This is a genomic window from Leptospira fainei serovar Hurstbridge str. BUT 6 (assembly GCF_000306235.2).
Taxonomy (GTDB): Bacteria; Spirochaetota; Leptospiria; order Leptospirales; family Leptospiraceae; genus Leptospira_B; species Leptospira_B fainei.
This window is the reverse complement of record NZ_AKWZ02000002.1, coordinates 313,879-371,549: the sequence shown is the minus strand read 5'-3', so window position 1 is coordinate 371,549 and position 57,671 is coordinate 313,879. Positions and strand designations below refer to the sequence as shown.

General features: G+C 44.1%; 49 protein-coding genes, 1 tRNA gene and 1 pseudogene (2 of these 51 only partly in view). 28 read left to right on the top strand and 23 right to left on the bottom strand.

The window, feature by feature from the left end; all coding sequences use genetic code 11:
• The 4 genes from LEP1GSC058_RS03130 to LEP1GSC058_RS03115 all read left to right on the top strand — a co-directional run.
• Positions 1-1,583 carry the 3' portion of a cAMP/cGMP-dependent 3',5'-cyclic-AMP/GMP phosphodiesterase gene (locus LEP1GSC058_RS03130; RefSeq protein WP_016548011.1) on the top strand. 568 nt of this gene lie to the left of the window's left edge, so the window shows 1,583 of its 2,151 coding nt (coding positions 569-2,151); its start codon lies off the left edge, out of view; it ends in the stop codon at positions 1,581-1,583.
• Between the two features lie 16 nt (positions 1,584-1,599).
• Positions 1,600-2,730 (top strand): acyl-CoA dehydrogenase family protein, encoded by a 1,131-nt coding sequence (locus tag LEP1GSC058_RS03125; RefSeq protein ID WP_016547834.1) that lies wholly within the window; start codon positions 1,600-1,602, stop codon positions 2,728-2,730.
• Between the two features lie 34 nt (positions 2,731-2,764).
• Positions 2,765-3,988: an Lsa36 family surface (lipo)protein gene (locus LEP1GSC058_RS03120; RefSeq protein WP_016548200.1), complete on the top strand. Its 1,224-nt coding sequence runs from the start codon at positions 2,765-2,767 to the stop codon at positions 3,986-3,988.
• A 206-nt stretch (positions 3,989-4,194) separates the two neighbouring features.
• The gene (locus LEP1GSC058_RS03115; RefSeq protein WP_039947940.1) at positions 4,195-4,803 is read left to right on the top strand and encodes a [protein-PII] uridylyltransferase; all 609 of its coding nucleotides are present in this window, start codon (positions 4,195-4,197) and stop codon (positions 4,801-4,803) included.
• A 67-nt stretch (positions 4,804-4,870) separates the two neighbouring features.
• Here the strand turns inward: LEP1GSC058_RS03115 and LEP1GSC058_RS03110 are convergent, their stop codons facing one another.
• From LEP1GSC058_RS03110 to LEP1GSC058_RS03060, 11 genes are all read right to left on the bottom strand, one after another.
• Positions 4,871-6,166 (bottom strand): MFS transporter, encoded by a 1,296-nt coding sequence (locus tag LEP1GSC058_RS03110; protein WP_016548095.1) that lies wholly within the window; start codon positions 6,164-6,166, stop codon positions 4,871-4,873.
• Positions 6,167-6,288: 122 nt separating this feature from the next.
• On the bottom strand, positions 6,289-6,645 hold the full coding sequence (locus LEP1GSC058_RS03105; RefSeq protein WP_016548126.1) for a phasin-related domain-containing protein: 357 nt from the start codon (positions 6,643-6,645) through the stop codon (positions 6,289-6,291).
• A gap of 103 nt (positions 6,646-6,748) precedes the next feature.
• Positions 6,749-7,324, bottom strand: a complete 576-nt coding sequence (locus LEP1GSC058_RS03100) for a bifunctional nuclease domain-containing protein (protein ID WP_010418865.1) — start codon at positions 7,322-7,324, stop codon at positions 6,749-6,751.
• Positions 7,325-7,383: 59 nt separating this feature from the next.
• Entirely contained in the window at positions 7,384-9,261 is a 1,878-nt protein-coding gene (locus tag LEP1GSC058_RS03095; protein ID WP_016548014.1) for an alpha/beta hydrolase, read from the bottom strand.
• 389 nt (positions 9,262-9,650) lie between these two features.
• Positions 9,651-9,724 (bottom strand) — tRNA-Ile (locus LEP1GSC058_RS03090).
• 60 nt (positions 9,725-9,784) lie between these two features.
• Positions 9,785-10,300, bottom strand: coding sequence for a hypothetical protein (locus tag LEP1GSC058_RS03085; protein ID WP_016548193.1), 516 nt, complete (start codon positions 10,298-10,300; stop codon positions 9,785-9,787).
• Positions 10,297-10,794 carry an LIC_11959 family protein gene (locus LEP1GSC058_RS03080; RefSeq protein ID WP_016548293.1) on the bottom strand — a complete coding sequence of 166 codons (498 nt, stop codon included), beginning with the start codon at positions 10,792-10,794 and terminating at the stop codon, positions 10,297-10,299. The genes LEP1GSC058_RS03085 and LEP1GSC058_RS03080 overlap by 4 nt, the downstream gene beginning before the upstream one ends.
• A gap of 2 nt (positions 10,795-10,796) precedes the next feature.
• Positions 10,797-12,125 (bottom strand): HEAT repeat domain-containing protein, encoded by a 1,329-nt coding sequence (locus LEP1GSC058_RS03075; protein ID WP_408605687.1) that lies wholly within the window; start codon positions 12,123-12,125, stop codon positions 10,797-10,799.
• Positions 12,058-12,549, bottom strand: a complete 492-nt coding sequence (locus LEP1GSC058_RS03070) for a response regulator (protein WP_016548035.1) — start codon at positions 12,547-12,549, stop codon at positions 12,058-12,060. The genes LEP1GSC058_RS03075 and LEP1GSC058_RS03070 overlap by 68 nt, the downstream gene beginning before the upstream one ends.
• A gap of 119 nt (positions 12,550-12,668) precedes the next feature.
• The gene (locus LEP1GSC058_RS03065; protein WP_084680348.1) at positions 12,669-13,823 is read right to left on the bottom strand and encodes a 6-hydroxymethylpterin diphosphokinase MptE-like protein; all 1,155 of its coding nucleotides are present in this window, start codon (positions 13,821-13,823) and stop codon (positions 12,669-12,671) included.
• Between the two features lie 210 nt (positions 13,824-14,033).
• Positions 14,034-14,525 (bottom strand): hypothetical protein, encoded by a 492-nt coding sequence (locus LEP1GSC058_RS03060; protein ID WP_016548281.1) that lies wholly within the window; start codon positions 14,523-14,525, stop codon positions 14,034-14,036.
• Positions 14,526-14,656: 131 nt separating this feature from the next.
• On the opposite strand from LEP1GSC058_RS03060, the gene LEP1GSC058_RS03055 reads away from it, so the two are divergent.
• The 9 genes and pseudogenes from LEP1GSC058_RS03055 to LEP1GSC058_RS03015 all read left to right on the top strand — a co-directional run bounded on the left by LEP1GSC058_RS03055 (position 14,657) and on the right by LEP1GSC058_RS03015 (position 26,392).
• Positions 14,657-15,289 carry a TlpA family protein disulfide reductase gene (locus tag LEP1GSC058_RS03055; RefSeq protein WP_016547821.1) on the top strand — a complete coding sequence of 211 codons (633 nt, stop codon included), beginning with the start codon at positions 14,657-14,659 and terminating at the stop codon, positions 15,287-15,289.
• Positions 15,286-15,981: a type 1 glutamine amidotransferase gene (locus LEP1GSC058_RS03050; protein WP_039947938.1), complete on the top strand. Its 696-nt coding sequence runs from the start codon at positions 15,286-15,288 to the stop codon at positions 15,979-15,981. The genes LEP1GSC058_RS03055 and LEP1GSC058_RS03050 overlap by 4 nt, the downstream gene beginning before the upstream one ends.
• 87 nt (positions 15,982-16,068) lie before the next feature.
• A complete protein-coding gene (secA, locus tag LEP1GSC058_RS03045; RefSeq protein ID WP_016547932.1) occupies positions 16,069-18,792 on the top strand; it encodes a preprotein translocase subunit SecA in 2,724 nt (907 codons plus the stop codon).
• Positions 18,789-19,268 carry a hypothetical protein gene (locus LEP1GSC058_RS03040; RefSeq protein ID WP_016548151.1) on the top strand — a complete coding sequence of 160 codons (480 nt, stop codon included), beginning with the start codon at positions 18,789-18,791 and terminating at the stop codon, positions 19,266-19,268. The genes secA and LEP1GSC058_RS03040 overlap by 4 nt, the downstream gene beginning before the upstream one ends.
• A gap of 141 nt (positions 19,269-19,409) precedes the next feature.
• A complete protein-coding gene (locus LEP1GSC058_RS03035) occupies positions 19,410-19,766 on the top strand; it encodes a hypothetical protein (protein ID WP_156860634.1) in 357 nt (118 codons plus the stop codon).
• Positions 19,767-20,087: 321 nt separating this feature from the next.
• Positions 20,088-21,311: pseudogene (locus tag LEP1GSC058_RS03030) on the top strand (TolC family protein); the annotation flags it as partial.
• A gap of 71 nt (positions 21,312-21,382) precedes the next feature.
• A complete protein-coding gene (locus tag LEP1GSC058_RS03025; protein WP_408605690.1) occupies positions 21,383-22,324 on the top strand; it encodes an efflux RND transporter periplasmic adaptor subunit in 942 nt (313 codons plus the stop codon).
• Positions 22,325-22,328: 4 nt separating this feature from the next.
• Positions 22,329-23,069: a hypothetical protein gene (locus LEP1GSC058_RS03020; RefSeq protein WP_016548128.1), complete on the top strand. Its 741-nt coding sequence runs from the start codon at positions 22,329-22,331 to the stop codon at positions 23,067-23,069.
• Entirely contained in the window at positions 23,066-26,392 is a 3,327-nt protein-coding gene (locus LEP1GSC058_RS03015) for an efflux RND transporter permease subunit (RefSeq protein WP_016548087.1), read from the top strand. The genes LEP1GSC058_RS03020 and LEP1GSC058_RS03015 overlap by 4 nt, the downstream gene beginning before the upstream one ends.
• A 215-nt stretch (positions 26,393-26,607) precedes the next feature.
• Here the strand turns inward: LEP1GSC058_RS03015 and LEP1GSC058_RS03010 are convergent, their stop codons facing one another.
• The 6 genes from LEP1GSC058_RS03010 to LEP1GSC058_RS02985 all read right to left on the bottom strand — a co-directional run bounded on the left by LEP1GSC058_RS03010 (position 26,608) and on the right by LEP1GSC058_RS02985 (position 31,934).
• Complete coding sequence (locus LEP1GSC058_RS03010) at positions 26,608-26,994, bottom strand: hypothetical protein (protein WP_016548284.1); 387 nt, start codon at positions 26,992-26,994, stop codon at positions 26,608-26,610.
• 482 nt (positions 26,995-27,476) lie between these two features.
• Positions 27,477-29,132: an outer membrane beta-barrel protein gene (locus LEP1GSC058_RS03005; protein ID WP_016547995.1), complete on the bottom strand. Its 1,656-nt coding sequence runs from the start codon at positions 29,130-29,132 to the stop codon at positions 27,477-27,479.
• A gap of 371 nt (positions 29,133-29,503) precedes the next feature.
• Positions 29,504-30,817, bottom strand: coding sequence for a CCA tRNA nucleotidyltransferase (locus tag LEP1GSC058_RS03000; protein ID WP_016547913.1), 1,314 nt, complete (start codon positions 30,815-30,817; stop codon positions 29,504-29,506).
• Entirely contained in the window at positions 30,814-31,161 is a 348-nt protein-coding gene (locus LEP1GSC058_RS02995) for a hypothetical protein (RefSeq protein ID WP_232224594.1), read from the bottom strand. The genes LEP1GSC058_RS03000 and LEP1GSC058_RS02995 overlap by 4 nt, the downstream gene beginning before the upstream one ends.
• A 57-nt stretch (positions 31,162-31,218) precedes the next feature.
• Positions 31,219-31,623: a ribonuclease HI family protein gene (locus LEP1GSC058_RS02990; RefSeq protein ID WP_016548172.1), complete on the bottom strand. Its 405-nt coding sequence runs from the start codon at positions 31,621-31,623 to the stop codon at positions 31,219-31,221.
• Entirely contained in the window at positions 31,620-31,934 is a 315-nt protein-coding gene (locus LEP1GSC058_RS02985; RefSeq protein ID WP_016548248.1) for a hypothetical protein, read from the bottom strand. Before LEP1GSC058_RS02985 ends, LEP1GSC058_RS02990 begins: the two co-directional genes overlap by 4 nt.
• A gap of 116 nt (positions 31,935-32,050) precedes the next feature.
• Here LEP1GSC058_RS02985 and LEP1GSC058_RS02980 point away from each other — a divergent pair, with 116 nt between their 5' ends.
• The 4 genes from LEP1GSC058_RS02980 to LEP1GSC058_RS02965 all read left to right on the top strand — a co-directional run bounded on the left by LEP1GSC058_RS02980 (position 32,051) and on the right by LEP1GSC058_RS02965 (position 37,345).
• Positions 32,051-32,830: an arginyltransferase gene (locus tag LEP1GSC058_RS02980; protein WP_016548016.1), complete on the top strand. Its 780-nt coding sequence runs from the start codon at positions 32,051-32,053 to the stop codon at positions 32,828-32,830.
• A 109-nt stretch (positions 32,831-32,939) separates the two neighbouring features.
• Entirely contained in the window at positions 32,940-33,680 is a 741-nt protein-coding gene (locus tag LEP1GSC058_RS02975; protein ID WP_016548290.1) for an SDR family NAD(P)-dependent oxidoreductase, read from the top strand.
• Between the two features lie 34 nt (positions 33,681-33,714).
• Positions 33,715-35,202 carry an FAD-binding oxidoreductase gene (locus LEP1GSC058_RS02970; RefSeq protein ID WP_016548086.1) on the top strand — a complete coding sequence of 496 codons (1,488 nt, stop codon included), beginning with the start codon at positions 33,715-33,717 and terminating at the stop codon, positions 35,200-35,202.
• 52 nt (positions 35,203-35,254) lie between these two features.
• Positions 35,255-37,345, top strand: coding sequence for an O-antigen ligase family protein (locus LEP1GSC058_RS02965; RefSeq protein WP_016548277.1), 2,091 nt, complete (start codon positions 35,255-35,257; stop codon positions 37,343-37,345).
• Here the strand turns inward: LEP1GSC058_RS02965 and LEP1GSC058_RS02960 are convergent.
• Together LEP1GSC058_RS02960 and LEP1GSC058_RS02955 are read right to left on the bottom strand one after the other, a co-directional pair.
• Positions 37,302-38,552 (bottom strand): acyltransferase family protein, encoded by a 1,251-nt coding sequence (locus tag LEP1GSC058_RS02960; RefSeq protein WP_016547860.1) that lies wholly within the window; start codon positions 38,550-38,552, stop codon positions 37,302-37,304. The genes LEP1GSC058_RS02965 and LEP1GSC058_RS02960 overlap by 44 nt on opposite strands.
• A 15-nt stretch (positions 38,553-38,567) precedes the next feature.
• Complete coding sequence (locus LEP1GSC058_RS02955; RefSeq protein WP_016547976.1) at positions 38,568-40,103, bottom strand: LA_3751/LA_3752 family putative glycosyltransferase; 1,536 nt, start codon at positions 40,101-40,103, stop codon at positions 38,568-38,570.
• Positions 40,104-40,234: 131 nt separating this feature from the next.
• Between LEP1GSC058_RS02955 and LEP1GSC058_RS02950 the strand changes: the two genes are divergently transcribed.
• The 3 genes from LEP1GSC058_RS02950 to LEP1GSC058_RS02940 all read left to right on the top strand — a co-directional run bounded on the left by LEP1GSC058_RS02950 (position 40,235) and on the right by LEP1GSC058_RS02940 (position 44,926).
• Positions 40,235-41,812, top strand: a complete 1,578-nt coding sequence (locus LEP1GSC058_RS02950) for an LA_3751/LA_3752 family putative glycosyltransferase (RefSeq protein WP_016547790.1) — start codon at positions 40,235-40,237, stop codon at positions 41,810-41,812.
• Between the two features lie 64 nt (positions 41,813-41,876).
• Complete coding sequence (locus tag LEP1GSC058_RS02945) at positions 41,877-43,535, top strand: hypothetical protein (protein ID WP_016548018.1); 1,659 nt, start codon at positions 41,877-41,879, stop codon at positions 43,533-43,535.
• A gap of 107 nt (positions 43,536-43,642) precedes the next feature.
• A complete protein-coding gene (locus tag LEP1GSC058_RS02940; RefSeq protein ID WP_016548261.1) occupies positions 43,643-44,926 on the top strand; it encodes an EAL domain-containing protein in 1,284 nt (427 codons plus the stop codon).
• Here LEP1GSC058_RS02940 and LEP1GSC058_RS02935 read toward each other — a convergent pair.
• Positions 44,923-46,089 carry a DUF1577 domain-containing protein gene (locus LEP1GSC058_RS02935; RefSeq protein WP_016547972.1) on the bottom strand — a complete coding sequence of 389 codons (1,167 nt, stop codon included), beginning with the start codon at positions 46,087-46,089 and terminating at the stop codon, positions 44,923-44,925. The two genes, LEP1GSC058_RS02940 and LEP1GSC058_RS02935, sit on opposite strands and share 4 nt — an antisense overlap.
• An 81-nt stretch (positions 46,090-46,170) precedes the next feature.
• Between LEP1GSC058_RS02935 and guaB the strand changes: the two genes are divergently transcribed.
• The 3 genes from guaB to LEP1GSC058_RS02920 are packed head-to-tail and all read left to right on the top strand — an operon-like array spanning position 46,171 to position 49,225.
• Complete coding sequence (gene guaB, locus LEP1GSC058_RS02930) at positions 46,171-47,697, top strand: IMP dehydrogenase (protein ID WP_016547810.1); 1,527 nt, start codon at positions 46,171-46,173, stop codon at positions 47,695-47,697.
• Between the two features lie 42 nt (positions 47,698-47,739).
• Positions 47,740-48,531 (top strand): outer membrane lipoprotein-sorting protein, encoded by a 792-nt coding sequence (locus tag LEP1GSC058_RS02925; RefSeq protein ID WP_016548100.1) that lies wholly within the window; start codon positions 47,740-47,742, stop codon positions 48,529-48,531.
• 1 nt (position 48,532) lies between these two features.
• Positions 48,533-49,225: a 16S rRNA (uracil(1498)-N(3))-methyltransferase gene (locus LEP1GSC058_RS02920; protein WP_016548190.1), complete on the top strand. Its 693-nt coding sequence runs from the start codon at positions 48,533-48,535 to the stop codon at positions 49,223-49,225.
• An 8-nt stretch (positions 49,226-49,233) separates the two neighbouring features.
• On the opposite strand, the gene LEP1GSC058_RS02915 is transcribed toward LEP1GSC058_RS02920, so the two are convergent.
• Positions 49,234-49,572, bottom strand: a complete 339-nt coding sequence (locus LEP1GSC058_RS02915; protein WP_016548103.1) for a hypothetical protein — start codon at positions 49,570-49,572, stop codon at positions 49,234-49,236.
• Positions 49,573-49,676: 104 nt separating this feature from the next.
• Here LEP1GSC058_RS02915 and thiS point away from each other — a divergent pair, with 104 nt between their 5' ends.
• The 3 genes from thiS (at position 49,677) to LEP1GSC058_RS02900 (ending at position 51,452) form a co-directional block, all read left to right on the top strand.
• Positions 49,677-49,877, top strand: coding sequence for a sulfur carrier protein ThiS (gene thiS, locus LEP1GSC058_RS02910; protein ID WP_016548094.1), 201 nt, complete (start codon positions 49,677-49,679; stop codon positions 49,875-49,877).
• A complete protein-coding gene (locus tag LEP1GSC058_RS02905) occupies positions 49,874-50,563 on the top strand; it encodes a thiamine phosphate synthase (protein ID WP_016547874.1) in 690 nt (229 codons plus the stop codon). Before thiS ends, LEP1GSC058_RS02905 begins: the two co-directional genes overlap by 4 nt.
• A 61-nt stretch (positions 50,564-50,624) precedes the next feature.
• A complete protein-coding gene (locus tag LEP1GSC058_RS02900) occupies positions 50,625-51,452 on the top strand; it encodes a WecB/TagA/CpsF family glycosyltransferase (RefSeq protein ID WP_016547943.1) in 828 nt (275 codons plus the stop codon).
• A gap of 35 nt (positions 51,453-51,487) precedes the next feature.
• On the opposite strand, the gene LEP1GSC058_RS02895 is transcribed toward LEP1GSC058_RS02900, so the two are convergent.
• Positions 51,488-55,156 (bottom strand): tetratricopeptide repeat protein, encoded by a 3,669-nt coding sequence (locus LEP1GSC058_RS02895; protein ID WP_039947937.1) that lies wholly within the window; start codon positions 55,154-55,156, stop codon positions 51,488-51,490.
• 128 nt (positions 55,157-55,284) lie between these two features.
• Between LEP1GSC058_RS02895 and LEP1GSC058_RS02890 the strand changes: the two genes are divergently transcribed.
• Positions 55,285-56,157 (top strand): carbohydrate-binding protein, encoded by an 873-nt coding sequence (locus tag LEP1GSC058_RS02890; protein ID WP_016548292.1) that lies wholly within the window; start codon positions 55,285-55,287, stop codon positions 56,155-56,157.
• 83 nt (positions 56,158-56,240) lie between these two features.
• On the top strand, positions 56,241-56,966 hold the full coding sequence (locus LEP1GSC058_RS02885) for a hypothetical protein (protein ID WP_016548120.1): 726 nt from the start codon (positions 56,241-56,243) through the stop codon (positions 56,964-56,966).
• 27 nt (positions 56,967-56,993) lie between these two features.
• Here LEP1GSC058_RS02885 and trxB read toward each other — a convergent pair whose 3' ends face one another.
• Positions 56,994-57,671, bottom strand: partial view of a thioredoxin-disulfide reductase gene (trxB, locus tag LEP1GSC058_RS02880; RefSeq protein WP_016548042.1) — the 3' portion only. 270 nt of this gene lie beyond the right edge of the window; the window shows 678 of its 948 coding nt (coding positions 271-948); its start codon lies off the right edge, out of view — the gene reads right to left on this strand; it ends in the stop codon at positions 56,994-56,996.

Here is a 57,671-nt window from a genome sequence, read left to right as displayed (position 1 = left end):
ATATCGGAACTCGACTGAAGGAACCGTTTCAACCGCCGCTATTAGGAATTACTTGTTTAGGCCCTTCGCATGGATTTGATCCTGAAGATAATACTTCCGGTTTCATTATTTGGTTGAATCATCAAGGTATAATGGTCGATCCTCCCGTCAATTCGACCGAATGGCTGAGGAGTTCAAACGTAAATCCGAAACTGATTAATCACGTCATTCTTACGCACTGTCACGCCGATCATGACGCGGGTACGTTTCAGAAAATCTTGGAGGAAACTAAAATCACCATTCACGCAACGGCGACGGTGATGGAAAGCTTTCTCCGGAAATATTCCTCTCTTACCAAAATTCCCAAAAAGGAACTGCTGGAATTATTTAATTTTCAACCGATTATCATCGGAAGACCCTCGATGATTATGGGCGGCGAATTCAATTTTCATTATGCGCTGCATTCTATTCCTTCAGTCGGATTCGAATTCTTTTTTCAAGACCAATCCTTCGTTTATACTTCCGACCATTTGAACGAGCCTGAAATTCACGATAAAATGTATAAAGACGGTGTTCTACCCGAATCGCGTTGGAAGTTTCTGAAACAGTTCCCTTGGGATCGAAGAGTGATCTATCACGAAGCCGGAATTCCGCCATTGCATACAAGAATCAGTTACTTGGCGAGCTTGCCGTCCGAAGTTCAGGAAAAGATCACGGTTTATCATATCGCCCGAAAGGATATGCCTCCGGGAACTAAATTGAATCTCGCAAAATTCGGTATTGAAAATACTCTATACCCGGAAATCACTCCTCCTAAACATATAGAAGCATACAACCTATTGGATATCCTAAGTCAGATCGATATCTTTAGCGGTTTTGCAATCGAGAAAGCGAAGGAATTTTTACTGATCGTAAGAGAAGAAAGATACAAACGCGGAGATCATATCATTCACAAAGGCACATTAGGCGATAAATTTTATATTATCGCCTCCGGAAATGTGAAGTTCGAAGGCCTGGAGACTTCGTCCGAGCAAGTTCCCATCAAGCGGTACGGTCAATATGAATATTTCGGCGAGGCGTCTCTAGTGCTCGATTTACCTAGAGCAGCGGACGTGTATGCGGAAACCGACGTCGTCGCACTTACTATAGATAAGAACAAATTCTTACAATTTATTCGAAACACCGACCTTCGACAAAACTTAATTAGACTGAACAGTATTCGGGATAGTAACTCCTGGCAGACTCTTATAGAATCCCGCCATTTTAAGGGATTAACCAGTCATCAGGTGACTCAATTGGAAATGATCATGAGACTTTCCAAAGTGAACGCTGGTTCAGTGTTAATCGGCGAAAAATCGTTTTACCACGAAGCATATATTATTCGTGATGGAAAAGTAAGCGTTTACCAGAACGGTAAGAAACTAGCCGAATTGATCAACGGAGACTTCGTTGGTGAAATTTACGCGATTTCTAAAAAGCTGGCTGCAAATTATACGTTCACTGCCGAATCGGAAACGGAATTGTATTCGATATCTCAGAACGAACTGATTCAGTATATAAAGAGAAATCCCGGCGTTTACATGAGAATGAACACCGTCTACTAATTACGAGGAAATATTAATGGAAAGAGTCCTGCAATTTACCGAGGAACATGAAGCGTTCCGAGACATGGCACGTAAATTCTTTGAAACGGAAGTGGCGCCTCACCATCACGAATGGGAAAAAGTGGGAATGGTTCCCAAGGAACTTTGGAAAAAAGCCGGAGCAAGCGGTTTACTTTGCCCGGATGTACCGGAAGAATATGGCGGCTCCGGAGCGGATTTCTTATATAATATTGTCGTAATAGAGGAATCCTCTAAAGTCGGAAACAGCGGTTTTTTTGTGTCTTTACATAACGACGTAATCGCTCCCTACATTTCCGCGTACGGGAACGATGAGCAAAAGAAACGCTGGCTTCCGGGTTGCTGCTCCGGGGACAGCATTCTCGCCGTCGCTATGACCGAACCCGGTTCCGGATCGGATTTAAAAAGCATTCGAACTAGCGCAGTCGATAAGGGTGACCATTATTTAGTGAACGGTCAAAAAACGTTTATTTCGAACGGACAATTGGCAAATTTAGTAATTACCGCCGTAAAACATGAAAACGGAACGATTTCACTTGTTATGGTAGAAGAAGGAATGAAAGGTTTTGAGAGAGGCCGAAATCTCGAAAAAATCGGACTCAAAGCCCAGGATACTTCGGAGCTCTATTTTAATGACGTAAAAGTTCCAAAAGAAAACGTTATCGGAAAAGACGGACAAGGGTTTCGTTATTTAATGATGAAACTTGCTCAGGAACGTTTAGTTCTAGCTGTTGCTGCAGTCGAGGCCACCGCGTTAGTTCATAAGATGACCTTGAAATATATCAAGGAACGTATGGCATTCGGAAAGAAGATCGGAACCTTCCAGCATATCAAATTTCAGATGGCTGAAATGGCCACCGAACTTGAAATGTGCCGTACGTTCATAGACAAAGTCGTGACCGAACACATGAAAGGAAATAAATTGACCGTAGAGGCTTCTATGGCCAAATATTATTCCACTGAGATGCAAAAGCGTCATACTGACCAATGCCTCCAATTCTTCGGAGGATACGGTTACATGATGGAATATCCTATTGCCAGAGCCTACTTAGACGCAAGAATCCAAACGATTTATGCAGGCACGACCGAGATTATGAAAGAAATTATTGGCAGTAGCCTGGGTCTCTGAAAGAATCTGGACTTTGCCGTCGTCCTACATTAATATGGACGAGATGGTTTCTGTTAAGAGAATTCTTAAGCGGTGTATTTATTGCATCGCCTTTATTATTTTAGGCGTTTCCGCATATGTAGTTCCGACCTCCTCCGTTCACGCACAAATTACCTGTACTCCTCCGCTTACGGGTAATAACGTGTGTACTATAATTCCGGCGAATATCCAGGCGGATTTTAACGGCTTACAGCAAGCCATACAAACTCAGTACCTAAACGAAATCACTAAGTCGATGGCCAATGCGGCAGTATTGAGTAATATTAACGCTTCCATGATGGGACCTGGAACGATCAATCGGTTTCAAATCGGTGCAGGAGTCTCTGCCGGCGGCGTTAAAAATAGCGATATTACGGTTTCTTATAATGGGACGACGCTTCCTGCCATGCCTAACGTAGGAGCTTCCATCAATCCCTCTCTCATGATGGGCGTAAATTTGGGTTGGCTATTAGGTAAAGGGCCGTCCGACCAACCGGATAAATCCGCAACGGTTCCGGAATCTCAGAGATCTTTTCTGCACAGATTGAATTTCTATGTTCATGGTTTTCACGGAAATATCGGATCGGGCGATTTAAAATCCCTGACTCATCAAGCTTCCAACGGTCTGCATTTGGATGGAAGCGCGAATTCCTTCGGCGCAACATTGCGATTTCAACTCGCGCGGGAAAGATACACGCGCCTTGACTTCTTCGGTTTTACCGGTCTTAGCTTAGGAGTGGGCTTTCACCGACAAGATGAAGGCATTAATATAGTCTATGCTCCGGGAATCAATTCTGCAGCAAAGGTAAATTTCGGTTCCGCTTCGGGACGTTGGGATGAAACCGTTACCTTTGCGTATCGAAATAAAGTGCAATCTGTTCCGGTGGATTTAAGGACCGGCGTCCGACTCTTTTATTTTTTAACCATCTTCGCGGGCGGTGGAATCAGTAATAATACCGGATACGCGAAAGTTAATTTGGATATTAACGGTCCTTTATATTTAGCGGCAAATATACCGTCGTCATCCGGATTGCCCGCTGCGGTAATTCAGCAGTTAAACGGCGGAGCAAGTGGAACTTTAAGAGTTCATACCGGAGGTTCCGCCTATGTCAAAACCCAAACCAGCTATGTTTTAGGCGGATTCGAAATTAATTTACTGACGTTTAAAGTTCTCGCCGAGGCAATGATGACGACTGATAAGATATACTCGGCAAACCTAGGAATCAAGTTTGCCCTCTAAATAAAGCGAAGATTGGCGACTTGAGCTGAATTAATATCTCGATTGCTTAAATAGATTTCTCAAAATAAGAAGAATTTCTTCTTTTTATGAATAGAACTGATATACTTAGGCATGAGTCTTGCAGAATATAAACGGGGAAGCAGAACGACTATGCAATCTTATATGTTTTGTATAAGAATTCAGCAGTCCGCCCTCAGAGGTGAATAATGATCCATACACCAGAAAAACCGCTTCACCTTTCCTGCATCCCGAGAGGCGAGTCATACGCTTTGAAGGTCAATATTTCCAGAAACGAAATAGGGATCATCTATCGGGTCACTGCAGTTTTATATGTGCACGGATGGAATATCGAGGAAGCGATTGCGGAAACTTCCATGGACGGTTATATTCAGGATATTTTCATCATTCGTAGGATAGACGGCGAAGCGATGACGGATGAACATCTGAATTCGATTCATTTGGATTTAAAGGAACTCTTTTACGGAGGAGTTTCCGTGATGAATTACCTGGCTAAATATCCGGAGAAAATAGAAGGCTTACGTACAAAATTAGAACAGATTCCTGAGATATTTCTTTTTAATTCTGAAATCAGCGATTCGACCGTAATGGACTTAAGAATGGAAGATCGGCTGGGGATTCTTTTCGAAATATCCCAAATTCTTTTTCTTTTCGGAATCGATATCCTTTCCTTTAAAGCGGTGACGGATTCCGGACAGGTTAGGGATACTTTTTTGCTTCGCCTAGAGAGCGGCGCAAAGCTGGATGAGAAATTACACTTTAATAAACTGAAAGACGCGCTGCTATCCGTTCTCTAATTATTTGTTCGAAGGACCGATTTCAATCTTCGGCGAAGCCCTTTCGATCGTTCTTCTTTTTCGATTTCTACGCTTGATGCTTTCTAGGCTGACGTAAAAACCAGAAGAGAATCAAAAAAACGGCGCTCAATACCGCCGAGACCAGAAAGGAAATCTGAGGGCCTCTCTGTGAATAAACAAGACTAAACGCGATGGGAGAAATCCCCCTTCCTAACGAGCCTAGACTTCGTAATAGGCCTATGTTTTTCCCCTGATCTTGCGGCGGAGAAAATAAGGAAACCATTGCCGATATCGACGGATTCAAGAACGCGCTTCCCATCGCTAAAAACGTGAGAGCGAGAAACAATTGAATATTAGAATTAGTGAAGGAAAGGAGTAAAAATCCGAAGGTGAGTAAGATGCCGGCAAAGAGTCCGATTTGCTTTTCAGGAATTTTTCCGCTGATTCTTCGGATGATTCCTCCCTGGACGACCACGATGATCAGCCCGATATAAACGAAAGTATAGCCGATCTGGATGGGCTTGAAATTCAGGAATTGATCCAAATAAAAGTTTAGCGAGAATTCAAAGCCTGAAAAGAAAAATAAGAAGAGAAAATTCATGAGGCTTAAAAAGAGTACTTCTCTCGAACCTATATCTAAAACTCCTAATATAGGATGAAGTCGTCCCTCAGGTTTTCGCCTTAAAGAAATCGGAAGAGTTTCCCGGAATCTAAACAATACGAACAGTAGGTTTACAAGTGCGGCGGCGCTCGCCGCCAAAGCGACCGATGGAAATACGGTCATTTTAGACCAAGGGAGAAACGGTAATAGGTTGGACGGATCCGTGTGAGCTAAGATCCCTCCGATAGACGGGCCGGCAATGAACCCGAGACCGATCCCGGCTCCGATCATTCCCATTCCTTTAGCTCTATCTTTTTCTTCGGTCGAATCCGCCATGGCCGCTGTTGCGACGGAAATATTTCCGCCCATTAAGCCGGTAAGTATTCTAGACAATACAAAGAGAGAAAAACTGCCCGATGCGAGCCAGACCAAGTAACCTAGAAAACTGCCTGTGCAAGTAAAAACAAGGACCGGCCTTCGGCCGGTCCGATCGGATAACTTTCCCCAAATGGGCGAAAATAAAAATTGGAGAACGGAATACAGACTCGCGACGATTCCGCCAAAGAGAGCCACGAAAAGTTTCCAATCTCCGCCCGAGTTAACGAGCAAGCGTGAGGTCCAACCCGCCAGAAGATCAAGAACCGGGTCGCCTGCCTGAGCTAGAAAATGATTTAGAGTCTCCGGGAAGATAGGAAAGATGAGGGAGAACCCCATCATATCGATAAAGACTGTAAGAACTAAAATGAAAGATTGCTTCCTCATGGGCGGACGTGGCTCTTCTTAGGTTACTGACAAGAGGATGGATCCTCTTATTTTTATTGCCTAGTATTTGAGCTGAGTCTTCTTTGTCCCGAATTTTTCTCCGCCCAGGAGGAACTATACGTTTACCGTTTTTTTGTTAATTTGCTAAGTTCGTCGATCGCCGATTTTGCTTTGGCTTTTAAATCTTCCGGAAGCAAATCGTTTACCTGCAGGGAAATTTTTTCAAAGTTTTCCTTTAGCTGCTGGTAAATCTCTTTCGTTTCGGCGTTCGCATTTTGCAGTTTTGATTGGGCGTCGAAAACGGTTTTTTGGACCAGATCTCTAAATCGATTCGCTTGCTCGGATTGGTCCTGAGAGCCTTTCGAACGCAGTTCTTCGTAAAGCTTTTCTAGATCGGCGAGGGATTGCTTTAGCTTGCTCTCACCCGACTGGAAAGCGGCAATTCCTGCGTTCAAGATATCCATTAAAATCTTTTCCATCGAAAACCCTCCAACGTAGGGGTCCAATGATAGAAATCGAATCTTATTTCTTCAAGCTAAATCGAAAAAAGGGTAAATTTGGATTATCTGTCAGCCCCTCTTATTAGGATGGATTTTCCAACATTTTACGAATTTGATCCCGAATTTTAGCGGCAGTTTCGTAATCTTCCGCCTTCAATGCGTTATCCAGAGAATCCTGTAAAATTTCGAGCTGCGATTTCGGAAGCTGAGAAATCTTTTCCTTACCGATCGTTTCACCGGGGATCTCGTCGTCTTTCATAACGATTCCCGCTTCTTCGATGACTTTCTTCGCGAGGTAGATAGGAGCGCTTGCACGGAGAGCAAGCGCTATCGAATCGCTAGGCCTCGCATCCAATACGATCAACTCTTCGTCTTTCCGCAAAGTAATCTTAGCGTAGAACGTATTATCGATAATTTCCTCTATGGCGATCTTAACTATCTGTACGCCGAGCGTCGTGAGTAAAATCGTCATTAAATCGTGAGTCATTGGTCGGGGAGGTTTGGTCCCTTCTAAAACGGAAGTGATCGAATGCGTTTCAAGGGGGCCGATGAAAATAGGTACGACCCTTTGATCGGAGTCGTCTTTTGCTTTCAGGAATACCGCGAATCCGACGTTGGTTAGGGAAATATTGTAAATGTTCGCTTCTATTAAATCCATTCCTAATATTAGACCCTATCTTTCGATTTCCGAAATGTCAAGCCTTCTAAACTGACAATTCAGGTCGAGTCTAATCCGCGAATCCAGGAATCAATTTCCGCACACATTTCTCGGACTACGGGCATATGGAAAACGATTCCCAAATGACCTTGTTCATACGAGAGAATTCGGTTTTTTTCATGAGGCAACGCGTCGAGATCCGCTTTGATCGTTTCGCTCGGAACTACTTTGTCCAGAGAACCTAGAATGGAGAGTAGAGGAATACTTAAATTCTTTTGCAGGGCGGTGTAGTCCAAATTTCCGTCGTAAGATAGAAAGGAATGGTCCTGGCTGAGTTGAGAACGAAGAAATTGTAAAACGACTTTGGTTGATTCTTCACAGAAAATATCTTCGATCAGAAAATACCATTCCGGAGGAGAAATTTGTCGGTAGCCTACGAAATCCCTGAGATTTACCACTTTCGTATGTAGATCGAAGGAAACTGCTCGAAGAGAAGAGTGCAATCCCAACAGAAATTTAAAGAATTTGTTTAGATCGACCGTAGGAAGAGTCGTTTGCAGGGAAAAGGAAGTCAGGTCAAAAAGAAAATCGGAGATCGACTTGGATGGGACAAGCTTCAAACCCATTTTTAGAACATCCAAGCCGGGAATTTGGGCTTGGAGTCGAATGAAATTCGGAGAGGTAATCGATACGATTCCCGCAATTGCATCTTCCGGCCTTGGCAGAGGAACGATGGGATTGCGCTTTTTTTTGACGATCTCTTCGTACGCGGCGGAGTAGAATCGAGGAATCATCCCGCCCATACTATGACCTAAAACGACGGTTTGTTCATTCGGAAAATTCTCCGTCAGCCAATTTAAAACGGCAGGAAAATCCTCTTGGATAAAATCATCGACTGTCCAGCCTTCTCGAATTCCGAACGGCGGGAGCGTTCTACGCGATCGTCCTCGCATATCCATGGAAAAAACGCGGTATCCATGTTTGAGAGATAATTCTCTGGCTACCTTATCCATGACCGAACGACGACAGAAAAATCCCGGAATCAAGAGTAGGTTTTTTCCGGTTTCATTTCTGTCTTTCGGTTCGAATCTCTTTAAACTGACGGAGAAGCCGTCTCCCGACGGGATGATATAACTCGCGTCTAGGCGATAGGATCTTTGGTATGTGTGGGAATCGAATATGATGGTAGTTACTGGATCATTCTGTCCGTATCCGCGAGTATAAAAAAGATTTTTGGCGCGAGAATTTAGATCCGATTTTTCAATATTCTTTCGAGCATAGTAAGGGTCTCCTTTCGGACCCATTTCCCTGGAGATTACGAAATCCACCACGTCATACAGACAATAGAGTTGCTGGCGAACTTCTTCTTCCTGCTCCTCCGTCATATTGTCCCGACGAATTCCCCAAAGCATACCGATCGGAAATCCCTTCACAAATAACGGGATGCCAGCAGCATAATTCATGGTCTCTGTAAGAAGCTTTTTTAGATTCGGGTGGATTCGTACGTCTTGTAAATTATGAAAGTATACTTCCGGTCTGGCTTTCTTTTCCACGGAAAGAATCGCTTCCCTAAGATAACGCGCGGAAATATTTGCCGGATCCTGAATCGAAATCGGAATCGTATTTCGTATAAACTCGTCGATGCTTTGAAGACCGACTCGGTTGGCGACTTCCTTCATTTTAAAATGAGTTGCGGAAGCGACGATCTTAAGATTTTTTCCCTGAATGGATTCGAAAATCGAATATTGAAATACGGGTTTGCCGTTCGGCAAGGTCATCGCGACCATTTTATTTACAAAGGAATTCCAAACTTTCTGTAAAAAAACACTCGTGGGTTCGGATACCGGAAAGATATAAATATCATCCGGACTGACAACGTAAGTGCTGCCTTTCCGACGAGGCTTGGGGCTGACCTTTCGGGCGGTGGTCTGGTCCATAAGGCTAATTTTTTAATTCAGGTCTTTTCAATGCAATCTGGATTCAAATCCTCGACTAACCCTTTTGGGGGATATTTCTAAAACCTCCTTATTGGAAAAAAGAAATTTCTTTCTCGCCGAAATCGAACGATTCGCGGACTTGCCTGCAACCCGGAGATTTGAGCTGCCGCTTCGAAACTGATGAGGCTATAAAGAATTGTGTGGGCTTAAGAAGGACTTGCCGTTACGCAGTCGTCCATCCCTGGCCGACTCGGCTCCACGGCGTCTTTTTCGCGCCTTCGTCCATCCTGAACTCAGGTCGCATTTGCGACGCTCCCTATGGGTCGCTGCAAATGCTTTCGCTCAAAAGCTTCAAGTCCTTCAAATGGATTTAGTAATCAGAAATTGTCTGGGCCCAGAAGGACTTGAACCTTCGACCCGCAGATTATGAGTCTGCCGCTCTAACCAACTGAGCTATAGGCCCGACCGCTCCAGTTTTTCCGAGAGCCGGACCGCATCAAGCCCATTTCATGGTTTCCAATCCTTAGATTGGATTCTGGTTTTTCGTTTCTAAATACCGGCTGGGAATGGAAAACCAGTCCTCTAAGTCCTTACGTTCCCGGTAAAAAGCGACGTAGACAGTGTAGGCGAGTTCACCTTTTCGAATCAAAAAAAAATACAGCCTTAGAGGATTTCCACCCGAAAGATCCTCCTTTGTCCAACGCAAGATTTCAGCGCCACTACTGGAAAATGTTTCAGGCTCTTTTCCGGGAAAAACGGCTCGAACAGAATCTTTTGCGACGTCCGCTTCTCCCACACGATCTAATTTTCTCCATACCAGAATCCAGGGTCGGTCCTTTAACGGAATCGCTCTCCATCGTTTACGGGATTCGGTTCGGACTAAAGCCTTCTCAGGAAAGGAAATCGTCAGAAAATTTTCCCGGAAAATTTCTCCCGGCTGAAAAACTTTTTGATCCGGATCTAGGGGAACGGCGAACGATACGTTTTGCGAAGATGAAAATATTATCAAAAATAAAAGGACTCGGAAACATTTTTTCAAAGTAAAATTTCCTCGAGGATGAGTTCCTTATATTCTTTCAACTGGAAGACCGGAATCGAATGTTTTTCTTTCCGATCGGTTAAAGTATCTTCGCCTTTCTTTTTGAAACGGCGGATGACTTTGTTTTCAAAAACGAAAACGCCTAAATAATCCCCCGTGACTTCGTATGGGGCGCCGCCGGAAAGCCGAGAAGCGTATTTTCGCAGTCTCCGGTCGAATTTATTTTCGCGATACTTAAAATAGAAAGTATGTCCGTTCCAGTCGTAGAAGACCGCATAGTTTCCCGCTAAACCTTGAAAGAAAAGTTTCAACTTTTCAGGAAAGTTCGGAGAAGAATCGCTCAAACTTTCCTTCATATCAAGAGATCGAGGTTCATCGAGAGAGATCGTTCCCCGATATGTATTGCCGGCCGGCTCTGAGGCTATGCGGAAGGTGAATGCTAGTGCGATTACAAGGAATATCGCGATCGTCCGAATTCCGCGATGCGTAGCCATAATTAAGGATCCTCTAATTCTTCCGACTCCTCATCGGCAAAAGGAACGACTTTCTTATCGGGTTTCGAAGCTTTAGAAGATTTGTTTCCTTCCATTTTCGAAGCATCTTCCTTAGCTTTAGAATCCGTTTTCAAAGATTCGGTTTTAGGTTTTGTCGTTGCATCTCCCGACTTTGCAGGTGGGACGAAATCCGGAGAAATCTTTTTACGAAGCTGATCCAAGGCGGCCTGAGCTGCCCTTTTTACTTTTTCGCTCGGATCCCTTTGCGCTTTGTATTCCAAAATTTCTATGACTGCCGGGTCTTCCGTTTCCGCCAGGTGTTTGATCGCTCTTAATCGAACGACTGCATCATCGTCTCTTGCGAAAGAATAAAGCTCTTCGATGATATCTTTATCGCCTAACGAAACTAAGGCGGTGATCGTATGAATCTTTAATGCTTGGTAGTCCTGAATATCGTTTTTGGATTTTAAATTCCGAATTTTATTGAGTAATTCCGTCATCGGAGCGATTGCGGCGGTCGATTTCATCTTACCTAAGGCATTCACGCAATAGGCGCGTAAAGTGATCGGTTCTTTGTCGTCCTTGAAGGTCGTAATCAGGAGGTTCTCGACGGATTTATTCTTTACTTTACCGAAATATAATGCAGTTTGAGCTCTCAATTCCGGATCGTTGAATTTCTCCTGAAATCTCGCTTCTAAAACGCGAAATGCCTCGTCCGCTTCCGGGAATTCGGCCAAAGCATCGATTAAAGAAACGGTAAGATTCGAATTTTTCGTAAAATCCTGAGCCTTGAGCAGATCGGTTAACGAGGGGATTGCGGATTTGAACTTTAGTTTTTTGACCGCATAGACGGCTTCTTTCTGGACGTCGGGTTGTTCGTATTGAACGAGTGCGACGATCTTATCCTCGAATTTACTTAGACCCAAAATGCTCGAGATTCTTAAGGCATAGATACGCATCGACCAATCCGGATCTTTTGCCAGAATAATTCCGACTTGGTCGTAAAGTTCGCCGGATTCATCCTTCGGAAAATCTTCAAGCTCTCTTAGCGCGCCTGCACGCTCTTTCGTGGTTCCGTACTTCAGAATTTGCAGGAGTACTTCTTTCTTCTTTCGAATTTGTTCCGCCGTATATTTCGGCTTCGTCGGTTCCTTCGGCCCGGCTTCCATTTGAGAGGAGCTAAGTAATACGGTCGCAAATAGCGTTATAAGGGCACGCTTCCAGAAATGAATACGGATGATTCCGAGTTGAAGGGGAGGTATATTAGTCTCCTGTTTGCTGGAGTTTTCGATTTTCTTCTTCAAGTTCCTTGATTCTGCGGTTGAGTTCATTGACTAGGTGTTGGTTCTCCAAGTTCTGATGGAACTTTTCTATCAGGGACCGTATATCCCGGCTAAGGTCTTCAATATTCCAGGGCTTTTCGACATAACGACTAAGTCCTCCGAAATTAATGGCATGAATGGCCGAATCTAGACCGGCTTGACCGGTCAGTAAAATCTTAATCGAATCCGGAGACTGCTTATGAACGGCCTCCAGAAAGTCGGCGCCCTTCATTCCCGGCATCACTTGGTCGGTGATGATTACTTCAATGACGAAGCCGGAATTTTGGATTTCCTCCAAAAGGGAAAGTGCTTCCTCTGCGCTCCTTGCCGTTTCGATTTCATGAGTCTTACCGAACTCGTTATGGAGCTGCTCTTGGAGTGTTTCCAGAACCGATACTTCATCATCGACACAAATAATATAACCTTTATTCATAATCCTAGACCCAAAGGACGGTTCAATTTCCTGGAACTATAGAATTTTGGAGACTATTCTAAGAATGTCAATAAGAAGAATTTATAAAGAGGCTGACGAGACTGCTGCAGTCTGGGATTTTACTCAAGAATTCGACTTTCTCTCATTAAGATAGAACGAATTCTCGGAGGAAATTCGCTTAGAGACGCGCTGGCGTTTCTCCAAAAACTTCCGGTTTGGGGAAATTCGGAAGAAATTTCCGATAACGAATTCTTCCAGTCCCAGGAAATGGAAATATCTTTCGGCAGTTCTTCTAATAAAGTCAAAGGACTCCATTGTTTCCAGATATCAAGTACACTCGTTCTTCGTATCCAACGCGCATTTGGAGAATACCGTTCAAAAAAGAGACTCTTCTTCCGAGTTAGAAAGAGACGATCGTATCTTTCATAACCGCTTCCCCTACAATGCGTTTTTCCTCCCGTCCGGGAAAAATCAAAACCTTTAACGATGCAGGATTCAAATCCTAACGCCTCCAAGACAGAAACTGCCATTCCAGCTATATTGAGAGTGGGATTTTCCAGTATCGGCGCCTCCGGAAAAAAAGACATACGAGCCAGTTGGTCGAGAGGGTGGGTAGAAACGTATAAAATCTTGGGGTTGGGAAGATCGAAGACTCTTGTCGATCCACCGAACCAGGTAATGATAGGAAGATGATTCGGAGTATTTTCCGGAAAATGGAATCCCGTTCCTCGTCCGCTGTCTATAGATAGAATGGCGTCCGGCAGAATATTACATTGAAGCAGGAAGCCTAAGCTTGTATCCGAGGCAAGCATATAGACTTTGGTCCGGTTTTTTTCTAACCAATCTTTCTCAAATTCCAGATTTGGAGAAGCCCCGATAAAGCATCCGACTTGATTTTTACGAATCGGAAGTTTTTTGCCAATGATTCGAAATGAGAACGGGTTTTCTTGGAATCGTTTTGCATGACGAAAGAAATTATGTATCCAGAGTCTCTCATACGTATCTTTTGCGATTTGGTTTTGGTCTAGAACTCTCACATTTTGCAGAAACGAGAGAATCTCCTGCGATATTTCCGGAAACTTTCGGGCATATGTCGGATGTAGAAACACCTTGATAGAACGGATTCCTTGCGGAATCCAACTAGAGGCGGGGAGCTTTCGAAATTGATTCCAATCATACAAGATTGGAATCGAACCGATTTCTAGACGTACGAATTCACCTACGAGAGACTCAAACTCTGCAAAGGGCTCCAAGCATAGAATCCGGGTATTCATTCCGGCGGTTTTCAAATACGCAGAAATGTGATAAGCACAGCCGATTCCTACGAATAGAATGAGCTCAGTATCCGATATACTCCGAGGAGCTGTGGAGGCAATTCGCTCGCCTTCCTTACGCGGGTCTTTTTGGGAGTGTAGGTGGAAGGAGGACGACTCCTCCTTTAGATTCGGTTCGCCGTCAGGCTGGCGGACCAGGCGAAAAATGGGTTACTCTTCCTCTTCTTCGACGGTTTCTTCCTCTTCTTCCTCATCCTCGTCGGTTTCTTCTTCATCCTCTTCTTCCTCGTCGTCATCATCATCGTCGTAGGATTCTTCGCCTTCTTCACCGTCTTCCATATCCATCAGCGGTTTTGGCGTTTCTTCGGGGATAAAGTCTTCTTCGGTATCTTCTTCCGCTATTGGAGCTTGAGGAGCCTCGAAAAGACCGTTAAATTTGGAATAAGCAGGATCAGTGATACGAGCGTCTTGCTCGATTGCGGCTCTTTCTTCTTTAGTAACGTATTTGTATTGAACTTCTTCGTTAGCGAGTGCAAACATGGCTTGCACGGCAAGTTTTCGACCCTTGATTTTCTTGGGTAGGTCCAGACGATCGATCCTATCCAGAATTTGAAAACCAGCCACGGCTCTTTCGTACTTGTTTTTCTTGGCTAATTCGATAAGAGTAACAATATCAAACTCAGAATTCTGGTGTTGGGTCATTTTTTGTTCCTGAAAAAGGATAGGAGCCTTAGATTTTACCATCGTCCGCCGTTTAGGCGACCTGTCAACAACCTTATGTCTTCGTTTATTCCTTGAATTTCCGGGGGAATCCACAAATTTGGTAATCGCCAATGGATTCTCAGGCAAACCCCGATTCCAGGCTTAATTTCTCTCGCTTTACAGCAGGGATTTTCTTCCGCCTTTCTTTCCTACTCTTTTTGGTCGGTAGTGCGACCTGTGCCCCCTCCGAACAATCCAATCTAGGCGTGCAGTCCTTCGAAGGTTTAACGTTAGACGGACAGACAATTCGCTTATCGGATATTCAAGCCGAGCGAATCGCTTTGAACGTTTACGGTCCGAACTGCGTACCTTGCATTAAAGAGGTTCCCGTTTTGAATTATTTGTATAAGGACCTAGCATCGAATCCTAAAATCAAGTTGTACATGGTCGTAGATCCGACCGTGTTTGTGGACTCTCCGGAGAAAATGACGGAAGAGCAAATCATAAAGGAAGCGAATATTCAAATGAGGGAAGAGATCCGTAAATACGGCATAAAGCTTCCGGTTTTGATTATGAAAAAGCCTTTCCGAATTTCTAGAAACGATGGATTGGTAACGGGAACTCCCGAAACCTTATTATTCAAAACTAAACCGCTCGTACTATATTATAATTTTATCGGGCCAATCAGTGAAGAATCGGACATACTTGCGATACCGAAAGATAGAAAGGTAATTTTCTTTAAGCGAATGGCGGGATCAGTATGAGATGTTTGATCGTACGATTCAAGGACTGTGAAGGACCAGGAACCCTCTTGGATTCCTTAAAGGCTCGTAATTATAGGATAACGTATCATAACGCGTACGATTCCAATATTCGAATTCTGCCGGATGCGCACCAGGTTTTTGATTTAGTTGTATTACTCGGTGGACCGCAAACGGTACACGATCCGGCTCAATCGGATTTCTTTAGACCTTGGCTGGATTTTGCCTATAACCTGACTCAAATGGAATCCCGAAAAGTCATCGGAATTTGTCTTGGATCTCAGATCCTGGCGAAAGCCTTAGGTGCAAAGGTATCTGTCGGAACAAAGGGACCGGAAGTCGGGTTTTCGGATCTAAAAATCGTAAATCCATCGCATCCTGCGCTCGCTAGACTTGCAGGAAAATTCATGATTCCGGCATTTCACTTACACGAAGATGTATTCGAATTGCCGAACGGTTCGGAACTGCTTCTGGAAGGAACAATGTATCAGAATCAAATGTTCGCCTGGAAGAATCGGGTATTCGGAATCCAATGCCATTTAGAAGTGACTGCTCCCATGCTGGAAATTTGGAAAATGGTGCACAGTGAATTCATACAAAAAGCAGGCTGGATTCCTGGACCGGAAACGGGCCAAATTAGGTCTCAAATGGAAGAGGCTGGGCGTGCGCTTTTTGAAGGAATCTTGGATATTTAGAATGTTCCAGCTCCGAAGGAACGGCAAGGTCATTCGGAGAAATTTGCAATACTCTTATAAGAATCGAAACGAAAAAACGGTGCGTACATGATACAGAAAGTTCTAAAGGTTCTCTTTGGAAGCAAATACGAGAGAGATCTAAAACGACTTATTCCGATCGTTCAGAAAATCAACGAATGGGAAGAGTCGATTCATTCTTTCAGCGATTCCGAACTGTCTGCCCAAACCCAAAAGTTTCGGGAGCGTCTATCTCAAGGAGAAACATTAGACGACCTTCTGCCGGAAGCGTTCGCCACTGTTCGGGAGACTTCCTTGCGCAAACTCGGCATGAGACATTTCGACGTCCAGATGATGGGGGGAATTGCCCTCCATTGGGGAAATATCGCCGAAATGAAAACCGGGGAAGGAAAAACTCTTACTTCGACGCTCGCCGTTTACTTAAATGCCCTCGCCGGGAACGGGGTTCATGTCGTTACGGTAAACGATTACTTAGCGAGACGGGATGCCATGTGGATGAAACCTATTTATGACTTTCTAGAGCTGAAAGTCGGGATCATTCAGCATGATATGGATCATGATGACAGGCAGAAAGCGTATGCAGCCGATATCACGTACGGAACGAATAACGAATACGGGTTCGATTATCTACGGGACAATATGGTGACTCATATCGATCATAAAGTTCAAAGAGGACACTTCTTTGCGATCGTGGACGAGGTTGACTCGATTTTGATCGACGAAGCTAGAACGCCTTTGATAATTTCGGGTCCCTCGGACGAATCAACGGACAAGTATCTTCGCATAGATAAAATCATCCCCAAGCTGATCGAAGGGGAAGACTATGAGAAGGATGAGAAAGCAAAAAACACTCTTTTAACGGAGAAGGGAGTCGCCCATGTCGAGCAGATTCTTGGAATCGAAAACCTATATGCTCCGCAAAACGTAGACCTAGTACATCACGTTCATCAGGCTCTAAAGGCCCATAAGATTTTCCAAAGAGATGTGGATTATGTGGTTCAAAGCGGCGAAGTGATTATCGTGGACGAGTTTACGGGTCGTCTCATGGCGGGTAGACGTTACTCCGACGGTCTTCACCAAGCGTTGGAAGCTAAGGAAGGCGTTCCTATCGCTCGGGAATCCCAGACTTTGGCGAGCATCACATTCCAAAATTATTTTCGATTGTACGAAAAACTTTCCGGTATGACCGGAACGGCAGATACGGAAGCGGAAGAATTTCATAAGATTTATAATCTCGACGTAATCGTAATTCCGCCTAACGTTACCGTTCAGAGAAAGGACTTTGCAGACCGGGTCTATAGAACGGAAAAAGAAAAATTCACCGCTATCCTGAGCGAAATCAAGGAATGTCAATCCAGAAAGCAGCCGGTTCTGGTCGGAACCATTTCCATCGAAAAATCCGAAGTGCTTTCTCGTCTTCTGACTCAGTCCGGAATTACGCATAACGTTTTAAACGCGAAGTTCCATGAAAAGGAAGCCGAGATCATCGCAAATGCTGGAAAACCGGGAGCGGTCACGATCGCCACGAATATGGCCGGTCGAGGCACCGACATCGTCTTAGGCGGGGCACAGCTCTTTAAGGAAAATTTAGAGACTTGGAGCGATAGTGATCCCGTAATCACCGAATTTCGGGAAGCCACTCTGCGCGCCAATTTCGAAAAAGCGGAAGCTTTACTGAGTAAACTGGATTCGCAAAATAAGAAAAACAGGGCCAACGAAATTCTAACCTCCGCAAAAATCTGGAAAAAGAATCATGACGAAGTTCTCGAAGCAGGTGGATTACATATTCTAGGAACCGAAAGACACGAGGCTCGTAGGATCGATAATCAGCTGCGCGGGCGCTCGGGAAGACAAGGAGATCCAGGTTCGAGCCGTTTCTACCTTTCTCTCCAAGATGATTTAATGCGAATTTTCGGTTCGGATCGTATTTCGGGTATTATGGAACGCCTGAAAATGCCCGAAGGCCAAGAAATCGAGCATACCATGGTTTCCAACGCGATTGCTAGGGCCCAAAAACGGGTAGAAGGGCATAACTTCGATATTCGTAAGCATCTTCTAGAATACGATGATGTGATGAATCGCCAAAGGATCGTTATCTATAAAATGCGAAACGAGGTTTTGGACGGAGGCGATGTTACCGGATTGGTGAAAGGGTTCCTGGATGAAATCATTGAATCCCAGATCATCGTGACTTGCGAAGGTGGAAATCCCGAAGGCTGGGAATGGGAGACATTAAAGGAATGGTTTCTCGGCTTAGGACTCCCTTGGGAAATCGACGTAGATTCGGTTAAAAAATCCAAAAATGCGCAATTATTCCTATTCGATTCTTTGAACGAGATTGCTCAAAAATTTTACCAAGACAAAGCGGATCGAATCGGAGGCGAAGTCTGGAAAGTTTTGGAAAGGAATATCTTTCTAGATATATTGGATCATCGCTGGAAAGAGCATCTATATGCGATGGACCACCTTCGAGAAGGTATTTGGACCGTCGGTTACGGAGAAAAAAATCCTCTAGTCGAATACAAACTACAGGGATTCCGGCTTTTCGATCAAGCTATCGAAAACATGAAATATGAGATCGTCAGCTTCCTAATTCGCGTGGAAGTTACCGAGAAGACGCAACTCCCTGAAGAGAAGAAAGAATATCGGAAAGTCGGAGAAGAGTTAACCGGCGGCTTCCAGGAATTACAGGGTAATAAACCTAAAAGATCAAATTCTTCTGCGGAGCCTTTACCTGTAGCATCGGGCGGAGGAAGTTCGGAGCGTAAAACAAGTAGGAGGAAACGAAAATGAAACAAAAAAGGTTTATCATTCTCTCACTTTTACTGCTCGTCGATTGCGTTTTTTTACGACCGACAGGCAGAGAAGCGAGAACACCCCGGCAATTGTACGACGAATGTATGACAACATTTTCGGATGACAATAAGTGTAAGGAGTTCGTCCTAAAATCGATTCCGGATGCCGATGTGAGCGTTCTAGGAGTTGCACCAACGGAATTATCGGCGGAGGAAAAATCGAAGCTTCGAATTCGCTCCGAACTCATTCACTCTCTTCTCTACCAAAATCAGTTATATGTGAAGAATCAAATAGGTGATCCGGACGAGAAGATGACCATAAATAATTGGGCTCCGGGAATGGAAGAATGGGTATACACTCGACCGATTTGCAAGTATGCAGACGGCTCCAGGCCGGATAAGGAAATTCGGATCCGCTTCCAGCGTGGAGCGGTGGTAAAGGTTTTGCACACACCACCTGATCCGATTCGATAAACTAAATGGGTTAAAATAAAGGTTTGGTTCGATGTAAAAATCGGTCTTTTGGGGAAGAGAGACTCCATTCGTAAGGAGATCATAATTATTTAGATTGAAAATACTTGACTAATAAGCGACCCATAATTTCCTGACATCATAGTGCGACGCTTCTTTTACAGTATTCTAGTCGTCTTGCAGGTCGTTCTAGTACTATTCTCCTCATCGATCGACATCATCGATCAACCGGACACGGGGAAGTCATTTAGCGTTTTCTCTAAAAAGGGAGACCTGGTCTCGTTTATCGAATCGGATTTAACCGATTCTGAGCCCTTATTCTTTGCACCGGCACGCGAAAGAGACAGTCGGCCGGTAGAATTCATCGCAAATAGCCCGTCTTATTATCCATGGACTCCTTCCGTTTTCTTTTCAGGTAATATTTTATTTAGAGAGGAAACCTGGTCCAAGCTCTTTGTCTCCTTCCTTCTGACTAATCTTCCTCCGCCCACAGTTTCCTAAAGCATACTAAGAGAGATTACCGCTAGCTTTTCCCTACAAAGGGAAGCTGTACTCGCTAAATCGGTCTTATTGGCATGCATTCACTAAGCGACCTGAAAATTCGATCTCATTAGACACGGAAAATCCAAACGCAATATGAAGAAAAAAGTACTCGCGCTGCTCATAATAGCAACAGCAAACGCTCAAAGTTCCGAAACGAAAGCTCCGGGTAAGCTGATTGCCCAAAAGGACGCTCTTGTTTTTGAAAATGGCGTCGCAGCCGATCAAAATATGTCTTCTGAAAATTCGGAGCCGGAGCGATCGAAAGTTCGCTTGGATATGGCAAAAGCCGAAGAACTTCTGTGGAAGAATAACTTACTTCTCTTGGCCGCAAAATACGATATCGACGCCAGGAAGGCGGGAATCGAGCAGGCGGGATTGTATGCGAATCCGAACATTTTTATAGATCAAAGTATTTTCGCCGAGCCGACTCGACGATATTTCGATTTCACGCGGTCCGGACAAACCGTTTACCAAATCCAGCAGCTATTCTTATTGGGCGGTAAAATTGATAAGCGAATTCGCGTAGCAGAGCTAAACGCGAAAATGGGAGAGCAGGAATTCTACGACCTAGCTAGAGCTCTTCTTTCCAAATTGAGAAGGACATTATACTTCATTCATTATTACAGGGAAGCGATCTCCTTTTACGACGGAAGTTTGGAAGCCCTGGAAAAAACCGTCTCCTCGGCGGAACTAGCCTATAAGAGGAGGGCGATTCTACAGGCGGAGCTTTTACGTCTGAAAGCGTTATTGTTTTTTCTTCGTAAGGAAAGAGAAGACTTGCGGATCAGAGTTCTGGAGAAAGAAGCCGATCTAAGGGTCTTATTAAACGAAGAAAAATACATGGATCAAGGGATCGCCATCGAGCCGGTCCTAAATCAGGATTTCGTGGAAGGAATCGATTTAGCTAAAATAAAACTCGCAGAAATCGTTCAGACTGCCAGGGAATATCGACCCGATTTACGTAAAGCGGTGCAGGCTTTACGTTTCGAAGAGGCGAATTTAGAACTCCAACATGCAAACGCGATTCCGGATTTATCTTTCGGGCCTATGTACAATCGCGGGGGAACCGCATTCCAGAACTACTGGGGCGTTACCGCTCAGTTGAATATTCCGATTTTCGATAGAAATCAAGGAAATATCAAAGCGGCTGAAAAATCCATTTTAGTAAAAAAACAGGAATTGAAAAACAGAATCTTAGAAGTTGAAAACGAAGTGAACGTGGCTTTGGCTACTGCAAAGGCCAAGGACGGTCTTTATCGTCGTTTCAGGAATACATATACTAAGGATTACACCGATTTAGCGCAGGATATGATTCTTAGTTACGAAAAGCGTTATATATCAGTTTTAGAATTTGCGGATTTTTTCGAGACGTATCGTTCGAGCATCGTAGAGATGCTGAGGCTTCAAACCGATAGAATGGACGCGATAGAAGGCGTAAATTACTCCGTGGGATCGGGCGTGCTGGTTCCAAATAAACCCTCCGTAGAATCCGGAAATAATTAGGAAGCATTCACATGAAATTTAACTTATCTAAAAAAAGTCGTTTTTGGCTCACTCTAATCGTTTTGGCCGGGATGGGTTCGGTTGCTTCATTAGCTATCAATAGAGGGCAGAAGAAGAATGTTCGTCCACCGGGAAAACCGATTGTTTCGGAAAACGGTGAACGCATTGAATTCAAAGAAAATAGCCCGGGATTAGAAATCATTAAAACGATCTCGATCGGTAAAGACGGCGATTTTGTGAATGTGGAAGCGCCGGCTCGCTTGATTGCTACTATGGCTCCTTCGGTTTCCGGCGACGGGGAACGAATCGTTTTGTTCGAATCCGCGGAATTGAACGATCTTTACGTGGGCTATATTCATTCGAAGAACAGCTTGAATCGCTCTCGGAAGAATCTCGCCAGGATTCAGGATATGTTTAAGCATAGAGTTGCGACGGAGAAGGATTTGGTAGAAGCGGAAACTAACGCAGACAATGACGCCGCAGAACTTGCTGAATTCGAGGGAAAATTGAGGGCCGTTGGTTTGAACCCTGCTATCCTCGGGAAGTCCGGCCCGCGGACCGCTTGGATTATGTGCGATGTTCCCGAGTCTCAATTACAGAATCTAACGAAAGGAAAAAGAGTAAAAGTAAAGTTTTCCTCTTTCCCTGACAAAGAGTGGAACGGAATAGCCGAGGCTTTGGGAGATAACGTGGATCCCTATACTAGAACCGTTAAAGTGCGGATCGAGATTATGAACGACGGTTTTAAATTAAAACCCGGAATGTACGCTGTCGTAAAATTCCCGGAGGAAACAAGCGGCGAGTCCGTCGTTATACCGTTTAATTCGATCATTACGGTCGAAGGTAAGAATTACGTTTTCGTCGAGGAGTCAACGGGAGAATTCTTTCGAAGAGAAGTTACCCTAGGTATATCCAGCCGAGAAAGAGTGAACGTTTTAGAGGGACTTACGCGGGGAGATCGTGTCGTCGTAGAAGGTGCGATTCTCTTAAAAGGATTAAGCTTCGGATTCTAACCTTATGCAATATTGCCGCACATTAATCTTTTTAGCTCTATTATTTTATTCTATAATTCCACTGCCGGCTCAACAAACTAGCGGGACGTCCTCCAAGGAATCGGATCAACCGGAGTGGACTCCGGAGCCGGATCGAAAGACAAGATTCGGTAAAGACGATCCGATGGTAATCTCGGATGGAAAAAAGCAGCCCAAAATTACCAACTTTTTAGTTTATGGCGCGACGATCGGATCCCCGGGCAGTGCAAATTTGAATTTAGGATATTATTATAAAGATATCGTGATTCGAGCCTCCGGTATGCATTGGAGACCCCATTGGTGGGGAGGCCAAGTCGATCTAGGGTATAGTTTCTGGAAAACACCCGTCATCGCGCATAGTATTTCCATCGTTGCGGGGGCCTTTGCGGTCGACCCTTATGCTCCCCAGGTGACTCATGGAGGACAGAACAGCTATCCCACCGCTTTGGATATTCCGGGATACCAACATAGAAATCCTACTTTCGAGGATACGATCATTCGCTCCGCAGTCGCAAATCAAAATCCCGCTCTTGAAACGTATTTAGAATATAAAAGTCGGGACAATCAGAAAGTTCATTTGAGCCAAAGATATATAGGCTTAACTTACGATATTCTGCTCGGAAATTTCTTTTTGCAAGTTGGAGCCGGAATCGGTCAGGGAAATTATACAAATCCACAATTGCTGCTTCAAATGGGTTATCTATTTGATACGAGGTCCAGCCAATGATTCGCAAACTGATCGAAGGAGTTCTGAATTACAGAATCTCCACTCTGATTGCGGCCGGATTGGCGGTAATCTTAGGAACTTGGGCTTGGATAGATATTAGAAAAGAAGCATATTCCGACATCGCGGATACGCAAGTACGCTTAATTGCCAAATTTCCGGGAAAAGCGGCAGTCGAAGTTGAGGAACGCGTGACTTTGCCCATCGAGCGGGTTTTGAACGCTATTCCAAGAGTTGTGGTTCGTCGTTCGAGAACGATCAATGGATTGGTCGTATTTCAGTTCGTATTCGAGGACGGGACGGACGATTACTTCGCGCGTATGCGACTTTTGGAGAGGGTGCGGGACGCCGACATTCCTCCCGAAGTCGAACCTTCTCTTGGGCCGATGAGTTCGCCTGTCGGAGAAATCTTTCGCTATGTTGTGGAGTCGTCTCAGAACCATACCGCAATGGAGCTAAGGTCGATTCAAGACTGGATCGTAATGCCTAAGATGTTACAGATTCCCGGGATTGCGGATGTGGTTACATTCGGGGGTTTACCGAAACAATTTCATGTCGTGACGTCTCCCGACAAGCTAGTGCGTTATAAATTAACCATCAACGACGTTATCCAAGCTATTCAATCGAATAACTTGAATACAGGCGGAAACCTGCTATTGCAAGGTGAACAGGGATTTCCGATTCGCTCTTTAGGAGCGATTCGGGAACCGAAACATATCGAAGATATAGTCGTTAAGACTGTAAACGGCGTACCTGTATATGTACGCGATCTGGGAACAGTGGAGATTTCGCATCCGATTCCTAGCGGGGTGCTCGGCTTTACGATTCAAAACGACCAAGAAGGTTTGATCGACGTCGATTCGTCGGTTCAGGGATTGGTTGCTATGCGACGTTGGGGAGATCCCAACGAAATGGGAGAACGGATTCGCGCCAAAGTGAAAGAGATCAATGAAAATTATCTACCGGAAGGAGTCAGACTCCGGACGACGTATGATAGAACCGATCTCGTGAACTATACTTTAAGAACGATTGGGCGCACTCTTATCGAGGGGATCGTTGTCGTAAGCCTTGTTCTGATATTTTTTATTGGAAGCGTAAAAGCCTCTCTTGTAGTAGTTGCAACTATTCCTTTCGCGATGCTTTTTGCGTTCTTGCTCATGAATTTAACGGGAATTCCTGCCAGCCTTCTATCTTTGGGCGCCATTGATTTCGGGATCATAGTGGATGGCGCCGTCATTATGGTGGAAAATATAATGCGGCGATATAGGGACGCTACGCCGGCGGAAAAACAAAACGGTATATTGGCTTTTACTCGGGACTCTGCTGCGGAAGTCGGTACCGAAATTCTATTTTCCATTTTGATCATCGTTCTTGCTTATCTACCGATTTTCTCCTTTGAAAGAATCGAAGGGCGTTTGTTTAAACCTATGGCATTTACGATTTCCTTCGCGATCCTAGGAGCGCTCGTTTTTGCTATGACGGTGATTCCTGTTGCAATGTCTTTTTTATACAGAAAATACTTCGAATCCGCTAATCCCGGGCCGATCGAATGGCATAATCCGATTTATGGATGGGTCGAAATACGTTATAAGAAGCTTATAGAGTATTTAGTGGCCCGCTCTAAAAAAGTCGTTACTTATTGCTTCACGATCGTTCTTGCATTATTGATCGTCGGCGGCTTTAAGTTAGGGACTGAATTTTTGCCGGAGATGGATGAGGGTGGATTTAATTTACGAATCTTCTTTCCCGTCGGAATCTCTTTACCGGAATCCCGTAAATTCATTCCTAAAATACGGCAGCTCATTTATAAAAACGAGCAGGTCAATGTCGTTCTATCGCAGTTAGGTCGGAACGACGACGGAACCGATCCTCTTCCTCCGAATCGTTTGGAGGTCCTTGTCGGCTTAAAGGATTATGATGACTGGAAGGAGAAAATAACCAAACAAGAACTTCTATTACGTATGAGAAACGATCTAGAAGCGGGACTGCCCGGAGTTCGAGTCAGCTTTTCTCAGCCGATCATGGATAACTTATCGGAAGCGATTATGGGAACAATCGCCGACCTTGCCGTCTTCGTTTCAGGTAGCGATTTGAAAGTGATGCGCAAAATTGGAGAGGAAGTTCTCGATATCGTCAAAGATATGGAAGGCGCTAGCGAATACGGAATCGAACAGGAAGCGGATAGCTCCCAGTTAACGATTCGTATCGATCGGGAAGCCGCAGCCCGTTATGGAATCAATGTAAGCGATATTCAACAAATGATCGAAGCAGCGATCGGAATGCAGAGGATAAGCACTCTCTACGAAGGGCCTTCGGATATTCCTCCAAAGACTCCGGCTCGATTCGGTATCGTTGTCCGCTTTTCTAAAGATTACAGAGCTTCACAAAGAGCTATCGAGAATATGCCTATTATTTCTCCTAAGGGGGAACGAATTCCGCTTTCCGAGCTCGCGAAAATAACCCTCGAAGACGGCCCGACGATGATTTTCCGGCAAGAGGGACGACGGACCGTCACGGTCCGAACCAACATCCGTGGCAGAGATCAAGGCGGTTTCGTAAACGAATTGAGAAAGAAAGTCGAAGCGAAGGTTAAGTTGCCGGAAGGATATCAGATTCGATACGGGGGTCAATATGAGAACCTTGCGCGAGTCGGATCGCGTTTGGCAACGGTTATTCCACTTACGATTTTGATCATTTTTGGAGTCTTATACTTACTTTATAGAAATCTTAAATACGTTTATGTAGCTCTGGCGTGTCTTCCTCTTTCACTCGTCGGAGGAATTTATGCTCTTCTTCTAAGGGGTTATTACTTTAACGTTTCCGGAGGTGTCGGGTTTATCTCTCTTTTCGGAATAGCGACTATGTCCGGAGTTCTTTTCGTTTCCAGAACGAATCACCTTTTAAAGGATGAGCCGGATATATCCACGAAAGAAGCGGTAGCCAAGGCAGCCGTGATACAGCTTCGGCCTATGTTAATGACGATGCTTCTTGCATTGTTAGGGTTGATTCCTGCGACGTTAGCTTCCGGAGTAGGATCGGACGTACAGAGGCCGTTGGCTACGGTAATCGTGGGAGGGCTATTTTCCGCAATGCTCCTCGTGCTGACCGTTCTTCCATCGTTATACTTGATTTTAGTCGGTGAAAGAAATGCGCCTAATGCCGGATCGAATATAAGAGGAAATTCTCTTGCTCTTCATCCTGAAGCGTATGTATCCGTTTATCCCGATGAAGAAGACGAATTTTCTCGTCCGTTAAAGAACGGTGGTGTTCGAAACGGGAAGGGGATTAAATCGAAGGGGTCTCTAAAGAAAGGTAGAAAATCCTAAATTCCTTCCTTACTCATTATCGAATTATTCAAGGGCGCCAAACTTACGGCGCCTTTTTTGTTGGATTGAAATCTCTGGCTTTAATTCCCGAATCATACGTTATTGAAAACGCTTAATGAGATTGATGTTAATAGTCGACCCTATAATGTTCAAGATGGCAATCATTCGTAATCAATATAGAATCTTGACTTACCGGATTTCGAACGATATCCGTTTTATCTATTTTGCAATCTGTAAAATAGAACCGGAGCGATTCCGACCCAAATTAGGATAATTATCCAGAGTTCTCCCGCAAAGATATTATGGGCCTGGAGAAATTCCTGAAAGGATCGCTTCATTGAAATGGTCACCATGAGAAACTCGAAAGTCTCGGTCAGAATTATCCAAACGATTCCAACCTTAAACGCTTGAGACTTATCTTTAAAAGGAAGATACTTCGTAATAAACCAAATCGGAATCGCAAGAAACAGAATGCCTGTAAGAACCGAAATTTGGTGAGACAGAAATTCTCCGAAAACGCTTTTGTACGTTAGCTCTCGAACAGTTGCATTTAAAAGTGCGAAGATAAGCAGTAAAAGCCAAGAAAGTATATATCTGATCATTTAAATTCCGCCGGTAGCGTTTATAAGACTAAGTTCCCTCCGAATCCCCGGCCTGAAATTCGATTTTCAGTCCCGCTTGACTGATAATTGTTAATGAACGTTAAAATTCCCTTCGCTTTTGAATTTTGTTGATGGACGCAAGTTTTCGGCGAAAATCCCCACCCTTGCTGGGCGGGGGCCGGAGCGAAGCGGTGGAATTGCCTTATTTCACAAATCCAGATGTTTCGCAAAGCTTTTTCTGCAGTATTGCCTGTAGGAGTTCCAACAAGGTTGCCGTTTTTGAAAAATCAAGATAGAGGATGATTTGGGGGTTATGACTTCCGGTCGGGAATTGAAATCTTTTTCGAGAATTAACCTGCTCAAAAATAAAAGCCCACTACTTTTTGAAGAATGCGAACATGAAAAACGGATTGAAAAAGAAAAAGGCGCCCTTTCGGACGCCTTCCTTCTTTCTTTTTCCATACCTTAGGAAAGAATACACTTTAGAACTTAGCTACGACCCCGAGAGTAAATCCGATTTGATCGCTTCTTCTATGACCGGAAGAGTCAACGAATTGTTTACCTAAGGACCAGTCTCTTCTCATATCCAACTTAATAAGAAGGTTCTCAGTAAAGTTCCAAACTGGAGTTATCGTAAAGGTTCTGTACTGTCCGTAGTTGTTCGCACCGTTGTAATGTTTATAGTTGTCGCTCAGCTTCGATTTGACCCAATCTGCAGCCGTTGCATAACCTTCCGCATTGATAGCCGCCAAGCCTGCCGTGCTATTTAGAATTCCGTTCAACTTGGGACTTCCTGCAAGGATAGCGTTTGCGATGGCTGTATCGTTAGCCACTTGGTAAGTACTGACATAGTTATTTATGCCGGTCGAACCGAATGCGCCGGAAGCGAAGGTATTCAATGCACCGTTGTTCAACTTATCATCCAGATACTCGTAACGAATATTGACTCCCCAAGATTCATTGATTTTGAATTTGGAGAAGATACCGTAAGCTTTATAGATGCTCTTGTTATTTTCGCCAGTTACTTGCCCCATTGCAAGACCGCCAAGGGTGACAGTATTGTTCGGGTTATAACCTTGCTGATTCAATCCTCCGTTAGATAGGGTGCCCGACTTTTGGCTCCAAGTGTAATCCAAATCGATCTGAATTCTGTCGGTGGGCGTAATGGACAAGATTGCATGGTTCATGAACCAATAATCTTTGTTGTATCTATTACGTGGCGCCGTCGGAAGAACGCCTCCTGCAGATTGAGGAGTTGCGGCAACGTTGACGTCGCCGTTCTGGATAATGTTAGCCAGTAGAGCTTGACCTACGTCGGTACGACCGTTTGCCATATCCGAGGAATAGATCGTATTCCAGGTGATCGCGAGTTTATTTTCGATCAATTGGCCTTTTAACTGAGTACCTACTGATTTATGCTGAGTGTATGCTTCAACATAAGGGCTGTGAGTGGTGTCAGTCAAAGCCGCTGTAGTTGGAGCAAGGTAACCGGTTCCCTGTCCACTGTTGTAAAGATAAAAGGTTCCAGACCATTTATCGCTAAACTGAGTGGTTAAACGGGCACCGGTGTGAATGAAAGGGATTGTATTCTGGAAGATGGCCCCTATCGAGTAGTTGGGGTTGTTCATCGACTCGAGAACCTCGTAGCCGATATGTGTCGCCATCTTTCCTACATCCAAAGTCATTCCTTTTAAGACCGGGAAGTAGAAGCTTACATATGCCTGCTTTAGCATGTTCATATTGTAAATTTGGTTTGAGGTCGTGTATGGAGTTTCCTGGAACGCGTTGTTTTGTCCGTTCTGGAAGTCTACCCGGAATCCCCAAGGAGTTGATTTCTCCGCTACCTTTTGAACGACCAAGGAAACCGCATTGATCGCAAAGTTTTTATTGTTCGTTTCGAAAGCGCGGGTCGTATCTACCGAGTTTCCTTGAAGCGGGTTATTATTGTACATATAGTACACATCCACGAATCCCGAATACTCTACCTTATCGTACCATTTTTGCTCGACTGGCTCCGGCTCTTGGGCGGCCGGAGCTGCAACCGCGGCTTCTGCTGCGGGCTTCTTGGCTTGGGCAAAAACCGAAGAAGCGCTCATCAGGGCCAGGGAAGCAATGAGGCTGATTGTTTTTGTTCTCATCATTCTCCTAAATCTCCTATGCCGCTTTATATGCAACTAGCGTACCAGTAGAAAAAAATTAAGCAATGAGACAAAAAATGCCTCAAAAACGTATCTCCAAGGGAAATTATGTGTATTGGATTTGGTCTTACTTTCTCGAATCTGCTTTAGATTCGCAGTGTGCTTAAATATTAGGCATGTTTGAAATGCTTAATAAATGGGCATGTTAACGTCCGGATACAGCTTTCGAGCATTAGAACTCATCCGAAAGATATAGATCGTGGGAGAATTTTTATTGTACCGGAATAAATTATTTCATTTGGAACTCTAAAACGCCTTTTCGGGGATCCGTTTTCAATCGAAGCCCGGCTTGAAGATTATATAACGGTTTTTTAATCCAGCTGATAAGTCGTTTTAACGAACTCCAATAATATTCCTTGCCGATTCTTTTCGGGAAAATTCAAAATTAAGTCCAGGCAGGATCTTAATATTTCTCCGATTTTTTTGGGAGGAATTCCAGGCAACTCTTCTAAAATCCTGGTGCCGTCCAGGTGCAGATCGCTTAAAAGAAGGGGGGGATCTTCCTCTAAAACTTGCCCGGCTCTATCTATCCAGAATGCCTCCTGTCCGGTCCAGGCTTTCCAGAAAGAAGCTAGTTCCGAACAGAAACGCCGGATTTCCGATTTCCCGGAATATTGCGCGATCGGGTGCAATAGGATTTTTCTGAGTCCGTTCGGAGAAGAAAGAGAATTCTCCGAGGAAAGTAAGCTCTCCAATACGCTGCACAGGAATTGAGAGTCTTTGGTTCTTTGATTGGAAAAGCGAAGTGCTTTGCAAAACCGCTTTCCCGGATCCATAACGGCCGATGACCCAAACGTTAGTTTCAGAAAATAGGATATTCGTAGATAATCCGGTTCTGATGCCAATTCTGAGATCGATTTTATTTTTTCTTCCCAAGCGGGATTTGAATTTTCATATAAATCTTTTCCGTAGAAAAGTTCCAAAATTCCGAATTTTCGAAGAAGTAATAAAGATAGGCTCGGGTCTTCAGCTTTTAGAATTTTTAGGAATTCGTCGTGAATTCGTTCCGCAGAGACTTTGGCGATGATTGATCGACTCTCTATAATTGCCAGAGCCGTTTCCGGATGAATCGTAAATCCGAGATGGGAGACAAAACGAACGGCGCGGACGGGTCGCAAACCGTCTTCTTCGAATCTGGCGCGGGCGGCTCCGATCGTCCGGATCGTTTTATTCGAAATATCTTTCAGACCATCGTGTTCGTCTATAAGCTGCTCGCTCAAAATATCCAGTGCCAACGCGTTCATCGTAAAGTCGCGTCTCTTTAAATCCTCACTGAGACTGACGCCGAACGAAACTTGTTCGGGACGTCGACCGTCCTTGTACTCCTCATCCTTACGAAACGTAGTCAGTTCGTACGATCGATCCTTGATCAATACGGTTACGGTTCCGTGCTTAATACCGGTAGGCACGACTCTTCTAAATAATTTTTGAATATGTTCAGGCAAAAGAGAAACCGCGATATCATATTCATGCGGAGTTTTTCCCAGAACTAGATCCCGAACGGATCCTCCGACAAGGTATGATTTACCGCCGGAACTTTGTACGGTTTTGGCGATTTCTAAGAGGTCTTCTATAAAAGGGGAGGGAATGCCTTGGATAAGTTCTTTAGCGGACGGGGATTTCATTCTTGGATAAACTTCTTCCAAAGAGGAAGATATTTTTCGCGAAGCTGAGGGCTTTTGGAAAGGAGCTCCTCGACCTGTTTCCTCGTTTTTTCGTCGACGGAAATTCTTAAGAAGGGGAGGTCCGCTTTTTGTGAAAGAATTTCATCTATAGTCAGACTAGTTTCTTTCCAAGCTTCATCACAAATATCCTTGTATTCCTGTTTTGTGTGCTCGGCGCAAAGAATCGATAGCTCCAGGAACTTTCCGTTTTTCTTTAGTTCCAGCATGCGGCTGCGGATATCGGTTCCGCACTGAGAGAAAAGCAGTAACGAAACGTAGAGCGAAATGATTTTGATCCGGACCATACGATAGAAAGATTTAATATGAAAGTGGAAAGGGAAAGTCCTTTTTCGGAATTTTACTCATTCCGTAGCCGATGAAAATGCTAAATTCGCGAGTTTGTCCGCTCTCTTATTTTTTTCCCGAAGAACATGCGTAATTTTGAAAGAGGCTAGCTTGGAACTTAAAGCCTGCACTCTTCGCTTTGCCTCCATTAAGTGAAGGGATTTGACTTTGTATTCTCCCCTTACTTGCTTTACCACTAATTCCGAATCCAGAAAGGCCTTCACTTCGGAGGCCTTATTTTCCAGGCACCATAATAGCCCCGCTTCTAACGCGGCCCATTCCGCGGTATTATTCGTTCCGTCTTCGATTCTTTCCGAAATAGCGTGAATTTCTTTTTCATCTTCGAAAATTGCGACTCCGATCGACGAAGGGCCGGGATTTCCCTTCGAGGCGCCGTCGCAGAAGATCGTGAATTTTCTCAATTTTGTTCTTCCCGCTTCCCGAAAACAAAAAGAATCGGTTTCCAAAAAAAGACATATCCGACTAGAATCAGCAACGATACAAAAAAGGATAGGCTGCCCAAAAGAATCGATAGTGAAGTCCTGTATATTTCGTCAAAGGCCGCGGGGAAAAAAATCCCCGCAAGCAAGCAAAGTAAACCGAGACCCAAGCATATAAATAAAAGCCAGGGAAAGCCGAGGTAGTAAAAGAGAAAGCTTAGCCCGGTTAAACCGAAAGCCGTTCGATACGCGGGAGAATGGGTGAAATTTTCAATGAAAAGACGGAACGCCATCGAATGTCCTATCCTATCGAACCTTTTCCTTGGCAACGGAAAAAAAGATCCGCTTTGAAAGCTCTCGACGGTTCTTTACATTCTTTTAAAAATTTTACTTTGGAAGGTTGTATGCAATGAATCTACGATATCTTCGTTTCCTGGAATCGATTTCGGTATCACCTTCAAGCGATTGTTCGTACTATCCCGGAAGACAATCGAAGGTTAAGGGGTTTCTTCTCTCGGTTCCACCGGACGGTTTAGTCTTGGATTTTTTACTAGGATCCGGTTTTAGACGCTCCGGAAATTCATATTACAGAACCGCTTGCGAAAATTGCAGCCATTGTTTGAGTTATCGACTTCCGGTGCAAAAATTTACAATTTCCAAAAATCTAAAGAAGCTTTTGAAAAAAAATTCGGACTTATCTGTCAACGTGTCTGATCCGGAAATTACGTCCGAAAAGGTAGACCTCTACATAAAATACCAGAAGTCCCGGCATCCAGGAAGTTATGGGAGCACGGATTTAGAATTACATGAGACGATGGCTGCACAAATGTACAGAGGATCCGAAAATTCGATAGAGTTGCAAATTCGGAGAGAGGCAAAATTGCTCGGTTGGATCCTCTTAGATCTAGGTGAGCTCTGTGTATCTGCAGTCTATTCCATATTTGATTCCGAGTATCAGGAGAGAAGCTTGGGAAGGTTTTTGATCGCCAAATCTATTCTCTGGGCCAAAGAGAATGATTATAGAGATTACCATTTGGGTTTATTTCTTCCCGGTCACAAAAAAATGAGCTATAAAGGCGATTGGAAACCGGCTGAAATTCTGAATCAGGAAACCGGAGATTGGATCGAATCTGAGAAATTCTTAAAGGAGTATTTTTCTAAGGTTGGGATAGACGGTAGTCGCTTGTGATTTCGAACTAGTAAATACCTTTTAAATATATGTACGGATAAGCTTTAGACGGAGTAGAAAGCTCCCAGAAAGACTTGTCAGGGGAACTCAGTTCCTTAAAAAGGCAGGTATGGCTAAAAAGATCATCGTCGTAGGGGCGTCTAGCGGCATTGGGAAAGAAATCGCCTCCCAACTTATCGGACAAGGTAACAAAGTGGCTTTGTTTGCTCGACGAGACAAGGAATTGAAAAAAATCGTAAGCTCTTTCAAGGGCTTAAAAGCCGATCAAGTTATCATAGTTAAGCATGACGTAACCCAGTATTCGCAAGTTTCGACTACGTTTACGAAAGCGGTTAAATCTCTCGGCGGCCTAGATGAGATTTATTATGCATCCGGTCTAATGCATAGAATAGAACCGGAAGAATTCTCGGTCGAAAAAGATTTGGAAATGCTGGAAGTGAATCTTTTAGGTTGCGTTGCCTGGCTGGACTTAGCTGCCAAATTTTTTCAAAACCAAAAGTCGGGAAAGATTATCGGAATTTCTTCCATTGCAGGGGATAGAGGGCGTCGCGGAAATCCCGTCTATAATGCATCGAAGGCCGGGATGACTACGTATTTAGAAGCGCTTAGAAATCGACTAACGGTAAAAGGAATTCAAGTCGTAACGGTTCGTCCCGGAATGATAGAAACGCCGATGACAGCCGGATTACCCGGACTTCTCTGGTTGATCACTGCAAAAGAAGCTGCCAGAGTGATTATTAGTAAAGTTAACGCGGGTAAGGAAGACTTTTACGTTCCCGCTCGCTGGGCACTTGTGTCTCTGATCATTCGATCTATTCCTTCGTTTATCTTTCGAAGACTATCGATATAAATCCGAACAAGCTACTATTAAGGTAGGCAAGAACATGGCTACTTCTCTTAAAAAGAAATCTACGCGAACTTCCACTGCTAAAAAGAAAGGCGAGTCATTCAATGTCGCCCTCTTTGAATCGAAGTTAGGACCTCCTCGAAAAGTCGAAGCTTGGGGGATGAATCATTTCTCCTTTAGCCCGGTTTTCTACCCGAGTTCGGACAAGGATTTTTACGACGCTTTTGAATATGCTCGTAAAACTGGAACGAAAATTACGTTTCGCGGAGGCGGATGCAGTTACGGGGATGCGGCGACAAATCAGAAGGGATTGGTTGTCGATATTAAGGATTATAATCGGATCTTATCCTTTGACGAAAAAACGGGAATCTTAAAAGCCGAATCGGGTGTAACCATCAAACAACTTTGGGAGTTCGGTGTGGAACGAGGTTTTTGGCCTCCTGTCGTCAGCGGCACGATGTTTCCTACCTTAGGCGGAGCTCTTTCCATGAACATTCATGGAAAGAATAATTTTGCGGTCGGACCGATCGGAGATCACATTCTCGAATTTACTTTCCTTACTGTCGACGGAAAACAGCATATTTGCAGTTCTAAAAAGAACGCCGACTTATTTTATTCAGCTATCTCAGGCTTCGGAATGTTAGGCGCTTTTCTTACCGTTACGATTAAATTAAAAAAGATTTATGCAGGAAAAATGAAAGTTTGGCCTGTGAATACTTCCAACCTGCAGGAAATGTACGACTATTTTGAAAAGGAGTATAAAAACTCCGATTATTTGGTCGGTTGGGTGGACGGGTTCGGTTCCGGTAAAGGGATAGGGCGAGGACAAATTCACAAAGCGGTTCATTTAAAACCCGGAGAGGATCCGGATTTCCCCGAGAATTGCAAGATAGAGAAACAGATTCTACCTCCGACCTTTTTAGGGATAATTCCGAAAGCTTGGATGTGGATCTTGATGTACCCGTTTAGCAATAAATTCGGTATGCGCTTCGTGAATTTAGGAAAATGGCTTTCAGGTTTCTTAAACAATAATAAACCGTATATGCAAGGTCATGCCGAATATGCGTTTCTTTTGGATTACGTTCCAAATTGGAAATATATGTACAAGCCTGGGGCGATGATTCAATATCAAAGTTTCATTCCTAAGGAAAACGCCGTGCGTGGATTCGAGGAGTTGCTTTCCGCGGGGCAGCGAAAAGGGATCGTTACTTGGTTGGCGGTTTTTAAAAAGCACCGTCCGGATAAATTTCTACTTACTCATGCGCTGGACGGATACTCGATGGCGATGGATTTTCCCGTCACGAAAGGAAATAAAGAAAAACTGTGGGAATTAGCAAAAGAAATGGATGAGATCGTTTTGAAATACGGCGGACGTTTCTATTTTGCTAAGGACAGTACTCTCCGTCCGGAGATAGTGGAAAGGGCCTTTCCGAAAAAAAATCTCGATAAATTCCGATCCTTAAAGAAGAAGTTAGATCCGAAGGGTTTGCTTGAGTCCGATTTGTATAGGAGGGTTTGGCGATAGGAGGGATGATTTTTCCCAAGTAGTCCCTGCGGTATGAAAGGAATTTTACATAATGCTTAAAGCAAAGCTAGGCTTCTTTCGCGAACATTCTAAGTCGCTGAAGCGCGCCGTAAATATATTCTTTTTCTCCGCGATTCTTCTTCGAATGGGATTCGATCCGGCGGTTTCTAAAACCGCATTCTATGAATTAATCGTCGGCGGTATTTTCTTTGTCGGATTAGGTTACGCTTATTTAAGATTCGCAAAGGATCCTCGAGCGAATCGAATTTTCAACTTAGGTTTCGCATTCGGGCTACTTTATTCGGCCGTATCGACTGCGCTTTTTATCGCTTATCTAATCAATACCGAAATACCCCGCTTAAAACTTTTCGGCAGGTTTGCATATCTCGGAACGATTATCTTCCTGATGGTAAGATATGTTCAGGGACGGTCTAGAGTGGGCACCAATCTTATCCTAGCGTGTTTTTTCGGGAGTCTTCCTTATTTAGCGCTGCAGCTGCAAACTCCTTACAAAGCGGCATTACCGTTCTTTTTCTTGTTGGCCACTCTTTCGGATAGATTATTCGGATTCGGAGAAATTCGAGTCTTCCGAACGAACGTTTCCAAATTCTTCGTATTTTCATTTCTATTATACGCATTATTGCCTTGGTTTTACGGCGGCTTCAAGGCACCTATGGCGGATTTTGCCGACGGTTTTTTTCTTCAGGGAATTCCGATCTGCGCATTCATCCTTTTTTTGACCATTAGGTATCAAACCTGGGGACAATTGGTGGAGAAATCGGTAGGAACGCTTTTTATTTTAAGCGGTTTCTTTTTGTTTGCCGCACTTTTATTTTTTTCAATTCAATACGGCTTCCTATCCTTAATTTTCGTAAAGAAGACGATTCTTGCCGGAACCAATACGAACGATATCGCGACTTTATTATCTCTTTCGATACCTTGGGTCGTTCACGGGTTTTTTAATTCTAAGAGCTGGAAAGGTAAGATCTTCTTTTTGATCAGTTTCGGATTACTTTCCGCGGCAGCATTCGTGATTTATGTTCGCGGGCTCTATATCGCTTTTTTCGCAACCGTATTCGTTTTCTTTTTTCTCAAATTTATTTCAGAGAAATTACGTTTATTGTACATCGGTATCCTGTTGGTCGGATTATTGATATTTTCCTGGGTATTCTTTCATAACTTTAAACTTCCTTTATTCGATAATTTTCATTCCCTCTGGGCGAGAACTCTTCTTTGGAGATTGGCAGTCAGGGCTTTGATGGACAATTGGCTGTTCGGAATCGGTGAATTCCAATACAAGGGATTGCTTGTCTGGGGCGATCCGCAGGACCTCCCTCCGGGTATCTTTATGCAGGAAGATTTAGGGAGAATTCATGTTCATAACCTCTTTTTACAAGTCGGATTGAATTGGGGAATTTTTCCGGTCATTGGGCTTATCGGATGTTTTCTCAGCGCGCTTTTACCGCTCCTTGAATCGGATCGTATCAAATTTCAAAGTAAGTCCTTCGGCTTTCGCATCGCGCTATTTTGCTTCGGGATATATTCGTTAGCGAATTATTCTTTCAATATTCCCGGTTTACATATGGCATTTTCATTATTGTTGCTGGCCTCGCTACCGGTCGATAAGGTGAGAAATGCCGCGCCAAATTTGGAATTTCTATCCCATGGAATCGGAAAATGGGGGTTGATCGTTTTAACGACCGCTTTCATTCTTTCGGCTTGTGCCTTGCTTCAAATTCAATACTGGCACTCTAGTGAAATCGCATTGACCAAGGGGTTTCGTTATCGAAATCTATTAAACGACCTGGTTCTGGATGAAAAGTTCGTATCCGAAGGAAAGATTCCACTCCTTCGTAAATCCTATGAAATCTCCGAGAAGCTCGTCGCGTTCTTTCCCAAGGATGCTATATTTTTACAGGAAAATGCTGAGTTAAATCGAGTTCTGTTTAAAAAAACCGGGGATGAAACGTTCCACGCTCTTGCCGTTAAAGGATTCGAAGGCTGTGTCGCAACCTCCTCCAATCCTTGGTCTTGCTACAAACGTTTGGAAGAGCTAACATCCACAAACGATGCTCTTTTCCGCGATAATATGAGAAAGTTCAATCCGTTCGTTTTACCGCTAGAGAAGAATTCTCCGTTTTAGCGAGTATTACTTCCTTACCGTATTTGGATTCTTTCCAGACCATAAACGGTCTTTCCGCCACAAGATGGAATAGATACCCGAAACACATAATGACGATTCCAGTCGGTATAAACCATATTGCGAAGTCCATATACCGAGGATCCTTAATATTAATGACTGCCGGCGTCAAGATCCCGACTAAGAAGAAGTGAATTAAATAAGAGCAATACGATAACTTTGCGATCGGCGCAAAAATTCTAAGCGAGAAAATTTTCGCAACGAAAGATTCCGGTCTTAATGAAAGAATGATGATGATCACCCAAGCGAGAGTATTGATGTTGAATCGAAATACCATAGACATCGGGGAAGTTTGGAATTCGAATATAAAAACTGAAATATACGCGATCGAGGCAATTGCGATTCCTAATGCGATTGCTCTTTTTCGTCTGTCTGCTAAGAAATCATATATTCTTTCGGGATAGCGATTAAGAGTATAGGCCAATATGATTCCTGCGAACAACGAATCGAGACGTCCTTGGAGGGGATAATAAATCCAACCGCTATAAAGCTGCTTTGCAAGGATCGGATCCGTGACTCCCTCAATCATATATTTGTAAATGAAGAATCTATAAATGGTAGGAAGAACGATCCATAGCGACAGGGATGCAATTCGGAATCTTTCAGGTATTCGTTTGAATACCAGCAGTAAGAAAGCGGGAAAAAGTAGATAGAACTGCTCTTCGAGAGATAGCGACCATCCGTGCGGTATCGTTCCGTAAAAGTAATTCGAAATGTAGAGAAAATCGAATATCGCTTTGCTTTGAAATTCGACGAGTGCATCCCTCGATTCAGGCTGCAATCGCATCAATATCGGTATGAATAGGAACGTTTGAATCGAAAGAAAAATAAAGTAGGGTGGAAAAATCCGAATCGTTCGCTTGGAAAAGAAGACGCCTAACCGAATATTGTTTGTTCGATCCAACTCTCTAAATAGCGGGCCTGAAATCAAGAATCCGCTCAGAATGAAAAAAATGTCCATACACAAACTTCCCGAATTGAAGATGTTTCGGGCAATATCGTTCGGTTCTTTTATATAAGGTTCGAACGGGCGATACATGTGAGTGCCAATGACTAAAAAATATGCCAGCGTGCGGAGTCCGTTTAACGGTGCGATTTCCCTCGGGTCGTATTTAAAGATTCCAAAAAGATAACGCTTAATAGCTGACATGCAGATTGTCCTGGGTCATTTTAAAATTGGCTGAAATTCCGAGGTTTCCATATTGATGGAAGGGCTTTTTTTAAAAGCCACTTTGGAAATTTTGAATTTGTGCGAACGAGGGGTTAAAGTTTCTTGGGAATAAAAATCTTTAGCGCCGATCATTGTAAATCTTTGGATACCGGACTTATAAAGTCCATTCAAAAGCGTATCGAATTCCTTCTCATCGGGGAGTTCGAATACCATTCTTTCCTTTTCGAAGGAATTAGGTGGAAATAGCGCGGATCCGTTACGGTAGATGATCGTCTTCTCGGAGAATGAGTCCAGTTCCTGGCGTTCTACGATGATTGATTTCGTAAATTTTCTATAAAGAACATCGTAGGTAACGGAACCGATCACGGAATAGGATAAAAGTGCTATTGAAAGTATGCGAGGAATTTTCTTTTGGAAGAATCTAGCTTCTTCCAAAGATTTTATCGCATAAAGAAGCAGGATAGGAGTCACCGTCAGTAAAAATCGAGGACCGAATAGCACTCCTTGCCAGAATTTTGTAGAAGTCAAAATCGCCGAAAAAAGAACGAAAAAAAGAATTCCGATATAAGCGATTCGATGGTTGCTTTTCTGAACCGCATATCTCCAGGTAAAAATCAAAATAGGGTAAGCACCAAGTAGCCCTAACGAACCGTGGCCAAAAGCTAGTAGTTCCCAGAGAAAAGCAGCCTGACCAAACAGATCGTATTCTTTCGAATTAAAAGTCTGAAGATACCCTCTGGATCCAAGCGGATGTCCCACCACAGTATAATTGCAGATAGCCTGAATTAAAAAGAGAGTTCCGAACGAAAGAGGAAACCAAAATAAGCGAATATCTTTGGGTTTCAGGATGACCTGGGCCAACATTAAGGATCCTGCAAGTAGAACCACTTCTTGACGGAAGAAAGCGGCAAACCCGAATAATAGTCCCGCAAATATCGTATCCCGAATTTTTTGATTCTCATTATTGCGGAATAAAAAATAAAAACCGTAAGTAACGGTTCCGATCGAAATAATATACTCGGACAAATCCGTTGCAAACAGAGTGAATGTGGAACCGGCTAACAGAAATAATAGGAATAGAAATCGAAATCTAATGCCGAGTTTCAATTCATGAGTTAGCAGATATAGGGAATAAAGAGTTAACGCACCGAAAATTAAGGAAACGAGAAAACTTCCGAATCGACCCAGAAGAAATACGAAAGGCGCCTGCATTATCGCGTAATAAAAAGGAAAGACGTAATAGCATTTGCCTTTGTAGGCGTGTGCCATCGTTGCACCCTTTTCTATCGTTAAAGGTAAAAAACGAAATTCCGGATCGAAATTTTTCCCGAAGTATCTGCAGGAAAAATCCGGAAATCCTTGGATAAGAAGATCCGCAACTTGCTGCTGTTTGATTGCGCCGTCGCCGACTCGAATACCGGTCTGATACTGCCAAGCCAAAAAAAAGAGTAGGAATATCACGCCTAAGGTCACGAATCCCTTTGCCGTATTTCCGAAGGAAATCAGTCGAGACGATGCGGCTTGAAACATTGTAGATAGGAAATGTCCGTTCGGACTGAGGTCAAGTAAATTCTCCCGCCGGTTTAGAAGCGGTATCTCGACGGGAAGTCGAGGATTTTCCTTTACATCATACGCTGCATTCGCGAGGATAATGGCGATTCATGATTCTTACTACTAAAATCCGAAGAAGCCTAAGTCTGATTCTTTTAGCGTTTGTCCTGTTCGGATCGGTGACCTATTTAAAGCCGCAATATTCATTCAATTGGGACATTCATAATAAAGCGGTTCAGTCCTTTTCGTTACTGAAAAATCAATTTCTTTCCGAAGAATTATTTTATCCGGGCAGGGTCGTTGATCCGGAATTCCTGTATTTTCCCCAGCAGGGAAATGTCTTTCTGCAAATTCAAGGTAGAAACTTGAGCGCTTTCCCGATCGCCTTTGCGGCAATTTCCGCCCCTTGGATTTGGCTTCTGGGATTTTGGTCTCTGCCGTATGCGAGCGCGTTCGGGCTCCTTCTATGCCTGATTATTTTTACGAAATACTGGAAGCCGACTTCGTTCGTTCTGATGATCACGGTGTTCTCGACTTTCTTATGGATTCTCAGTGTAGAATATTCGGAGCATAGTGTTTTTATCTTATTTTCATTGTTGGCAATAACCTTTACCGTTAAAGGTAATAGGGCAGGAAATTGGACGATTCTTCTCGCAGGATTCTTTTGCGGCCTGACCGTTTGGTTTCGTCACGAAGGCCTCGTTTATTGCGCTAGCCTTGCGATGTGGATTTTCTTAACGGAACCGAAAATTAAATTTACGTTTCCCCTTCGCGTTTTCCTTTTTTGCATAGGGGCGGGAGTTACGATAGGAGGTTTTTTTCTATTTAATTATTTCGACTACGGTCATCCATTGGGACCTCGATACCTAATCAACCGAGAGGGACTGAGTGTTCCGTTTCTAGTTCGCTTGGACTGGGCCAAAAGTCTATTGTTCTTAGGCGGATTTAAGCTGGGATATTTCGGTTATATGCCGGCAGCTTTGATACTCTTTATGATTCTCCTTTTTTCCTGGAGAAAATTATCCCGTAGCAATCGTCTTATCTTCGGATCTACTCTTACTTACATTCTTTTGGTGCTCGCAATCGTACCCAATGACGGATTCACGAATTGGGGGCCTCGTTTTTTCGGACCCGTCGTTTTCCCTTTCGTGATTCTTTTCTCAAAATATTTTTATTATATGAAAAAGAAACGTAAGTATCGCCTGCTTAAATTCATTTTGCTAGCTTGCCTAGGATTTTCCTTTTTGATGGGAATTTTTGGGATTAAATTCATTGCAGAAGGTCGAAAGCAACAGTTTCTTAATAACCGACTTTATAATTCTACTGAAACGGATATTTGGATTTTTCCCGACGATTCGATTGCCTATATGGCCGGAACGGATTATTTTAAAAAGATCGTATTTCGAGTATCTAAAACTTCGGATTTGGAGATTCTTTTGCCGAAACTCCAGGCGAATTGGCCGGGCGCCAAAATCGGATTCTTCCATATGGATCGGAATAAAATCGATGCGAGAATGAAGGAGGCGTTGAAAGCAAATCCTGAATTTGCCGAGAGTTTCCGGAAAACGGTTTGGGACGATGTAGAGCTGGAAAAGATCGTTCGTACGTATTTAGTTGCTCCCAAAGATATCCGTTCGGATCGGCTCCGAGTTTGGACGGGAAGTTTAAACACGAAACCTTCGAAATAAGAGTGACAGGATCCATTTGAACAAATTTCTAAAAGATACTCGGAAGTTTTAACTAAGGACTCGAATGATATCATCTTTCTTGAATCGTATTTACGAGCGGATCGTTTCTTCTTTGCTCTTTAAATGGTTTGGTCCGATCTCTATCTTACTTTTTATATATATCTTGCTCGTCAATTCTTGGGTAGGGGAAGATTCTTACATCACGTTCCGGACGGTTGAGAATTTTCTAAACGGTTTCGGCCTTCGCTGGAATACGTATGAACGGGTGCAAGCATACACTCATCCGCTTTGGATGTTCGGAATCGCTTTCTTTGGAGTGTTTCGAATTCCGTTATTCTATGCCGTATTACTATTGTCCTGGATCTGCGTAGCCGGTACTTTTTATCTTTTGTCACGGGACGAAAACTCGATTCAAAAAACCGGTATTGCCTGGTTGGCTTTATTATTAGTTTCATCTCGGGCATTCGTAGATTATTCCACTTCAGGTCTCGAGAACCCGCTTTCCTTTTTTCTTTTGATTTTACTCTTTTTAGAAGGGGAAGGATTTCTTAAGGAAAAATCCGGTGCTTACATTTTTCGTTTTTGCCTAATTCTTGCGTTATTATATCTGAATAGACAGGACACAGTTCTGTTCGGTCTCCCTTATCTTGGATATTTTTTTCTATCTTCGTTAAAATCAAAAAGGGTGTTGGGCACAATCGGTTTTGGATTCTTGGGTTTACTTCCCGCATTGATTTGGACTCTCTTCTCCATTCTTTACTACGGATATCCGTTTCCAAATACCGCTTATGCAAAGTTGAATACCGGAATTCCTTCCGGCGAACTCTGGCTGGCCGGATTGCTGTATCTGCGAAATTCTGTGGTTTGGGACCCCGTTTCAATTCTGACCTTAATCTTTCCGATCGTTTATTTTCTTCAGTCGTTTAGAAAAAAAATTCAGCCCGAATTTCTCCTGCCGCTTCTCGGGATTTTGCTATATTTACTTTATATAATGAAAATCGGCGGGGATTTTATGGCAGGAAGATTTATTTCTCTGCCTTTCGTTGCCGCGGTGTTTCTTTTAACAAGAATTCGGCATCGATCGGTGATTATATTCGGATTTCTCTGCTTTATACTTTTTACTTTGCTGAATAAACGATCTTATTTATATACGACTCCCGAATATCACAGGCTCCGCGTGGACGGTCACATCGTCGATGAAAAGAGTATGTATTTTCCTAAGGCTAACTTTCTCCGCTCCTTGTATATTAAGGATTTTCCGGATCATGTTTGGGCCGAGTACGGAAGAAAGTATCGAGACGATTTAAAAGCTTCCCCATCCGAATTCCCGGTTTGTGCAACGTTGAACGTCGGATACTTCGGCTATTTCGCCGGACCGGAGCGAAGAATCATCGACGTTTATGCTCTGACGGACCCCCTTCTAAGCAAGTTGCAAGCGGCAAAACCTTGGAGGATCGGTCACTTCGGAAGGAATATACCTCAAGGGTATATCGAATCCGTGGCGAGCGGAGAAAACAGGATTAAGGAAAAAAATCTCAGAGAGTACTACGAAAGGCTTAAATTATTAACCGAAGCCGAAGATCTTTTCTCATCGAATCGTCTTTTCGAAATTTTCCGAGAAAACATCGGCGTAAATAAGCAGCTTATCGATCAATATAAAGACGATTTGGAATGGCAGCCGATTCCGGTGGGAGTAAGTTGCGGCTTAGGAAAGGGATTTTAGAAAACTATTTTTAATTTTCGGAAAACTGAATTCGTTTTTTAGCAACTACTTTAATAAACTAGGAATTTCCTTGATCCGTTGACGCCTGATTCCATCTTAAGTTGAGAATGGGTGAAAGCCAAGGCGGGTGGACAGTCGATCGTTGGAAAGAATGGTTTTCCAGCGGCGAACTTGTCCCGTTTTTCCAACCTATTCTTTCCGTCGAAAACGATTCTATTTTCGGTTTCGAAGCGCTTGGTCGATTCAAAGATCAAAACGATCGCATTCATAGCCTGGGCCCCTTCTTTCTATCGGAACCTTCCCATTCGTTTTCGCCGGAAGAGAGACTTCGATTTCACGATTTAAAACGCGACGTGGATCGTTCGATTCGAACCAAGGCGTTACAAATCTTATCCGAGAGCACAAATTTACCGCCGAATACGAAACTATTCTTAAATATTTCTCCCACGTTTATGCAGGATTATCTCATATCCGGTTCGAACGATGATCCGTATACGTTAAAGTCGGCCAAAACGATCGGAGTCGATCCTCGGAAGATCGTCATTGAGATCGTCGAGGAGCATTTTTCAGGAGAAATCGATCAGTTAAAACCGTTGATAAATCTTTACAAAAGGGAAGGGTTCCTGGTCGCGATCGACGATTTAGGGGCAAGATCTTCCAATCTAGATCGAATCGGCGCACTTCATCCGGATATTATAAAAGTCGACCTGGGATTGATAAGAAGCTCGGTGGATTCAAGAAATTTTCAGGAAATCCTTTTTACATTATCCCGACTGGCAGAGAGCTTGGGTTGCTCCCTATTATTCGAAGGAATCGAGACCGAAACGGAGTTATATAACGCATTGACTTACGGTGCGCGCTTTCTCCAAGGATTTTACTTTGCTGAGCCGAGCCCCGATCTTATAGATATTTCCGGTCTGAGCATCCGATTTTCCCAACTGCATGAGTTATTCTTTTCCTATAAAAAATACCAATTACTCAGGCGAATTAAAAAAGAAAGAGAACTGGAAGATAGACTCGAATCGGCAGGAATCGAGGTCTTTGTAGAACAGGAGATTCTCAGAATTCGAATTCGCAACGCCTATCTTCTGAAAGATTCGATTTTTAGAATGTACGTAACCGATCAGGAGGGAAGACAGCTCTCGCCGAATTATACCGAATTATCGCAAGAAATCATGCAAGAAAACGAGAATTATTTGGGAAGAAACTGGAGCTGGAGACCTTACTTTCTGGAGCAATTCTATAAGAACGCCAAGAATCCATCGGAAGGTTGGATCGCAAGTAATCCGTATTTCGATTTGGATAGTAGAATCCTACTCATCACTTATTCAAAGAGATTAATGGACGGCAACGTACTCTTCGTGGACGTCAGAATGTGGGATTTTCCCTAGGTTGGAGAAACTTTTACGCCCGCATCGGCCAAGAGGCGGTTGACGTTATCTATATATCTTTTTTTCTCTCCCGGTCGCGCAGAGTTACCTTCCAACGATAAACCGACATACAAATTATTATCAGCGTCTCTCGCTACGGATCTGACGACGCCATAGGCAGTCAAGGGCGCCTGCATTTTGAAGAAGATATCGAATGTAAATCCGACTCGCCTCGGTAAATCGTCGTTCAAGTCGGGATGATTGATTTTTACCCGTAAGCCGCCGGTAGATAGATCCAATACCGGAAATCTTTCCTTGACCAAAATCGTGTTGGACTCCCGTATTCTGTCCACCATTTCGAACGTTAAAGTCTTGATTTCCATTACGTCCGTCATATCGATTTCGCGTGTGCGATTCTGAGCAAGGACATATCCGATCGGAATAGCCTGTTCGTCATGATTGATGTAAACGATCGGAACGATTAGTTCCGACTTGATTTTCTGATTCGCATATTCGATGATTTTTCTTCGAACATCCTCTTCGTCGCCCAATTCATGTTCATAATCGACATAGCCGTTCTTGTCGGAAGTTCCGTAACTTTCCGGTTTTTGGGTATTCGGGATAAAGAGAATTTTACCGCTTTTCTTAACTAAATCGAATTTATCCCCTATGGAACGGAATACGTCGATTTTAAGAATATCGTACTTCGGCTTCAGGGTGCGCTCGTAATCGGCAAAGTTCACTTTTACCGAGGTCGGGACATTGAACAAATTTGCATCAATTGTGGTTTTACTAGTCCGAAGATTCGTAATCCATACGGAACCGTCGGGAGGTTTGATCCTTGGAAATTTGCGTTCGCGACTTGCGATAGACACGGATTCGACTTCTAATACGAACTGATTATTGGGACGCTCCTCTAATACTTCGCATTCCAATTCAAGGTAACGAGCCAGAAGTTTATACAAAACTACGCGGGCGTTGAGTTTAAATTGCTCCGGAGCCTTTCCTTGCACCAGAATCTTTTTTGCATCCTTACTGACCGAGAGAAGTTCCACGGAATCGTGTTCGTCAGTGTCTCGAACCAAGAGTTCGGTTTTCAGCAGGAATTTTCCGATGATATGGAGTCTTTTTTCCGGTTCAGATATGAGTTCCCGATCTCTTTGTTTCCGATCTACCTTTTCCATTAAATTCCTAGGTGTGGGGGGTGGAAATTCTCTTGATTCCAGCCTTTCGCTTCGTTTTGATGTAATAGGTAAGGTACACTAATGTCAAACCAATCTTACCGCAACTCCCAATTTTTAGACGGCCTCTCCGGCGAAGAACTTTTCAGCATGCAAATCGGGCTGACCTACAGGGACTTTTTAGTTCTTCCAGGTTTTATCGATTTTCATCCATCCGAAGTTGAGCTTGAAACACGGCTCACCAGAAAGATCAGATTAAAAAGACCATTCGTAAGTTCTCCGATGGATACCGTAACCGAATCCGCAATGGCGATCGCCCAGGCGTTGATGGGAGGAATCGGAATCATTCATTACAATAATACGATCGACCAGCAGGTTGCCGAAGTAACGAAAGTCAAGCGTTTTGAAAACGGCTTCATCACTGACCCGGTGGTACTTGGCCCGAAAAATATCATCGAAGATCTGGATCGGATTAAGGAGCGCCAAGGGTTTACTGGAATTCCGATCACGGAAGACGGAACCAGAACTTCGAAACTCATCGGAATCGTCACCAATAGAGATATCGACTTTGAGAGAGATAGAACCATTTCTTTGGATAAAGTGATGACCACGGACGTCATTACCGGGAAGTCGGGAATTACGTTGAAAGAAGCGAATGATATTATTAAAAGAGAAAAGATCGGTAAATTACCGATCACGGACAAGGACGGGAGATTGGTTTCCTTGGTCAGCCGTTCGGACCTGAAAAAAAATAAGGATTTCCCGGATTCTTCCAAGGATGAAAGCAAGAGGTTACGTTGCGGTGCAGCTATTTCTACGCTACACGAATCTAGAGATAGAGTCGCGGCGCTTTACGAGGCCGGTGTCGACGTGATATTTATAGACTCGGCCCAAGGAAATTCGATCTATCAAATCGAGATGCTGCAATTCATTAAGAAGAATTTTCAAAATTTGGAAGTCGTAGCGGGAAATGTGGTGACTAGAGGCCAGGCGGAAAATTTGATTCAAGCCGGAGCCGACGGTCTTCGCATAGGAATGGGGCCTGGATCCATTTGCATTACGCAGGATACTATGGCGGTCGGGCGTGCACAGGCAACTGCAGTTTATCAAACCGCAAATCATGCCGCTAAGCACGACGTTCCCGTAATTGCCGACGGCGGAATCACGAATATAGGCGATATTGCGAATGCTCTGGCCATCGGAGCTTCTGCCTGTATGATGGGATTCATGTTTGCGGGAACAAACGAGGCGCCCGGAGAGTATTTTTATGAGAACGGAATCCGTCTCAAGAAGTATAGAGGAATGGCTAGTATTGAAGCGATGAAGGCCGGCGGGGATAAACGATATTTTAACGAGGGACAAAAAGTCAAGGTGGCCCAAGGGGTTAGCGGATCCGTCGTAGATCGGGGATCGATTCTAAATTTTATCCCGTACTTGAGCCAAGGAATTCGTCTTTCTTTCCAGGATATGGGCCATAAAAGCATTCAAGAGTTGCATAAAGCGTTGCGCGATGGAAAACTCAGATTCGAAAGAAGAAGCGAATCCGCTCAGGCCCAAGGCTCCGTTCATAGTTTGTATTCTTATAGTGCACCGAGTCTAAGGGCCGAATAATCTTTAGGATCCCTTTTTAGAACCAATTAGAGGCTAGTAGAATTGCTACGATTTCTTTCTAAATCCGTTTTTCTCTCGGCCTTGGTTGTACTATCCGGATCGCTTAGTCATGCCCAAACCACTGCGGAAAAAACGAGGGTAGCCCAGGAACTTGTCGCTCGATTGGACCAAGCCTTGCTAAAGACGGACGGATTGGTTAAGGCCAATCTCATCTTAATCAAACGTTCCGGAGATACATGGAATTGGGATATGAGCGTTTTTCGAAAAGGGGAAGATTCTCTTTCCCTTTTCGAAAGCAAAGGACGAGGATTGGAATATAAGATTCTATTTAAGGAAGACGGGGAATTAATTTACGCATTTAACGCCCTTTCCAGGAAAATATTCCGAAAAACTGACGAGGAGAAATACGAAAATCATCTAAATACAGGTTTCAGTTTCGTGGATCTATCCGGAACGTCCTATCAGGCCAACTATAATCCGATAGTGCAAAGCGACCTCGATGTAGGAGGTAAGAAGATGAAACGAGTATCGATGCGTCCGATCGTTCCGTATTTTTATTCCAAGTTGGTTCTACTTTTGGAGCCGGATACCTTAAAGCCGACACGATTGGATTTTCACGACAAAGACGGGGTTTTGTATAAGACTTTAAACATCAAGTACGGGCCGGTAAAGGTTAAGTCTAAACAAAAAGTCACCCGGGACGAGATGGCGAGCAGACTCGAAATGCTTGATTTGAATTCCGGTTCGATTAGCGTACTTGAATATACGGAAGTGGATCGGGACGTTAAACCGGATCCGTCTCTCTTCGAATTGGAAAACTTGAATCGATTCTAAAATGTCCGATTCGGAAACCGTTTTTTTTCGCCCGAACTTCCTTCCCGATTCTAATTTGCAATTGGATCCGGAAGAAATTTCTCATTTAAAAGCTCTTCGTATTTTTAACGATAAGAAAATCGTTATCGTAAAGGACGGAAAAGGTACCAGCTATCTCTTTGACGTTCCTCCTTCCGGCAAGACGGGAAAGATTCTCAAAACCGAATATAAAGAAAATACGTTTCCACCGGCAGTTATTGCGACCGCCATTCCGAAAGGGAATCGACTCGAATGGTTAATTCAAAAAGGAACGGAACTTGGAATAACCCGGTTTATCTTTTTAATCTTTGCACACTCGGATAGAAAAGACTTGAATACCGAAAGGTTATTGCGAGTCGCAGGAGAGGCTTGTGCCCAGGCCAAAAGGGAGTTTCTTCCCGAAATCGTCGGGCCAATACCTCTAACTCGATATTTGGATTCTCTGAAAAAAACGGATGATGAAGTTCTGCTGCTGGATCCGGAAGGATCAGGAAAACTTGATATAGATTCCATTCGAGGTCGAACCGTTTTGATCGGTCCCGAAGGCGGCTTTCGCGAAGAGGAAAAAGAATTGTTTAAGAAGAACGGAATTCTCGGCTGCAAGGCGGGAAATTCGATTTTAAGAATCGAGACAGCCGGTATTTACGCGGCGTCGCTATTTCGCGCCTCGTCTTAACGACTCGACTATTTGCCGACTCCGCTTGCCCCTAAAAATAAAAGACAATTGGTATAGTTACTACCGCAATCGCGCGTACAAGCCTGTTGAAGTTGCAGGCAAAGCGTTACAATGCTACAGGCGACATTGCAATTCGAAAGGCAGGTATTCAATGCCAGTAAATTGTTTCCGGTGACTGTCGGTCCGTACAGGTTCTGGCAATTGGCCGTGCAAGAAGCAATTCCGCCCCCGACACAACCGGCTAAGAAAGTATTTACAGCCGCGCCCTTTATATCCCGTTCTTTATGCTCGCAAGCTGTCAGAAAAATTGCCGTAATGATCAAAAGAAGCCGTAGGGACAGGGTCATATAAGTAAAAGGTTTTCGGTCGTTAGGTAATGGTAAACTAAAAAACATTGGACTCGACAAACAGGAAACCTGGAATAGAAGCAGAACTAGACCGAGGTGCATCAATGTTGGTCAACGGTAAACAGGTGTCTCTAAGTGATCTCTCTTCTCCTAGTTTGATTTCACTACTCGAATCTTTAAAACTAAAACCTGAAATGGTAGCCGTTCAAAGAAACGGAGAAATCGTAAAAAAAACGGTTTGGCCCGGAGTGACTCTTCAAGACGGAGATCGGATTGAAATTTTAAAATTTGTAGGCGGCGGATGAATCGGAGTCGAAAAAATCTTTCGAATACGGATCGTCCTCGCGCCGAGCTTTGGAAAGCTCCCGGATTGTATCCTATTCTGGATTTGGAATATTGCTCCAAAACACGAAAAAATCCTTTCGAGTTAGTTTCACTCTGGTCGAATCACCGAGACTACATTCCCTTTTTTCAATTGAGAGCTAAGAAAGAAGCAATCGAACAAATTACGATTTTGTACCAAAGTTTACGGGAAAAATTTCCCGATTTTCCGGTGATTTTGAACGATTATTGGGAATTAGCTCTTTCTCTCGGTTGCTTCGGATTGCATATCGGGAAGGAAGATTATGCGAATTTGGATAGAGAGACGAGGGATAAAATTCAAGCAAGCCGGCTTTTTTTAGGAACTTCCTCCCACAACTTGGACGACCTACGCAATATTGAAATCGGAGTTTGGGATTATACCGGTTTTGGTCCGATTTTCGATACTTCTTCAAAAGAAGAAACACGTCCGGCTATCGGAACTGTCGAGCTTTCCGAGGCGATGCGAGTGAGTTCCGTTCCCATTGCCCCCATCGGGGGAATCGTATCCGAAACATTACCGGCGGTCTTATCCGAAGGAAACTTTTTAGTCGCAATGATCGCAGGAGCGGGCGAGGCGGAAGATGTTCTAAAATCTTTACGCTTGCTCAAAGAATCCGGAAACGTATAGTTCTTAAAAGTAGGAAGAACTTTCAATTGACTCAGAGATTATGTCCAATAGGATGCTCCGTATGAAGCAACCAGGGGAAATCCGTCACCTCTCGGCGAAAGACGACCGAGATTACCTCCTCGATTACCAATCGATGGATGTAGATAATCTGGAAAAGACGGAGATCTTAGGAGTTCCTTTCGAGAACGCTAGTTTAGACGAGTCCGTGGCTAAGATCTATCATCTAATGGAAGAGAAGGATCACTATCACCATGTTCTTCTTTTAGACCCTGTTAAGACGATGGCCATCCGAAAAGGAAAGAAGCTGCATCGAATCGCTCAAAAAGCCAGTCTTATTCTTGCGGAAGGCGCCGGATTGCAATGGGCGGCTAAGCGACTAGGCGGCGAGTTGAAGGAAAGAATCCCTACCATCGCGTTAATGATGGATCTAGTTCGGCTTTGTGAATTAAGAAATTATTCCATTTTCCTTTTAGGTGGAAAGGAAAATATTATAGAAAAAGTATATTTCAATCTTTCTCGGCATTTCCCCGGTGTACGTATCGTCGGTCGCCACGCGGGATATATGAACTCCCAACGGGAATTACTCGTAAAGGAATCGATTCGCAAAACTAGTCCTAATATTATATTTCTTGCAATGGATTTTCCCGAACAGGAAATCTGGATCGAAAACAATACCGCTTTCTTCGGGCATGCGGTCGTGATCGGGGTTGCGGGGGCGATGGATATATTATCCGGAAAAGTGCGGAAGGCTCCTAACTATTTCAAATTGCACGGACTGACTTGGTTTTGGAGAATACTCGTACGCCCTTGGAGATTGGTCCGACTCAGCCGAATGATCGGCTTTTTCGTTTTTGTTTGGGTTAAATCGTTATTTCGTAAAAAGAAATAATCAATCCCTTAATCCGATAGGATAAGAGACGACCTTTATTTCCGAACCAGATCGCGAATCGATTCTAGAGTCGGGGAGACCCAATCTTCCAGGATCGGATCTTGCTTCAACGCTTCCCGTTTAAATAAAAGGTCCTTATTCGAGAGCGATATCTCGCTCGATTCTCCGATTTTTCGCGCCGTTTCGATGGCTTTCCAATAATTTTGCAAAGCTTCCGCAGTATACGATTCGGATTGTTGACCTGCCGTTTTCTTAGCCAAAATCTCATAGCAAGCGCCTATATTATTGTATGCGGCAGTAAGAGTCTGGTAAACTTCCTGATGATACGGATCGTCCGCTTTAGGGATTCCCATCGCGGGAATTTTCTCTTCCATATCGTCTTTAACTCTTAAATAATAACCCAAAGCTGTCTTGGTTTGTTTGGTATAGAAGAGAGCATTCCCTTTACCCATTAGCAGGGTGGGATTATAATACTCGTCCTTGTCTTCGAATCCGGTCCAATCAGCCAACGCTTTATCAAAGTCGGCGTCCATGTATTCCACCCAACCTTGAAAGAATTTCATTTCGCGTAACAGGGAACTCGGGAGCTCTCTTCTCCATTTGCGGATGAGGTCATATTTAGGCTCGTCCGAATTGACTTTTGCGAATTCCGCCAAAGACGCTTTTAGCTCTTTTCGACGGTTCTTTCTATTCTCTTCTTCTTTTAGAACCGAAAGACTTTTTCCCTCTTCTTCGGATCGAGCTCGGAACGGATAAATTTTCCGCCCGGGGAATTCCTTAATGGATTCCTTACCGGTTAATCCGGCGGAAAGAAGATACCGAATTTTTCCCTGATCAAAGTAAATCCGAGTAGGATTTCCTTCGAAGAGAGTTTCGTCTTCGTCTTTCGTTCCGAACCAACGTACGTTTCTGTTATATCTGTTTTCGGCTTCCCGTAAAAGGTCGCCGGCTTCTTCGAAGTTACCGACACGAACGGAATGTTCGGCAAGCTCGAGAACGGCGAGCCAATGCTTTTCGTCCAAGCTTGCCGCTTTTTCAAAGAAGCGGCGTGCCTGAACATTTTCTTTTATCGCTAAATAATAAATGCCGCGTTGGTAGTAACCTTCCGCATAGTTTTTACCATCGATTTCAACCTTAGTTCGCTCATCCTCCTGGGATTTGCGATAGATTGTATCCAGCATTCTAAGAGCGCTTTCTTCGATTTCGATGCCAGAAACCTGATCGACAGGATTGATATTATATTTGATTCGTAATTCTTCAGGATCCAACGCAGTATAAAAGGACGCTAATTTTGTGAGGGTATAAAAGGGGAGTTCGGACTCCATATCCAAATTATTCCGCAAAAGCCTGTGGTGGTTTAACACGAATTGAGGATCTCCGCTTTCTTTCCACATTTCGATATAGGTGGAAACTAAACCTGCCTGACCGGGAATACTTTTCGGATTGGCTTCTACGATTCTATTATAGAACGAAGCGGCTTTTCCGAATTCCCTTCGATTATAGTATATTTTCGCGATACCCGCGGTCGCTTTCTCGTCGTAAGGACTCTCTCCATCGGTAAAGACTCTTCGGTAGTAATCGATCGAGAGGGCGTCGTTTTTGAATTTTCCGCGCTTTCCGTCCGGCTCGGCGAAGTCAGGCATGACTTGGGAGTGGAACCAGCCTAAATTTCTATATGTGTCGTTTTCATGAATTCTCTCCTTGAGTCGCATTACCAGAAACGCACCGGCGGCTACGACTTTTCTAGGAGTTTTTTCCTGATCCAATAAGAATCGAATTCCTTCCGCCCCTTGATTTATGCCGAGCTGGCTTTTTAATTTTTTATCGTTCCAAGACTCGCCGGGAGCTAATTTCACGAGAGGGGCGTTTTCTCTCCGATTCCATGAGTCCAAGGTCCCGCTGAATCCTAGGTCGGGCTCGATTCTTCCGAATAACTTTCCGAAAGAAAGTTCGTATTCACCGGCTCGACTATACTCGACTCCGTATAAATTTAAGTATTTCAAATTATGAGGAAGAATTTCAGCGCCTTTATCAAAATAACTTTCAATAGAAATTAAATATTTCTTCCTCTCGTCCTCGCTGAGTTGGCCCAGGATTTTCTTAGCGCCCATTTCACGAATTTGTTCCAATCCATTTTCATAATGCTGAGCGGCTTGTCTCGGACGAATAATTCCGAAATACGTGAAATAGGCTCCGAACGCCAAAAGCAGTCCTGCCGCGATCGTATAAATCGTTCTACGAACTCGCTTACGTCTTTCTAGTAATCCCTCTTTCGTATAAATCGGATCGGAGGATATGATCGGAACTCCGTCCGCCGAATAAGCGCCGGAACGATCCGTTAAACTAATCGTAGTTCCTAAAGCGGCGGACAAGAAAGCGGCGACATCTTCCGGGGTACTTTCAACCTTGATAAGTTCTAAAAGGTCTCGTTGTGCTTTCTTAGAGAGCTTATCTTGTACGATCGATTCTATTACCGATCTTCGTAATAGAGGCGGATATCGTAGGATCTCCTTCTGAATGATAGCTAACTCTTCGTCGCTTAAGGAGCGATCTATGTCTTCCTTATCCTCACCGCCTAAGGAGCGAAGATCGTCTTCGAAGGATGGAGCTCCTAAATCTCCGTCCGAATCGGATTCTGCATCAAGATCGGGAGAGAAACTGGTAAAATCCGCGCCTTCGGGAGCCGCACCCAGATCCATTTCTGATACCGGTTCTGAGGAAAAATCCGCGAACGGATCGGCTTCCGGAAGGGAAGTCGCGCCGGAAAGATCGGAGAATGGATCCTGACCGCCTGCCCCCGATACCGGTGCAAAGTCCGAAAAAGGATCCGAATCGGAAGGTCCCGGTTCCGCCGCAAAAGGTTCAGTTTCTTCCGCTCCCGATTCGAACCCTAAATCGCCGAAATCGCTTTCATTGGAAGGGGAGGCTCCGAAGGGATCTCCTTCACCCAGACCAAATTCATCGCCTGGGGCATTTTCCATTGAACTAGCATCAAAGTCAGCGAACGGATCTTCAGTACCTGCCGCGCCTCCACCCATGTCAGCGAATGGATCCTCTTCCGCCGAACCGCCAAACGGATCAGTAATCGGTTCTTCCTGAGTTGTTCCGCCCATATCCGCAAAGGGATCCGAATCTGCCGGGGTAAATTCCTCACTGGGTGGAGAATCAAAAGGGGATTCCAGTTCTTGGCTTGAATCCATTCCTGCGAAAGGGTCCTCTTCTCCGGATCCAAAATCGTCCGTAGGAGTCGGTTCTGTTCCTTCGCTTGGAAATTCTTCGGCAAAAGGATCTTCCGGAGGAGGAGAGGAAAAATCGTCCGATACCGAAGGTTCTTCTCCCATTCCTGCAAACGGATCCTCCTCTTCGGAAGCTTTTTCTCCCGTAGCGGGCGGCTGGTTTAATAGTTCATCTAAGTCGATATCGTCTTCATCGGAAAAAGAAATCGGCTTAGGTCTTCCAGTGGATGGAGTCGGCTCGTCGCCTTCTTCTTCCCCGAATTCGATTTCGGATGCTTCTTGATCTTCTTCTTGCGGTTCTTCGTCACCGATGGAAATGGGCATAGTAAAGCCCATCTTATCCCGAAAGACGGAGAGCATCGGGTTCAGATCTTCCGATGTTTCGGGATTTCGACTCAGTGGGTCCAGTATAGAGCGTATTTGCTCCAAGTCCTGGGGGGAGTATTCTGGAGATGAGGGCTCAGCCATAAAGTCCTTAGGGATACTATCGGCTTAATCGAAAAAGATCAAAGAATTTTTCCTTATGTCGGATCCATCTATAAGACTCCGGAAATCCGCTTAGGGTTTCCGGGTTTTTCTACGACAATCGCAATAGAATGATTCCGGCCAACAAAACCAAGGCAGTCGTATTTTTGACACTAATTCTTACCTTCACTTTAGCCGCCGACGAGGCGGAGGACTGGATCGGCGCGTTTCGATCCGTGGATTATGAAGAAGGCGAAGAAGCCCTCTCCGAGGAAAAAATCTATTATTTCTGGCAGTTTGAAAATTTGAGGCGGGCGGTCCCTCCCAGATTTATACGATACGTGGATACTGCAACATCCTTACAAACCGGGAAATTGCTGAATCGAGGGGTTTTGTTTACCTATGAAGGTTTACAGAACGATGAAGTCAGCGTTTGCGGAGAATTCAACCACTGGCAATGTATTCCCTTACAAAAAAATGATAAGGGTATTTTTTACGGAATCATAGATATAGTCGGGGATACTTCTTACGATCCAAAACCGGCATACGAATATAAATTTCGAGTGGATGGTCTTTTCACCCATGATCCGGGTAACCCGGATACGTATGAGGACGGTGCCGGTTCCTTGGTTTCCAGAATTGCGTATCGTCACGGCGGTCCGAATAAACAGGTTAGTACCAGGATACTAGATGATTCGCCCCACGAAGAAAAAGAATTTCGGACCGTCGAGTTTCGAATTTATCAGCCTCAAGCCGACTCGGTTACCCTCGTCGGGGATTTCAATCATTGGGATCCGGAGGCGGATTTTATGGAAAGAGAAAGAAACGGCGTTTTTCGAATCGTGAAGAAATTGAAGCCTGGCGAGTATCTTTATAATTTCGTTGTGGATGGCAAAGTAATTCCCGATACATATAACCCGTTGACTCTGCTTAGGGAAGACACGGGGGAAATTTCATCCGCCTTAAACGTACCGGAACGCTCGGGTGTCCTAGAGAGAAAATAAAAAGCCCCGTTTAAGAAGAGAATAAGCGAGGCTAAAACTAGATTGACCTGGACCCTTGGGAGCCGGAATCTTTGCTTCCCACCATGGAAAAGCTTCGCTTATCGGTCTACTTGATCATTGCGGTCATCGTCGTGATTCTAGTATATGCTCTGTTAAAAAGCTGGTTCGTCTATGATCGCGGGATTGAAATTTCCAAGTCATCCTCTAACAAAAGTGAGACGGTATATGTGGAACCGGATGACGATTTGTTGGAACATTCCTCCGTCGCTTGGGGACGTTTTCTTTATTATCCCTTAAATCTGAATCGTGATAGGGAGAATTTCGGACCCCGCAAAACTTTAAATCATGCCCAAAATCTGGTCGTAGTCGATCTCTTAAGCGGCAAAATTCGGAAAGTATTTACTAAGAGCGTTTATATTTGGGATTACTTCTACGGCCAGGAGGAAGTGGAAACTTCCCGTTCCAACGAATCCGTCGAACCGAATCCTGACGCTTTTCCCGGATTGCAGACCGGTCGAAAGTTCATCGTGGTGGGGATGCCGGACGATACCAATAAAGACGGATATTTGAATCAAAAGGATTCCAAGAAAGTGTTCGTCTACGATCCGATTACCGAAGAATTGATCCAAGTGCTTCCTAAGAAGCACTATTTGGAGAAATTTCTTCCGGATTCTCCTAAAGATAGATTGGTTATGATCGTTCGTAAGGAAGAAGATATCGCTTCCGGAGGAAAGAAGAAACCCTCTTTGCCTACAGTATTTATTTACGATACCGCAGCTAAAAAGGGGCAGCTCGTCGCGAGACCTTGATTTGTTTCGCGACTTTCGTTCCTACGATTATTCCTCTCTAGATTCCAACCAGCGCTCCGCTTCTAAAGCGGCCATGCAACCGGAACCGGCTGCCGTAATCGCTTGCCTATAGTTTTTATCTTGAACGTCTCCAGCCGCAAAAACTCCTTCGATATTCGTTTTTGTCGTTCCGGGAACCGTTTTAATATAACCCGTCTCATCCAAATCCAATTGGCCTTCGAATATTTCCGTATTGGGTTTATGGCCGATTGCATAAAAGAGGCCCCTGACGGGAAGTTCTCTAGTCTTACCGGAGGGAATATCCTTAACCGTCAACGCAGTCAATTGGTTACCGTTTCCGGATGCCGCTTCCACAGTCGTGTTCCAAAGAATTTCGATCTTCGGATGAGTTGTCGCACGCTTCTGCATTATCTTGGATGCGCGCAAGCTATCTCGTCTGTGAACCAAATATACTTTCGAGGCAAACTTGGTCAAATGAGAAGCTTCTTCGACGGCGGAATCTCCGCCCCCGATAACGGCTAGTTCCTTGTTTCTATAAATCGGAAGAGCGCCGTCACAAACCGCGCAAGCCGAGATTCCTTTTTGCCAGTACGAATCTTCTCCGGCAATGAACATTCTTTTGGCCGTCGCACCGGTCGCGATAATAACGGAGTCCGCTTCGATTAATTCGTCGTCGGACCAAAGCTTGAATGGGCGGGAAGAGAA

Coding starts and splice junctions, on each gene's coding strand:
- LEP1GSC058_RS03040 (WP_016548151.1), top strand. CDS start 18,789: ATGAAACAAAAAAGGTTTATCATTCTCTCACTTTTACTGCTCGTCGAT.
- LEP1GSC058_RS02980 (WP_016548016.1), top strand. CDS start 32,051: ATGAATCTACGATATCTTCGTTTCCTGGAATCGATTTCGGTATCACCT.
- LEP1GSC058_RS02920 (WP_016548190.1), top strand. CDS start 48,533: ATGTCCGATTCGGAAACCGTTTTTTTTCGCCCGAACTTCCTTCCCGAT.
- LEP1GSC058_RS03075 (WP_408605687.1), bottom strand. CDS start 12,125: ATGAACTCAACCGCAGAATCAAGGAACTTGAAGAAGAAAATCGAAAAC.
- LEP1GSC058_RS03095 (WP_016548014.1), bottom strand. CDS start 9,261: ATGGACCAGACCACCGCCCGAAAGGTCAGCCCCAAGCCTCGTCGGAAA.
- LEP1GSC058_RS02890 (WP_016548292.1), top strand. CDS start 55,285: ATGATTCCGGCCAACAAAACCAAGGCAGTCGTATTTTTGACACTAATT.
- LEP1GSC058_RS02985 (WP_016548248.1), bottom strand. CDS start 31,934: ATGGCGTTCCGTCTTTTCATTGAAAATTTCACCCATTCTCCCGCGTAT.
- LEP1GSC058_RS03060 (WP_016548281.1), bottom strand. CDS start 14,525: ATGACCCAACACCAGAATTCTGAGTTTGATATTGTTACTCTTATCGAA.
- secA (WP_016547932.1), top strand. CDS start 16,069: ATGATACAGAAAGTTCTAAAGGTTCTCTTTGGAAGCAAATACGAGAGA.
- LEP1GSC058_RS03025 (WP_408605690.1), top strand. CDS start 21,383: ATGGGTTCGGTTGCTTCATTAGCTATCAATAGAGGGCAGAAGAAGAAT.
- LEP1GSC058_RS02965 (WP_016548277.1), top strand. CDS start 35,255: ATGCTTAAAGCAAAGCTAGGCTTCTTTCGCGAACATTCTAAGTCGCTG.
- LEP1GSC058_RS03070 (WP_016548035.1), bottom strand. CDS start 12,549: ATGAATAAAGGTTATATTATTTGTGTCGATGATGAAGTATCGGTTCTG.
- LEP1GSC058_RS03005 (WP_016547995.1), bottom strand. CDS start 29,132: ATGAGAACAAAAACAATCAGCCTCATTGCTTCCCTGGCCCTGATGAGC.
- LEP1GSC058_RS03115 (WP_039947940.1), top strand. CDS start 4,195: ATGATCCATACACCAGAAAAACCGCTTCACCTTTCCTGCATCCCGAGA.
- LEP1GSC058_RS02955 (WP_016547976.1), bottom strand. CDS start 40,103: ATGTTTCAAGCCGCATCGTCTCGACTGATTTCCTTCGGAAATACGGCA.
- LEP1GSC058_RS02970 (WP_016548086.1), top strand. CDS start 33,715: ATGGCTACTTCTCTTAAAAAGAAATCTACGCGAACTTCCACTGCTAAA.
- LEP1GSC058_RS02945 (WP_016548018.1), top strand. CDS start 41,877: ATGATATCATCTTTCTTGAATCGTATTTACGAGCGGATCGTTTCTTCT.
- LEP1GSC058_RS02885 (WP_016548120.1), top strand. CDS start 56,241: ATGGAAAAGCTTCGCTTATCGGTCTACTTGATCATTGCGGTCATCGTC.
- LEP1GSC058_RS02895 (WP_039947937.1), bottom strand. CDS start 55,156: ATGGCTGAGCCCTCATCTCCAGAATACTCCCCCCAGGACTTGGAGCAA.
- LEP1GSC058_RS02900 (WP_016547943.1), top strand. CDS start 50,625: ATGAAGCAACCAGGGGAAATCCGTCACCTCTCGGCGAAAGACGACCGA.
- LEP1GSC058_RS03110 (WP_016548095.1), bottom strand. CDS start 6,166: ATGAGGAAGCAATCTTTCATTTTAGTTCTTACAGTCTTTATCGATATG.
- LEP1GSC058_RS03105 (WP_016548126.1), bottom strand. CDS start 6,645: ATGGAAAAGATTTTAATGGATATCTTGAACGCAGGAATTGCCGCTTTC.
- LEP1GSC058_RS03015 (WP_016548087.1), top strand. CDS start 23,066: ATGATTCGCAAACTGATCGAAGGAGTTCTGAATTACAGAATCTCCACT.
- guaB (WP_016547810.1), top strand. CDS start 46,171: ATGTCAAACCAATCTTACCGCAACTCCCAATTTTTAGACGGCCTCTCC.
- LEP1GSC058_RS03120 (WP_016548200.1), top strand. CDS start 2,765: ATGGACGAGATGGTTTCTGTTAAGAGAATTCTTAAGCGGTGTATTTAT.
- LEP1GSC058_RS02905 (WP_016547874.1), top strand. CDS start 49,874: ATGAATCGGAGTCGAAAAAATCTTTCGAATACGGATCGTCCTCGCGCC.
- LEP1GSC058_RS02940 (WP_016548261.1), top strand. CDS start 43,643: ATGGGTGAAAGCCAAGGCGGGTGGACAGTCGATCGTTGGAAAGAATGG.
- LEP1GSC058_RS03100 (WP_010418865.1), bottom strand. CDS start 7,324: ATGGATTTAATAGAAGCGAACATTTACAATATTTCCCTAACCAACGTC.
- LEP1GSC058_RS02995 (WP_232224594.1), bottom strand. CDS start 31,161: ATGGTCCGGATCAAAATCATTTCGCTCTACGTTTCGTTACTGCTTTTC.
- LEP1GSC058_RS02960 (WP_016547860.1), bottom strand. CDS start 38,552: ATGTCAGCTATTAAGCGTTATCTTTTTGGAATCTTTAAATACGACCCG.
- LEP1GSC058_RS03055 (WP_016547821.1), top strand. CDS start 14,657: ATGGATTCTCAGGCAAACCCCGATTCCAGGCTTAATTTCTCTCGCTTT.
- LEP1GSC058_RS03065 (WP_084680348.1), bottom strand. CDS start 13,823: ATGAATACCCGGATTCTATGCTTGGAGCCCTTTGCAGAGTTTGAGTCT.
- LEP1GSC058_RS03125 (WP_016547834.1), top strand. CDS start 1,600: ATGGAAAGAGTCCTGCAATTTACCGAGGAACATGAAGCGTTCCGAGAC.
- LEP1GSC058_RS02915 (WP_016548103.1), bottom strand. CDS start 49,572: ATGACCCTGTCCCTACGGCTTCTTTTGATCATTACGGCAATTTTTCTG.
- thiS (WP_016548094.1), top strand. CDS start 49,677: ATGTTGGTCAACGGTAAACAGGTGTCTCTAAGTGATCTCTCTTCTCCT.
- LEP1GSC058_RS02975 (WP_016548290.1), top strand. CDS start 32,940: ATGGCTAAAAAGATCATCGTCGTAGGGGCGTCTAGCGGCATTGGGAAA.
- LEP1GSC058_RS02935 (WP_016547972.1), bottom strand. CDS start 46,089: ATGGAAAAGGTAGATCGGAAACAAAGAGATCGGGAACTCATATCTGAA.
- LEP1GSC058_RS03080 (WP_016548293.1), bottom strand. CDS start 10,794: ATGGCTACGCATCGCGGAATTCGGACGATCGCGATATTCCTTGTAATC.
- LEP1GSC058_RS02950 (WP_016547790.1), top strand. CDS start 40,235: ATGATTCTTACTACTAAAATCCGAAGAAGCCTAAGTCTGATTCTTTTA.
- LEP1GSC058_RS03000 (WP_016547913.1), bottom strand. CDS start 30,817: ATGAAATCCCCGTCCGCTAAAGAACTTATCCAAGGCATTCCCTCCCCT.
- LEP1GSC058_RS03020 (WP_016548128.1), top strand. CDS start 22,329: ATGCAATATTGCCGCACATTAATCTTTTTAGCTCTATTATTTTATTCT.
- LEP1GSC058_RS03010 (WP_016548284.1), bottom strand. CDS start 26,994: ATGATCAGATATATACTTTCTTGGCTTTTACTGCTTATCTTCGCACTT.
- LEP1GSC058_RS03050 (WP_039947938.1), top strand. CDS start 15,286: ATGAGATGTTTGATCGTACGATTCAAGGACTGTGAAGGACCAGGAACC.